At 73.0% G+C, this 42,366-nt stretch carries 42 protein-coding genes and 2 pseudogenes; 30 read left to right on the top strand and 14 right to left on the bottom strand.

Annotated elements, in window-relative coordinates; genetic code table 11:
- Window positions 1-446 precede the first annotated feature (446 nt).
- The 10 genes from ACZ3IJ_RS32265 to ACZ3IJ_RS32220 all read left to right on the top strand — a co-directional run bounded on the left by ACZ3IJ_RS32265 (window position 447) and on the right by ACZ3IJ_RS32220 (window position 9,550).
- Window positions 447-1,490 carry a ParA family protein gene (locus ACZ3IJ_RS32265; protein WP_229818740.1) on the top strand — a complete coding sequence of 348 codons (1,044 nt, stop codon included), beginning with the start codon at window positions 447-449 and terminating at the stop codon, window positions 1,488-1,490.
- Window positions 1,487-2,005: a hypothetical protein gene (locus ACZ3IJ_RS32260; protein ID WP_467474087.1), complete on the top strand. Its 519-nt coding sequence runs from the start codon at window positions 1,487-1,489 to the stop codon at window positions 2,003-2,005. The genes ACZ3IJ_RS32265 and ACZ3IJ_RS32260 overlap by 4 nt, the downstream gene beginning before the upstream one ends.
- Before the next feature lie 46 nt (window positions 2,006-2,051).
- On the top strand, window positions 2,052-3,389 hold the full coding sequence (locus ACZ3IJ_RS32255) for a segregation and condensation protein A (protein ID WP_467474027.1): 1,338 nt from the start codon (window positions 2,052-2,054) through the stop codon (window positions 3,387-3,389).
- Window positions 3,386-3,994 (top strand): SMC-Scp complex subunit ScpB, encoded by a 609-nt coding sequence (gene scpB, locus ACZ3IJ_RS32250; RefSeq protein ID WP_391799485.1) that lies wholly within the window; start codon window positions 3,386-3,388, stop codon window positions 3,992-3,994. The genes ACZ3IJ_RS32255 and scpB overlap by 4 nt, the downstream gene beginning before the upstream one ends.
- A complete protein-coding gene (locus ACZ3IJ_RS32245) occupies window positions 3,994-5,118 on the top strand; it encodes a pseudouridine synthase (protein WP_467474024.1) in 1,125 nt (374 codons plus the stop codon). Before scpB ends, ACZ3IJ_RS32245 begins: the two co-directional genes overlap by 1 nt.
- Before the next feature lie 148 nt (window positions 5,119-5,266).
- Window positions 5,267-5,920, top strand: coding sequence for a nicotinamide riboside transporter PnuC (gene pnuC, locus ACZ3IJ_RS32240; RefSeq protein WP_467474021.1), 654 nt, complete (start codon window positions 5,267-5,269; stop codon window positions 5,918-5,920).
- On the top strand, window positions 5,917-6,996 hold the full coding sequence (locus ACZ3IJ_RS32235; RefSeq protein ID WP_467474018.1) for an AAA family ATPase: 1,080 nt from the start codon (window positions 5,917-5,919) through the stop codon (window positions 6,994-6,996). The genes pnuC and ACZ3IJ_RS32235 overlap by 4 nt, the downstream gene beginning before the upstream one ends.
- Window positions 6,993-7,742: an NUDIX hydrolase gene (locus ACZ3IJ_RS32230; protein WP_467474016.1), complete on the top strand. Its 750-nt coding sequence runs from the start codon at window positions 6,993-6,995 to the stop codon at window positions 7,740-7,742. The genes ACZ3IJ_RS32235 and ACZ3IJ_RS32230 overlap by 4 nt, the downstream gene beginning before the upstream one ends.
- Window positions 7,739-8,764 (top strand): ADP-ribosylglycohydrolase family protein, encoded by a 1,026-nt coding sequence (locus ACZ3IJ_RS32225; RefSeq protein WP_467474013.1) that lies wholly within the window; start codon window positions 7,739-7,741, stop codon window positions 8,762-8,764. The genes ACZ3IJ_RS32230 and ACZ3IJ_RS32225 overlap by 4 nt, the downstream gene beginning before the upstream one ends.
- A gap of 21 nt (window positions 8,765-8,785) precedes the next feature.
- Window positions 8,786-9,550, top strand: a complete 765-nt coding sequence (locus ACZ3IJ_RS32220; RefSeq protein WP_467474010.1) for a nucleotidyltransferase domain-containing protein — start codon at window positions 8,786-8,788, stop codon at window positions 9,548-9,550.
- Here the strand turns inward: ACZ3IJ_RS32220 and ACZ3IJ_RS32215 are convergent.
- The 3 genes from ACZ3IJ_RS32215 to ACZ3IJ_RS32205 are packed head-to-tail and all read right to left on the bottom strand — an operon-like array spanning window position 9,536 to window position 11,108.
- Window positions 9,536-10,225 carry a nucleotidyltransferase domain-containing protein gene (locus ACZ3IJ_RS32215; protein ID WP_467474007.1) on the bottom strand — a complete coding sequence of 230 codons (690 nt, stop codon included), beginning with the start codon at window positions 10,223-10,225 and terminating at the stop codon, window positions 9,536-9,538. The genes ACZ3IJ_RS32220 and ACZ3IJ_RS32215 overlap by 15 nt on opposite strands.
- 10 nt (window positions 10,226-10,235) lie before the next feature.
- Complete coding sequence (locus tag ACZ3IJ_RS32210) at window positions 10,236-10,727, bottom strand: Rieske (2Fe-2S) protein (RefSeq protein WP_467474004.1); 492 nt, start codon at window positions 10,725-10,727, stop codon at window positions 10,236-10,238.
- 45 nt (window positions 10,728-10,772) lie between these two features.
- Window positions 10,773-11,108, bottom strand: coding sequence for a DUF952 domain-containing protein (locus ACZ3IJ_RS32205; protein WP_391799497.1), 336 nt, complete (start codon window positions 11,106-11,108; stop codon window positions 10,773-10,775).
- A gap of 106 nt (window positions 11,109-11,214) precedes the next feature.
- Here ACZ3IJ_RS32205 and ACZ3IJ_RS32200 point away from each other — a divergent pair, with 106 nt between their 5' ends.
- The 6 genes from ACZ3IJ_RS32200 to der all read left to right on the top strand — a co-directional run bounded on the left by ACZ3IJ_RS32200 (window position 11,215) and on the right by der (window position 16,181).
- The gene (locus ACZ3IJ_RS32200; protein WP_467474001.1) at window positions 11,215-11,637 is read left to right on the top strand and encodes a YidB family protein; all 423 of its coding nucleotides are present in this window, start codon (window positions 11,215-11,217) and stop codon (window positions 11,635-11,637) included.
- A gap of 123 nt (window positions 11,638-11,760) precedes the next feature.
- Complete coding sequence (gene aroH, locus ACZ3IJ_RS32195) at window positions 11,761-12,123, top strand: chorismate mutase (protein WP_467473998.1); 363 nt, start codon at window positions 11,761-11,763, stop codon at window positions 12,121-12,123.
- A complete protein-coding gene (locus ACZ3IJ_RS32190) occupies window positions 12,120-13,208 on the top strand; it encodes a prephenate dehydrogenase (RefSeq protein WP_467473995.1) in 1,089 nt (362 codons plus the stop codon). Before aroH ends, ACZ3IJ_RS32190 begins: the two co-directional genes overlap by 4 nt.
- A gap of 126 nt (window positions 13,209-13,334) precedes the next feature.
- Window positions 13,335-14,021, top strand: coding sequence for a (d)CMP kinase (cmk, locus tag ACZ3IJ_RS32185; protein WP_391799500.1), 687 nt, complete (start codon window positions 13,335-13,337; stop codon window positions 14,019-14,021).
- Window positions 14,022-14,074: 53 nt separating this feature from the next.
- Complete coding sequence (locus tag ACZ3IJ_RS32180; RefSeq protein WP_391799837.1) at window positions 14,075-14,662, top strand: lysophospholipid acyltransferase family protein; 588 nt, start codon at window positions 14,075-14,077, stop codon at window positions 14,660-14,662.
- A 70-nt stretch (window positions 14,663-14,732) separates the two neighbouring features.
- Window positions 14,733-16,181 (top strand): ribosome biogenesis GTPase Der, encoded by a 1,449-nt coding sequence (gene der, locus ACZ3IJ_RS32175; RefSeq protein ID WP_391799501.1) that lies wholly within the window; start codon window positions 14,733-14,735, stop codon window positions 16,179-16,181.
- Window positions 16,182-16,290: 109 nt separating this feature from the next.
- Here the strand turns inward: der and ACZ3IJ_RS32170 are convergent, their stop codons facing one another.
- Together ACZ3IJ_RS32170 and ACZ3IJ_RS32165 are read right to left on the bottom strand one after the other, a co-directional pair.
- The gene (locus ACZ3IJ_RS32170) at window positions 16,291-16,617 is read right to left on the bottom strand and encodes a hypothetical protein (protein WP_391799502.1); all 327 of its coding nucleotides are present in this window, start codon (window positions 16,615-16,617) and stop codon (window positions 16,291-16,293) included.
- A gap of 128 nt (window positions 16,618-16,745) precedes the next feature.
- Complete coding sequence (locus tag ACZ3IJ_RS32165) at window positions 16,746-17,528, bottom strand: hypothetical protein (protein WP_467473991.1); 783 nt, start codon at window positions 17,526-17,528, stop codon at window positions 16,746-16,748.
- Window positions 17,529-17,722: 194 nt separating this feature from the next.
- Here ACZ3IJ_RS32165 and ACZ3IJ_RS32160 point away from each other — a divergent pair, with 194 nt between their 5' ends.
- Window positions 17,723-18,292, top strand: coding sequence for a LysM peptidoglycan-binding domain-containing protein (locus ACZ3IJ_RS32160; RefSeq protein ID WP_467473987.1), 570 nt, complete (start codon window positions 17,723-17,725; stop codon window positions 18,290-18,292).
- Here the strand turns inward: ACZ3IJ_RS32160 and ACZ3IJ_RS32155 are convergent.
- The 3 genes from ACZ3IJ_RS32155 to ACZ3IJ_RS32145 are packed head-to-tail and all read right to left on the bottom strand — an operon-like array spanning window position 18,276 to window position 22,059.
- Window positions 18,276-18,935, bottom strand: a complete 660-nt coding sequence (locus ACZ3IJ_RS32155; RefSeq protein WP_467473984.1) for an ATP-binding cassette domain-containing protein — start codon at window positions 18,933-18,935, stop codon at window positions 18,276-18,278. The genes ACZ3IJ_RS32160 and ACZ3IJ_RS32155 overlap by 17 nt on opposite strands.
- On the bottom strand, window positions 18,932-21,673 hold the full coding sequence (locus ACZ3IJ_RS32150; RefSeq protein WP_467473982.1) for an ABC transporter permease subunit: 2,742 nt from the start codon (window positions 21,671-21,673) through the stop codon (window positions 18,932-18,934). The genes ACZ3IJ_RS32155 and ACZ3IJ_RS32150 overlap by 4 nt, the downstream gene beginning before the upstream one ends.
- Window positions 21,661-22,059, bottom strand: coding sequence for a hypothetical protein (locus ACZ3IJ_RS32145; protein WP_467473978.1), 399 nt, complete (start codon window positions 22,057-22,059; stop codon window positions 21,661-21,663). Before ACZ3IJ_RS32145 ends, ACZ3IJ_RS32150 begins: the two co-directional genes overlap by 13 nt.
- 129 nt (window positions 22,060-22,188) lie before the next feature.
- Here ACZ3IJ_RS32145 and ACZ3IJ_RS32140 point away from each other — a divergent pair, with 129 nt between their 5' ends.
- The 4 genes from ACZ3IJ_RS32140 (at window position 22,189) to ACZ3IJ_RS32125 (ending at window position 26,348) form a co-directional block, all read left to right on the top strand.
- Window positions 22,189-22,704, top strand: coding sequence for an MTB12 C-terminal domain-containing protein (locus tag ACZ3IJ_RS32140; protein WP_467473977.1), 516 nt, complete (start codon window positions 22,189-22,191; stop codon window positions 22,702-22,704).
- Window positions 22,682-23,971, top strand: coding sequence for an ABC transporter substrate-binding protein (locus ACZ3IJ_RS32135; RefSeq protein ID WP_467473975.1), 1,290 nt, complete (start codon window positions 22,682-22,684; stop codon window positions 23,969-23,971). Before ACZ3IJ_RS32140 ends, ACZ3IJ_RS32135 begins: the two co-directional genes overlap by 23 nt.
- 83 nt (window positions 23,972-24,054) lie before the next feature.
- Window positions 24,055-25,332, top strand: a complete 1,278-nt coding sequence (locus ACZ3IJ_RS32130) for a glycosyltransferase (protein ID WP_467473973.1) — start codon at window positions 24,055-24,057, stop codon at window positions 25,330-25,332.
- A 47-nt stretch (window positions 25,333-25,379) separates the two neighbouring features.
- Window positions 25,380-26,348 (top strand): helix-turn-helix transcriptional regulator, encoded by a 969-nt coding sequence (locus ACZ3IJ_RS32125; RefSeq protein ID WP_467473970.1) that lies wholly within the window; start codon window positions 25,380-25,382, stop codon window positions 26,346-26,348.
- Here the strand turns inward: ACZ3IJ_RS32125 and ctaD are convergent.
- Window positions 26,296-27,999 (bottom strand): aa3-type cytochrome oxidase subunit I, encoded by a 1,704-nt coding sequence (gene ctaD, locus ACZ3IJ_RS32120; protein ID WP_467473968.1) that lies wholly within the window; start codon window positions 27,997-27,999, stop codon window positions 26,296-26,298. The two genes, ACZ3IJ_RS32125 and ctaD, sit on opposite strands and share 53 nt — an antisense overlap.
- Window positions 28,000-28,328: 329 nt before the next feature.
- Between ctaD and ACZ3IJ_RS32115 the strand changes: the two genes are divergently transcribed.
- The gene (locus ACZ3IJ_RS32115) at window positions 28,329-28,532 is read left to right on the top strand and encodes an I78 family peptidase inhibitor (protein ID WP_383175344.1); all 204 of its coding nucleotides are present in this window, start codon (window positions 28,329-28,331) and stop codon (window positions 28,530-28,532) included.
- 71 nt (window positions 28,533-28,603) lie between these two features.
- Here ACZ3IJ_RS32115 and ACZ3IJ_RS32110 read toward each other — a convergent pair whose 3' ends face one another.
- Window positions 28,604-29,641, bottom strand: a complete 1,038-nt coding sequence (locus tag ACZ3IJ_RS32110; protein ID WP_467473964.1) for a phosphatase PAP2 family protein — start codon at window positions 29,639-29,641, stop codon at window positions 28,604-28,606.
- Window positions 29,642-30,047: 406 nt separating this feature from the next.
- Here ACZ3IJ_RS32110 and ACZ3IJ_RS32105 point away from each other — a divergent pair, with 406 nt between their 5' ends.
- Entirely contained in the window at window positions 30,048-31,742 is a 1,695-nt protein-coding gene (locus tag ACZ3IJ_RS32105; protein ID WP_467473962.1) for an MFS transporter, read from the top strand.
- A 78-nt stretch (window positions 31,743-31,820) separates the two neighbouring features.
- On the opposite strand, the gene ACZ3IJ_RS32100 is transcribed toward ACZ3IJ_RS32105, so the two are convergent.
- The gene (locus ACZ3IJ_RS32100; protein ID WP_352192563.1) at window positions 31,821-32,255 is read right to left on the bottom strand and encodes a cell division protein SepF; all 435 of its coding nucleotides are present in this window, start codon (window positions 32,253-32,255) and stop codon (window positions 31,821-31,823) included.
- 334 nt (window positions 32,256-32,589) lie between these two features.
- On the opposite strand from ACZ3IJ_RS32100, the gene ACZ3IJ_RS32095 reads away from it, so the two are divergent.
- From ACZ3IJ_RS32095 to ACZ3IJ_RS32070, 6 genes and pseudogenes are all read left to right on the top strand, one after another.
- Window positions 32,590-33,852: a DUF5685 family protein gene (locus tag ACZ3IJ_RS32095; RefSeq protein ID WP_467473959.1), complete on the top strand. Its 1,263-nt coding sequence runs from the start codon at window positions 32,590-32,592 to the stop codon at window positions 33,850-33,852.
- Window positions 33,836-34,035, top strand: a pseudogene (locus ACZ3IJ_RS32090) (FAD/NAD(P)-binding protein); the annotation flags it as partial. The gene ACZ3IJ_RS32095 and the pseudogene ACZ3IJ_RS32090, both read left to right, overlap by 17 nt.
- 107 nt (window positions 34,036-34,142) lie before the next feature.
- Window positions 34,143-34,931 (top strand): DUF1684 domain-containing protein, encoded by a 789-nt coding sequence (locus ACZ3IJ_RS32085; protein WP_467473957.1) that lies wholly within the window; start codon window positions 34,143-34,145, stop codon window positions 34,929-34,931.
- 211 nt (window positions 34,932-35,142) lie between these two features.
- On the top strand, window positions 35,143-35,997 hold the full coding sequence (locus ACZ3IJ_RS32080) for a S1 family peptidase (RefSeq protein WP_467473954.1): 855 nt from the start codon (window positions 35,143-35,145) through the stop codon (window positions 35,995-35,997).
- A 173-nt stretch (window positions 35,998-36,170) separates the two neighbouring features.
- Entirely contained in the window at window positions 36,171-37,061 is an 891-nt protein-coding gene (locus tag ACZ3IJ_RS32075; RefSeq protein ID WP_467473952.1) for a S1 family peptidase, read from the top strand.
- Between the two features lie 117 nt (window positions 37,062-37,178).
- Window positions 37,179-37,883, top strand: coding sequence for a hypothetical protein (locus ACZ3IJ_RS32070; RefSeq protein WP_467473950.1), 705 nt, complete (start codon window positions 37,179-37,181; stop codon window positions 37,881-37,883).
- Here ACZ3IJ_RS32070 and ACZ3IJ_RS32065 read toward each other — a convergent pair.
- The 3 genes from ACZ3IJ_RS32065 to ACZ3IJ_RS32055 all read right to left on the bottom strand — a co-directional run bounded on the left by ACZ3IJ_RS32065 (window position 37,862) and on the right by ACZ3IJ_RS32055 (window position 41,038).
- Window positions 37,862-38,743, bottom strand: coding sequence for an alpha/beta fold hydrolase (locus ACZ3IJ_RS32065; protein WP_467473948.1), 882 nt, complete (start codon window positions 38,741-38,743; stop codon window positions 37,862-37,864). The two genes, ACZ3IJ_RS32070 and ACZ3IJ_RS32065, sit on opposite strands and share 22 nt — an antisense overlap.
- Window positions 38,744-38,865: 122 nt before the next feature.
- A complete protein-coding gene (locus ACZ3IJ_RS32060) occupies window positions 38,866-39,822 on the bottom strand; it encodes a GNAT family N-acetyltransferase (protein ID WP_467473946.1) in 957 nt (318 codons plus the stop codon).
- Between the two features lie 169 nt (window positions 39,823-39,991).
- A complete protein-coding gene (locus ACZ3IJ_RS32055) occupies window positions 39,992-41,038 on the bottom strand; it encodes a DUF3533 domain-containing protein (RefSeq protein WP_391799522.1) in 1,047 nt (348 codons plus the stop codon).
- A 150-nt stretch (window positions 41,039-41,188) separates the two neighbouring features.
- On the opposite strand from ACZ3IJ_RS32055, the pseudogene ACZ3IJ_RS32050 reads away from it, so the two are divergent.
- Window positions 41,189-41,399, top strand: a pseudogene (locus ACZ3IJ_RS32050) (PHP domain-containing protein); the annotation flags it as partial.
- Between the last annotated feature and the right edge of the window lie 967 nt (window positions 41,400-42,366).

The following is a 42,366-nucleotide window of genomic DNA, read 5'->3' as shown; positions in this document are numbered from 1 at the left end:
AGGCGCACGGCCTCGAGCACGTCGAGCTGGCGAGCCTCCTGGGCTGAGCTCCTTAGACGTCGCGTCAACCGACGCCGTCAACCTCACGCATCCGGCCACGTTCGGGGCGCCGATCAACTCGCCTCGAACGTAACCCTTTAACCGTTTCGCACACCCCCGAAACGTGTGGATGCATGGCTGCGCACCCTTGACAGAGACGTGTTCGGTTGCCGACACATCGGGCCGGGTCCGGCGGATTGTGTTGCTGCGGAGCGGTGACACGCCATAGAGTCGCCAACCGTCGGCATGGTGCCACGCTGACCTATCGATAAATGTTCCTGGTCACATCCAAGGAGGTAAGACGACTTGTGAATGAGTCGACATTTACTCCCGGGGGCGGACAGCCAGGAATCCCTGTCGGCTCCGTCGCTGTCCGCACCTTCGCGACCAACGCGACGCATCAGCCCATGACGACAGCCCACACGATGAAGATGATGGACGGCCTACACGTGAACGCCACGGCCGGCAACGAGAGTGGCCGAGAGTCCACCCACTTCGCCGCCTACGACGAGGTGCCCGAGGGGCACTTCTACGACCCTGACGCCGAGTACGAGCCCGACCCGGAGTACGCGGCCACCCTCGCACCCGACGCTGCCCGTCAGCGCCGCGAGCGGATCGGCCCGACCGGACGGCCCCTGCCGTACTTCCCGATCCCGGGTCCGCTGACCGATCACGGACCCGCGAAGATCATCGCGATGTGCAACCAGAAGGGCGGCGTCGGCAAGACGACGTCGACCATCAACCTGGGCGCCGCGCTCGCGGAGTACGGACGGCGGGTGCTGCTCGTCGACTTCGACCCGCAGGGAGCCCTGTCGGTCGGTCTCGGTGTGAACCCGATGGAGCTCGACCTCACCGTCTACAACCTGCTCATGGAGCGGGGCATGTCGGCGGACGAGGTGCTGCTCAAGACCGCCGTGCCCAACATGGACCTGCTGCCGAGCAACATCGACCTGTCGGCGGCCGAGGTGCAGTTGGTCAGCGAGGTGGCGCGCGAGTCGACGCTGCAGCGCGCCCTCAAGCCGCTGATGAACGACTACGACTACATCGTGATCGACTGTCAGCCTTCGCTCGGCCTGCTGACCGTGAACGCCCTGACGGCGGCTCACAAGGTCATCGTGCCGCTGGAATGCGAGTTCTTCGCGCTGCGCGGTGTGGCCCTGCTGACCGAGACGATCGAGAAGGTCCAGGAGCGGCTCAACCCCGAGCTGGAGCTCGACGGCATCCTCGCCACGATGTACGACTCCCGTACGGTGCACAGCCGTGAGGTCCTGGCGCGTGTGGTCGAGGCCTTCGACGACCACGTCTACCACACCGTCATCGGCCGTACCGTGCGCTTCCCGGAGACCACGGTCGCCGGTGAGCCGATCACGACGTACGCGTCGAACTCGGTGGGTGCGGCCGCCTATCGTCAGCTCGCCAGGGAGGTGCTCGCCCGGTGTCACGCCGAGTGAGTCTGCCCGGCGCCGACGAACTGTTCCGTACGACCGGGGGGATGGCGCTGCAGTCCTCCTCGCCCCGGGGCCGGGTGCCGGCTCCGGCGGGCGAGAGCGACACGGAGGCGGCGGAGGGCTCGGGCACGGGCTCCGGCTCCGGCGCGGTCTCCGCCGAGCACTCGGCGGCGCAGCCCGCGGATCAGGCGGAGCCGCGGGCCCGCGCGACGGAGCCCGCGGCGGCGCCGTCCACGGCCGCCCAGGGGCCGGCGGCGGCCCCCGCTCAGGCCCGGCGGCGCGGCCGGTCGCCGAACCGGCGGCCCAGCGGACGTGAGCGGCACGACGAGAAGATCACGGTCTACGTCTCCGCCGAGGAGCTGATGGACCTGGAGCACGCCCGCCTGGTGCTCCGGGGTGAGCACGGGCTGGCCGTGGACCGCGGCCGGATCGTCCGTGAGGCGGTCGCGGTGGTCCTGGCGGACCTGGAGTCCCGGGGCGACGCGAGCATCCTCGTGCGCCGCCTGCGCGGCCGCTGAGGGTAGCCTGCGGGCTGCACGCCCCCTTGCTCCTCCCTGGACCCCGATGCCGCCACCCCCTGCCGAAACGTCCCGCCCCCCGCACCGCCGCGCCCTGGGCCGTGGCCCGGGCACGGCCGCGCCCGCGGCGCCACCCCCCGAGGACCAGGACCCCACGGCCCCCGCGGCCACACCGGAGGGCGGGACGCCCCCGGACGGCTCCCACGGCGCGACGCCGCCCACCGGCGCCGACACGCCGCCCACCGGCGCCTACACAGCCTCTACCGGCGCCGACACGCCGCCCACCGGCGCCTACACAGCCTCTACCGGCGCCGACACGCCGCCCACCGGCGCCTACACAGCTCCTACCGGCGCCGACACGCCGCCCACCGGTGCCTGCACAGCTCCTACCGGCGCCGACACGCCGCCCACCGCCCCCGAGGCACTCCCCGGCCCGGGCACGGCCCCCGGCCCCGCGGCGACCGAGCGGGACGCGACCGCCGAATCCGCCGTGCCCGCCGCCACCGCCGCGCCCCCCGCCGCCACCGCCGAGCCCCCCGCCGGCGCCGCGTCCGGCGCAGACGTCGCCACCGCCGAGCCGGGCGCCCCCGGCGGCGACGGGCGGTTCACGGTTCGGCTGGCGAACTTCGAGGGGCCCTTCGATCTCCTCCTCCAGCTCATCTCCAAGCACAAGCTCGACGTCACCGAAGTCGCCCTCTCCAAGGTCACCGACGAGTTCATGGCGCACATCCGTGCCATGGGACCCGACTGGGATCTCGATCAGACCACCGAGTTCCTCGTCGTCGCCGCCACGCTGCTCGATCTCAAGGCCGCCCGGCTGCTGCCCGCCGCCGAGGTGGAGGACGAGGCCGACCTCGCGCTCCTGGAGGCGCGGGACCTGCTCTTCGCGCGGCTCCTGCAGTACCGCGCGTACAAGCAGATCGCCGAGATCTTCAACGAGCGGTGGGAGACCGAGGGCCGCCGGCACCCCCGGACCGTCGGCCTGGAGGCCCATCACGCCGAGCTGCTCCCCGAGGTCGTCATCTCCCTCGGCGCCGAGGGCTTCGCCAAGCTCGCCGTGAAGGCCATGCAGCCCAGGGCCAAGCCGCAGGTGTACGTCGACCACATCCACGCCCCCCTCGTCAGCGTCCGCGAACAGGCCGGCATCGTCGTCGCCCTCCTGCGCGAGCGCGGGAGCGTCAGCTTCCGCGAGCTCGCCGACGGTGCCGGCGACACCCTCACCGTCGTCGCCCGCTTTCTCGCCCTCCTGGAGCTCTACCGGGAGAAGGCCGTCGCCCTCGACCAGGACGACGCCCTCGGGGAGCTGACCGTCACCTGGACGGGCGGCGACCAGGAGACCCAGGTCACCGACGAGTTCGATCAACCCGTGGAGGAGAAGGCATGAGCGACCTCAGGCCCGCCCTCGAAGCCGTTCTCATGGTCGTCGACGAGCCGGCCACGGAGGCCCATCTCGCGAAGGTCCTGGAACGCACCCCGCGCGAGGTCGCCGACGCCCTGCGCGAGCTCGCCGACGAGTACACCGTCCAGGGCCGCGGCTTCGAGCTGCGGCTCGTCGCCGGCGGCTGGCGCTTCTACTCCCGCCCCGAGCACGCCGCCGCCGTCGAGGCCTTCGTCCTCGACGGACAGCAGGCCCGCCTCACCCAGGCGGCCCTGGAGACCCTCGCCGTCGTCGCGTACCGCCAGCCCGTCAGCCGTTCCCGCGTCTCCGCGGTCCGCGGAGTGAACTGCGACGGGGTCATGCGCACCCTCCTCCAGCGCGGTCTTGTGGAGGAGGCGGGCGCGGAACCCGAAACAGGTGCGATCCTGTACAGGACGACGAACTACTTCCTGGAGCGGATGGGCCTGCGCGGCCTCGACGAGCTCCCGGAGCTCGCGCCCTTCCTCCCCGAGGCGGACGCGATCGAGGCGGAGACGCTGGAAGGAGTCCCGTCGTTCGATCCGGACCTTCCGGATCGCGAAGACGTAAGAGACAAGACGACGGACATTTGATGCGAAGCAGCAGCGGCAGGAACAGCGGAAACAACGGCGGGAGCCGTGGTGGCAACAGCGGTGGCCGCGGCAATTACCGGGGCGCCGGCAACAGCCGTGACGACCGGCAGGGCGGCGGCAGCGGCGGCGGCAGCGGCCGGCCTCGCAACCCCCGCCCCGAGGAGCGCAAGTACGACGTGGGCGGCTCCGGCGGCGGCCCCTCCGACGGCCCCAAGCGGGGCCGTGGCGCCGCCGCCCGCGGTGGTGCCAAGGGCGGGCCGAAGCAGTCGCCGCAGCGCGGTGGCGGCCGTACGGCCCCGGCGCGTTCGCGTGAGTACGACGCCCGTACCGAGGAGCGCAACCGGGAGCGGTACGCGAACAAGCCGCAGGTGAAGACCCCCAAGACCTTCCCCGGCGCCGAGCAGGAGGGTGAGCGGCTGCAGAAGGTGCTCGCCCGCGCCGGCATGGGCTCGCGCCGTGCGTGCGAGGAGCTGATCGAGCAGGCCAGGGTCGAGGTCAACGGCGAGATCGTGCTCGAGCAGGGTATGCGCGTGGACCCGGAGAAGGACGAGATCAAGGTCGACGGCCTGACCGTCGCGACCCAGTCGTACCTCTTCTTCGCGCTGAACAAGCCGGCCGGTGTCGTCTCCACGATGGAGGACCCCGACGGCCGTCAGTGCCTCGGCGACTACGTCACCAACCGCGAGACCCGGCTCTTCCACGTCGGCCGGCTCGACACGGAGACCGAGGGCATCATCCTCCTCACCAACCACGGTGAGCTGGCCCACCGCCTCACGCACCCGAAGTACGGCGTGAAGAAGACCTACCTGGCCGCCATCACCGGCCCGCTGCCCCGCGAGGTCGGCCGGCTGCTCAAGGAGGGCATCCAGCTGGAGGACGGCTACGCCCGCGCGGACCACTTCCGCGTCGTCGAGCAGACGGGCAAGAACTACCTGGTCGAGGTCACGCTGCACGAGGGCCGCAAGCACATCGTGCGCCGCATGCTCGCCGAGGCGGGCTTCCCGGTCGAGAAGCTCGTCCGTACCGCCTTCGGTCCGATCGGTCTCGGCGACCAGAAGTCGGGCTGGCTGCGCCGTCTGACGAACACCGAGGTCGGCATGCTGATGAAGGAAGTCGGCATGTAGCGCCGTCGCCTCACCCGCAGAAGACCGTTCACGCGAAGAAGCCCGTGACCGCCCGCCCGGCGGTCACGGGCTTCTTCGCGTGCGCTGTCGTACTTGTGGATCAGCCGCCCCGCCCTTTATAGTCAATATGACTCTTAAGGAGGCGGGCGTGAGCCTCGCACAACTTCTCGAACCCCTGCAGCGGCCTCTCTTCACCCTTCTGGACACCCCGGTCAGCTGGACCGAGGTCCTCGGCTTCGGCAGCGGTGCCCTCTGCGTCTGGCTGGTCGCCCGCCAGCACCTCGCCAACTGGCCCGTCGGCATCGCCAACAACCTCTTCTTCGTCCTGCTCTTCACGCAGGCGGGGCTCTACGCCGACGCCGGCCTCCAGATCGTCTTCATCACCCTCGCCGTGTACGGCTGGTGGACCTGGACCCACGGGGGTGGCCCGGGCTCCGACACCCTCCCGGTGCGCCGCACCACGCGCACCGAGTGGACATGGCTGATCACGGCGGGGGTGGTGGGGACCCTCGCGCTCACGCTGCTGCTCGACCGCGCCACCGACTCGACCGTCCCCTTCTGGGACGCGGCGACGACCGCGCTCTCCCTCATGGCGACCTACGGTCAGTGCCGGAAGCGGCTGGAGTCCTGGTGGCTCTGGATCGCCGCCGACCTCGTGTACATCCCCCTGTACGCGTACAAGGAGCTGTACCTCACCTCCCTGCTGTACGCCGGCTTCCTGACGCTCTGCGTCCTCGGCCTGCGCAACTGGAGCCGCGACCTCACCGCACGGCAGGCCCTCCCCGTGGAGGCGACGGCATGAAGACGTACGGACACGGCCTGGTCCTCGGCAAGTTCTATCCGCCGCACGCCGGCCACCACCACCTCGTCCGCACCGCCCGCGACCGCTGCGAGCGCCTCACCGTGCTCGTCTGCGCCTCCTCCGTCGAGAGCCTGACCCTGGAGGACCGCGTCGCCTGGATGAGAGAGATCCACCCCGACGTCCTCGTCGTCGGTGCCGTCGACGACATCCCCGTCGACCTCCTCGATCCCGATGTGTGGGCGGCCCACATGGCCGTCTTCCGGGCCGCGGTGCCCGAACCCGTCGACGCCGTCTTCACCTCGGAGTCGTACGGAGAGGAGCTGGCCCGCCGCTTCGGCGCCGAGTCCGTCTGCGTCGACCCGGACCGTACGCTCTTCCCGGTCTCCGGCACCGCCGTCCGCAAGGACCCCGTCGGCTGCTGGGACCTCCTCGCACCGCCCGTGCGTGCCGCGCTCACCCGGCGCGTGGTCGTGCTCGGCGCCGAGTCCACCGGCACCACCACCATGGCCCGCGCCCTGACCGACCACTACCGGTCCAGGGGCGGCGTCTGGGCCGGGACCCGCTGCGTACCGGAGTACGGCCGCGAGTTCAGCGAGGTCAAGCTCGCCGAACTCCAGGCCCTGCGCCCCGGAGCCACCTGGGAGGACGTCACCTTCCACTCCGAGGACTTCCCGCTCATCGCCCTGCGCCAGTCCGAACTGGAGGAGGAGGCCGCGCGCACCGGGTCGCCGGTGCTCTTCTGCGACACCGACGCCTTCGCCACCACCATCTGGCACGAGCGGTACATGGGCACCACCAGCCCCGCGGTCGGCGAGATCGCCGCGCGCGGCCGGCAGCACCTGTGGCTGCTGACCGACCACGAGGGCGTCGCCTTCGAGGACGACGGGCTGAGGGACGGAGAACACCTGCGGCCCTGGATGACGGCCCGCTTCCACGCCCAGCTCTCCCGCACCGGACGGCGCACGGCCGTGCTCACCGGGCCGCACGAGGAGCGGCTCGCGGCGGCGATCACCGCCGTGGACGCCCTGCTCGCCGAGGGCTGGAACCTCGCCGATCCCCTGCCGGAGCGCCGATGACCCCGCCCCGGGCCCCCGAGGGCTACGACCCGCACGCCTTCGAGCCGTTCGCCGTCACCGTCGACCTCGCCGTCTTCACCCTCCGCGAGGAACGGCTCCACGTGCTGCTCGTCGAACGCGGACAGCTGCCGTACGCCGGGGCGTGGGCGCTGCCCGGCGGCTTCGTCCTGCCCCGCGAGTCCGCCGAGACCGCGGCGCGCCGCGAACTGGCCGAGGAGACCGGCCTCTCCGAGGACACCGTCGCCGGGCTCCACCTCGAACAGCTGCGGACGTACAGCGAACCGGACCGCGACCCGCGGATGCGGGTCGTCTCCGTCGCCTTCGCGGCGCTCGTCCCGGACGCTCCCGAACCGCGGGGCGGCGGCGACGCGGCGCGGGCGCTCTGGAAGCCGTACGGGGCGCAACGCGCGTACGGGCCCCTCGCCTTCGACCACGACCGGATCCTCGGCGACGCCCACGACCGGGTCGGCGCCAAGCTCGAGTACACCTGCCTCGCCACCGCCTTCTGCCCGCCGGAGTTCACGATCGGCGAGCTGAGGCAGGTGTACGAGACGGTCTGGGGCGTCGAACTCGACCGCCCCAACTTCCGGCGCAAGGTCCTCGCCACGCCCGGCTTCGTCCAGGCCGTCGAGGGACCACCGCGCCTCACCGGCGGACGGGGGAAACCGGCCGCTCTCTACCGGGCGGGGGAGGCCACGGCCCTCCACCCGCCGCTGCTGCGACCGGAAGGACGATCCACCTCATGAGGACCACCACCAAGCAGGCCGCCACCGGTTCCCTGATCGGGCTGGCGCTCGGGGACGCGCTCGGCTTCCCCACGGAGTTCAACGACGTCCCGTCGATCTTGGCGAAGTCCGGCCCCTGGCGGGAGATGGAGCTCCCGGGCGGCCCGAACGGCCCTGCGTACGTCACCGACGACACCCAGATGACCCTCGCCCTCGCCCGCGGCATCCGGGCATGCCAGCAGCGGGGGGTGGTGGGCCCCGAGCGGTTCGCCGCGCTCGTCCGCCCGGAGTTCGTCGCCTGGTACCACTCCCCGGAGAACAACAGGGCGCCGGGGAACACGTGCCTGCAGGCCTGTGACCTCCTCGACAGCGACCGCGCCTGGCAGGACGCCAGCCAGATCCACTCCAAGGGCTGCGGCGCCAACATGCGCGTCGCGCCGCTCGGCCTCGTACCCGGGCTGAGCGAGGAGCAGCGGTCGGGCGCCGCCCAGCTCCAGTCGGCGCTCACCCACGGCCACCCGACCGCCCTCGCCGCCTCCGACCTGACGGCCCGCGCCGTGTACCTGCTGACCCAGGGCGTCGACCCGACGGGCCTCGTGGGGCACCTCCGCTCGTACGCGTACGAGAACCGGTCCGTCTACCGCGAGAGCTGGCTCGGCGACCTGTGGACCCGCTCCCAGGACCCCTCCGCCCGGCACTTCACCGAGCGCGGCTGGGACGAGTGCCTGGCCGTCCTGGAGAAGCTGGACGCCGTGCAGCGCACCGCGGACCCGGAGCTCGACCCCTGCACGTACACGGGCGACGGCTGGATCGCCGAGGAGGCCCTGGCCACCGGCCTCCTCTGCTTCCTGCTCTTCCCCGAGGACCCCGTCACGGCCCTCCGCCGCGCCGCCTGCACGCGCGGCGACTCGGACTCGATCGCCTGCCTTGCCGGCGCCTTCGCGGGCGCCCACCTCGGCGCGGGCGCGTGGCCGAAGGAGTGGGAGGAGCGGATCGAGTACCGCAGCGAACTACTGACCCTGGGCGCCCTCTGGGACGTATGACCCACCTGGCAGGCTGACGCCATGACCGTCACCCTGGTACCCGAAGTCGACCTCTCCGCCGTCGTCGCCGAACAGCCCGACCCGCTGGTCTTCGCGACCGTCTCGGGCGCCCATCTCTACGGGTTCCCGTCCCGCGACTCGGACGTGGACCTGCGCGGCGCGCACCGGCTGCCGGTGGAGGGCCTGATCGGGCTGCGCGAGCCCGAGGAGACCCGCAGCCGTATGTGGGAACAGGACGGCGTGGAGATGGACCTGGTCACGCACGACGTGCGGAAGTTCGTCCGGCTGATGCTGCGGCGCAACGGCTACGTCCTGGAGCAGCTGCTGTCGCCGCTCGTCGTCCACACCTCCGACGCCCACGCCGAGCTGGTCTCCCTGGCGCCGCGGGTGCTCACCGGCCACCACGCCCACCACTACCGGGGGTTCGCGGGGACGCAGTGGCGCCTGTTCGAGAAGACGGAGGAACTGAAGCCGCTGCTCTACACCGTCCGGGCGCTGCTCACCGGCATCCATCTGATGCGCTCCGGAGAGATCCAGGCCCATCTCCCCACGCTCCTCGGGGAGGTCGCCGAGGCGCCCGCGTACGTGGCGGAGCTGATCGACGCGAAGGCGGCGGCCGAACACGGGCCGGCCGAGGTCGACCTGACGCGCGTACGGGACGACGTGGAGGCGCTGCACTGCGTCCTGGACGCCGCGCAGGCCGCGACGGCGCTCGGCGGGGAGGCCACGGGGGCGCTCGACGCGCTGCACGACTTCGTCGTGCGGCTGCGGCTAGAGGGAGCGTAGGGCCGAGGCGCGGCGGGCGCGGATCAGGAAGTCCTGCACGCGCGCGTGGTCCGGGGCGGCCGGGAGGGGGGAGCGGGTGGCCGCCGTGTCGGCCTCCTCGGTGAGGCGGGTCATCCAGGACTCGACCTCCGTCCACGGGACCTCCCCGCGCTTCACCGCCAGCAGGCGGTCGCGGTCGGTGCCCACGTGGATGGTCAGCTCCCCGGTGCGCAGCAGGTCGCGGCAGCTCATCAGCAGCCGCAGCAGATGCATCGCGTGCTTCCAGCGCGGGTGACCGTGCTGGCGGACGTCCGCGTCGAGCTTCCTGCGCTGCCCGCCCGCGTACCGGACGAAGGTCTGGTGGGCTTGGCGGGAGAGGAACGCCTCGCGCAGCGCGACCAGTTCGCGGCCGGTCTCGTCGATGTGCTCGACCACGGGGGAGTGCAGGCATTCCAGGACGTTCGGATTCGCGCGCAGCGCCAGCTCGCAGAAGCGTTCCAGCTCCCAGCTGAACTGCTCCTCCGCGGGCCCCTCCACGTGCGCCGGCGGCTTGTCGAAGCGCCAGAAGAGCGGGGTCGGGGCGAGGAAGACGCCCCGGCGGTCGGTGTCGCTGTCCTCGGTCTCCAGACCGAAGGCGCGCGACCCCATGACGCAGGAGTAGATCGTGTGGTCGCGCACCAGGTCTGCCGGAGTCATGCGGGCCAGGCTACGCGAGGGTGATCGAGTCTCCCGACACGGTGATCTCTTCGGCCGGGAGCGGGCGCGTGGCCGGTCCGTCGACCACCGAGCCGTCCGTGATGCGGAACTTGGAACCGTGGCACGCGCAGTCGATCGTGCCGTTCTCGACCTTGGCGACGATGCAGCCCTGGTGGGTGCAGATCGCCGAGAACGCCTTGAAGTCGTCCGCGGTCGGCTGGGTGACGACGATCTTCTCCTCCTTGAAGATCGTGCCGCCGCCGACCGGGATGTCGGACGTCCGGGCGAGCGCGTCCTGGGCCGGCGAGGTGGCAGGCGACCCGGTCGGCTCCTCCGCGGGCGTCGTCGTCGCCGCGGGCGTGGTGTCCGTGCCCGGGGCCGTCGGACTGGCGCTCGTACCGCTGTCCGTGTCGCCGTCGGAGCCGCAGCCGGTGGCCAGGGCGGCGACGGAGCCCGCACCGGCCATCAGCACGGTACGGCGGGGCGTGGTGTCAGGAGTCATGCCGTACAGCTTGGCCGCGCGCCAGGGCCGGGGTCCGCAACACGCCTAGACCCAGGGGGTCAGCTCCCTCGCTCGGCCGTCCGAGTCACGGCGCACCTCGTGGACCGCCGTGACGGCGGCCCGCTCGACGGGCCCGTAGACGTGTGGGAAGAGGACGTCCTCCGAGCCCTCCCAGCGGACCTCGGCGCTCAGCAGGGTCTCGTCGATGACCAGGACGAGGAGCGGACCGTGCGCGTCCCGGTAGTGGGCGTCGGCGACCGTCAGCGCCGCCGTCTCGTCCGGCGAGCAGTGGACGAAGCCCTCGGAGGCCAGCGAGGGCGGGGCGTAGGGGCGGTCGGGATCGGCGGACCATTCGTCCAGCGGTACGACGTGCAGCAGCATCCGACAGTTGTATCGCGCCGACCCGCGGCCCTGACTACCCCGAGTGGCGGCACTGTCCGGCCTGGGTGACATTGGCCGTGTTTCGTACCGGACGAAAGGCAGGACGATGGCAGGAAACGATCTCGGCAGTCTCCTCGGCGGTCTTCTGGGCGGCGGTCAGAGCGCCGGTGGGCAGGGCGGCGGAGACATCCTCGGCTCGCTGCTGGGCGCGCTGATGGCGGGCAAGGGCGGCGCGAACGGCTCCGATCCGCTCGGCGGACTGATGGAGATGCTGACGAGGTCCGGCCTCGCCGACCAGGCGCGGTCCTGGGTGGGCACCGGCCAGAACCAGCCCGTCAGCGGCGACCAGATCGCCCAGGCCCTCCCCGACGGGACGCTCGAGAAGGTCGCGCAGGACGCGGGTGTCAGCCGGCAGCAGGCCGCCGACGAGATCGCCCAGGTCCTGCCGTCCGCCGTCGACAAGCTGACCCCCCAGGGTCAGGTGCCGACGGGTTCGCTGGAGGACATCATCAGGCGGCAGCAGCTCTGACCCGGCTCCGCGGCGGCCCCCTCCCGTCTCGGAGGGCGGTCGCCGCGACGGCGTGTCCGCCGGGCTGACTAGGCTGATCGAAGCACTCTCGCAGGGTTTCGCAGGTCAGGTAAGGAGCACGACGTGGCGGTACGAGCGGTCCGAGGCGCCGTCCAGCTGGAACGGGACGAGGCCGGGCACATGAGTGAGCAGGTCGAGGAGCTGCTCACCGCCGTCCTGGAACGCAACGGGCTCACCGCCGACGACCTGATCAGCATCTGGTTCACGGCCACGCCCGATCTGCACAGCGACTTCCCGGCCGCCGCGGCCCGCCGCATCGGCGTCGTCGACGTGCCGCTGATCTGCGCGCAGGAACTGGACATCGAGGGTGCCATGCCGAGGGTCGTACGCCTCCTCGCCCACGTCGAGTCGGAGCTGCCCAAGTCCGCGATCGCGCATGTGTACCTCGGTGCCGCGGCCGCCCTGCGCAAGGACATCGCCCAGTGAGAACCGCGCTCGTCATCGGAACCGGCCTGATCGGCACCTCGGCCGCGCTCGCGCTCGCCGGGCGGGGCATCGCCGTCCACCTCCGCGACCACGACCCGGCACGCGCGCGTACGGCGGCGGCGCTCGGCGCAGGTACGGACGAGGCGCCCGAGGCGCCCGTCGACCTCGCGATCGTCGCCGTGCCCCCCGCGCACGTGGCGGCCACGCTGGCCGGCGCCATGCGGGAGGGGGTCGCACGCGGCTACCTGGACGTGGCGAGCGTCAAGGGCGGCCCGAAGCGGGAGCTGGAGGCGCTCGGGCTCGACCTCACCGCCTACATCGGGACGCACCCGATGTCGGGCAAGGAGCGCTCCGGCCCCCTGGCGGGGAGCGCGGACCTCTTCGAGGGACGGCCCTGGGTCCTCACGCCGACCCGCGACACCGACACCGAGGTCCTGAACCTGGCCCTGGAGCTGGTCGCGCTCTGCCGCGCCGTCCCGGTCGTGATGGACGCGGACGCCCACGACCGCGCGGTCGCGCTCGTCTCGCACACCCCCCAGCTCGTCTCCTCGATGGTCGCCGCGCGGCTGGAGGAGGCGGACGAGACGGCGGTACGGCTCTGCGGGCAGGGCATCCGTGACGTCACGCGGATCGCCGCCTCCGACCCGCGCATGTGGGTCGACATCCTGTCGGCGAACCCCGGTCCGGTCGCCGACGTCCTCTCCGGGGTCGCGGCGGACCTCGACGAGACGGTCCGGGCGCTGCGCTCGCTCCAGTCCACGGACGAGGAGAAGCGCCGCGAGGGCACGAGCGGCGTCGAGGACGTCCTGCGCCGCGGCAACGCCGGGCGCGCACGCGTCCCGGGCAAGCACGGCGCGGCGCCGGCGCAGTACGAGACGGTCGCCGTCCTCATCAGCGACCAGCCCGGCGAGCTGGCCCGCATCTTCGCGGACGCCGGCCGGGCGGGCGTCAACATCGAGGACGTCCGCATCGAGCACGCGACGGGCCAGCAGGCGGGTCACGTCCAGCTCATGGTCGAGCCCGCTGCGGCTCCCATGCTCGGCGCGGCTCTGAGGGAACGGGGCTGGGCGCTCAGGCAGGGGTGACGAAGGGCCGGGGCGGCCCCGGGCACGGGGCCGTCCGCGACCGCTCGGCCGAACGGGTTCCCGGGACTCGGTAACCTTGTGTAGGCCGCGCATGTCCGCGAGGCCGCACCCGCTCACCCCAGGAAGGTGTTCCCCACCGTGGAAACCGTGATCGTCGCCATCGACGGGCCCTCCGGCACGGGCAAGTCGAGCACCTCGAAGGCGGTTGCCGCCAAGCTGGGGCTGAGCTACCTGGACACCGGTGCGCAGTACCGGGCGATCACCTGGTGGATGATCAGCAACGGCGTCGACACCGGCGACGCCGAGGCCGTCGCCAACGCCGCCGCCAAGCCCTTCATCGTCTCCGGCACCGACCCGGCCCGGCCGACGATCACCGTCGACGGCGTCGACGCCGCCGGGCCGATCCGTACCGAAGAGGTCACCTCCAAGGTCAGCGCCGTCAGCGCCGTCCCCGAGGTCCGGGCCCGGATCACCGAGCTGCAGCGGTCCATCGCCAAGGAGGCCAAGGGCGGCATCGTCGTCGAGGGCCGGGACATCGGCACCACGGTCCTCCCCGACGCCGACCTCAAGATCTTCCTCACCGCCTCCCCCGAGGCCCGCGCCGCCCGCCGCTCCGGCGAGCTCAAGGGCGTCGACGTGGCCGCCACCCAGCAGGCCCTCATCAAGCGGGACGCGGCCGACTCCAGCCGTAAGACCTCCCCGCTCGCCAAGGCCGGCGACGCGGTCGAGGTCGACACGACCGAGCTGACGCTCGACCAGGTCATCGAGTGCGTCGTGACGCTGGTGGAGGAGAAGAGGGCGGCCGCGCAGTGACACAGCCCTCCCTGAGGGGCGCCGCGGTCGGGCGGGGTATCGGCATCGGGCTGATGTACGGCCTGTGGAGACCGCGCGTCCTCGGTGCCTGGCGCGTGCCGGCCACCGGACCCGTCATCTTCGCCGTCAACCACGCGCACAACATCGACGGCCCCATGCTCATGGGCACGGCGCCCCGGCCGGTGCACTTCCTGATCAAGAAGGAAGCGTTCGTCGGGCCGCTCGGACCCTTCCTGGAGGGCATCGGGCAGCTCAAGGTCGACCGGTCCACGGCCGACCGCGCCGCGATAGGGAACGCGCTGAGCGTTCTCGAGCAGGGTGGCGTCCTCGGGATCTTCCCCGAGGGCACCCGGGGCGAGGGCGACTTCGCCTCCCTGCGCGCGGGGCTCGCCTACTTCGCCGTCCGCAGCGGGGCGCCCATCGTGCCGGTGGCCGTCCTGGGAAGTTCCGAGCGCCGCGGACGGTTGGTCAAGGCACTGCCCCCGCTGCGCAGCCGTGTCGACGTCGTCTTCGGTGACGCGTTCGAGGCCGGGGACGGCAGCGGACGGCGGACCCGCAAGGCGCTGGACGACGCCACCGTACGTATTCAGGAGCGGCTGACCGGCCACCTGAAGGACGCCAGGCGCCTCACCGGGCGCTGAGCGAGACTCTGAGTAGTGGGCCCCGGGGCTCGGGGACCCACCGACCACGAATGATCAAGGAACGGACTTCATGAACGACCAGCACGACCACGGGGCACTTGGCGACGCCGAGTACGCGGAGTTCATGGAGCTCGCCGCGGAAGAGGGCTTCGACATCGAGGAGGTCGAAGGCGCGATCGAGGAGGCCGGGCACGGCCCGCTCCCCGTCCTCGCCGTCGTCGGCCGCCCCAATGTCGGCAAGTCGACCCTGGTGAACCGGATCATCGGCCGCCGCGAGGCCGTCGTCGAGGACAAGCCCGGCGTCACCCGCGACCGCGTGACCTACGAGGCCGAGTGGGCGGGTCGCCGCTTCAAGGTCGTCGACACCGGCGGCTGGGAGCAGGACGTCCTCGGCATCGACGCCTCCGTCGCCGCCCAGGCCGAGTACGCCATCGAGGCCGCCGACGCCTGTGTCTTCGTCGTGGACGCCACCGTCGGCGCCACCGACACGGACGAGGCCGTCGTCAAGCTGCTGCGCCGCGCCGGCAAGCCCGTCGTCCTCTGCGCCAACAAGGTCGACGGCCCCTCGGGCGAGGCCGACGCCACCGCCCTGTGGTCCCTGGGCCTCGGCGAGCCGTACCCGGTCTCCTCACTGCACGGCCGCGGTACGGGCGACATGCTCGACGCCGTCCTGGAGGCCCTGCCCGAGGCCCCCGCGCAGACCTTCGGCAACGCGATCGGCGGGCCCCGCCGGATCGCCCTCATCGGCCGCCCGAACGTCGGCAAGTCCTCGCTCCTGAACAAGGTCGCCAACGAGGACCGTGTGGTCGTCAACGAACTGGCGGGCACCACCCGCGACCCGGTCGACGAGCTGATCGAGCTCGGCGGCAAGACCTGGAAGTTCGTGGACACCGCCGGTATCCGCAAGAAGGTCCACCTCCAGGAGGGCGCCGACTACTACGCCTCCCTGCGGACCGCCGCCGCGGTCGAGAAGGCCGAGGTCGCCGTCGTCCTGATCGACACCACGGACAACATCTCGGTCCAGGACCAGCGCATCATCACGATGGCGGTCGAGTCCGGACGCGCGCTCGTGATCGCCTACAACAAGTGGGACGAGCTCGACGAGGAGCGGCGCTACTACCTGGAGCGCGAGATCGAGACGGAGATGCAGCAGGTCGCCTGGGCGCCCCGGGTCAACGTCTCCGCCAAGACGGGCCGCCACATGGACAAGCTTGTCCCGGCCATCGAGACCGCGCTCGCCGGCTGGGAGACCCGCGTCCCCACCGGCCGGCTGAACGCCTTCCTCGGCGAGCTGGTCGCCGCCCACCCGCACCCGATCCGCGGCGGCAAGCAGCCCCGCATCCTGTTCGGTACGCAGGCGGGCACCAAGCCGCCCCGGTTCGTCCTCTTCGCCTCCGGCTTCCTGGAGGCGGGCTACCGCCGCTTCGTCGAGCGCCGCCTGCGGGAGGAGTTCGGCTTCGAGGGCACGCCGATCCACATCTCGGTCCGGGTCCGCGAGAAGCGCGGCCGCAAGAAGTAGCCATGGCGTGAGTGCCGTGGCGCGAGTACGGCGGAGGGCCGGGGCGATGTGCCCCGGCCCTCCGCCGTACGTGCGCTCCTCCGGGAGACTCCCGGGATCCGCCGGCCCCCTACAGGCCCCTGCGGGGACCCGGCGGGAGGGCCGCCGGAAGGGCGGCCGGAACGTGGTGCTGCGCCGACCACGCCACCGGATGCGCTGCGGGCCGGTGTCCGTGGCTCCCGTAGAACCCCGCGCTCACCGGCGTCCCGAAGGCCCGGAAGCCGAGATCCTCCTCGCCGCTGCGGTCACCCGGCAGCGTGCGGAAGGACCGGCGGTACTCCGAGTACAGAGCGTCGTAGATCGGCGTGGCCGACTGGCCTGCCGTGACGTCCTGCGCCGGGCGCATGGACGGGATCTGACTCGGATAGGGCTGGCGGGGTGGGTCGTATGTGTGCACGTATGTGCCAACGACCCCGCCCTCCGTCGGATGCGGGCGGCTCTCCGAAAGAGAAGGCCGCCGGGGACTGGGCACGGTCGGACCCACGGGGACCCACGCCGGTCCTATGCCCGTCCGCCCGTGCTCCGTCACGTGCCGGCCAGCGGCATCGCGGCGGCGACCAGGCGCCCGTTGGCCGCGGCCTTCTCCAGGGCGTCCCGCAGCAGGTCCTCGCGCGGCTGCTGGCCGATCGACCCGACCGGAGCGGCGAAGACCAGGACCGTGTGCGACTTGTTGGCCGCCGCGCGCCAGCCCTCGGTGACCTGGAGCGGCTGGTGCGCCTGCCACCAGGCGGCCTGGCCGGTGCCGCCCGTACCCGGCTGGAGCACGGAGTGCAGCTGGCCCATGGCGACCAGCACGGACCAGCCGGGGAGGGTGCCCGGCTTCTGGTTCACGTCGGAGATCGGCTGGAAGCCCTGCTCGATGAGGAGCGGCAGGAACTCGTCGCTCAGCCCGTCGGTGCCCGGGCGGGCGACCGGCGCGGTCGGTTCGACGACCAGGGCCGGGTGCAGCTCGCCCTCGATCAGGACGAGGCCGCTGGTGACCCCCAGGACCGCCTGCTCGGGGTGGGCGGCGCCGAGCTCGTCCGCCGCGTCGGTGGCCGCGATGGAGCGGACGGCGCCCTGGAGCTGCTCCTCGGCGACCTTCACCACCTGGGACGGGATGCAGCTGGCGTGGGCGAACGCCAGGACCGCGGTCTCCTCGCCGACGAACAGCACCGTGCTCGTGCGCTCCTGCTCGGAGTCGCCCGGCGTGCGGCAGGAGGTGCAGTCGTAGCTGCCCGGGGCGTTGTCGCCGGCCAGCAGCCGGTCGGCTTCTTCGTCGCCGATCTCGGCGCGTACGTCCTCGCTGACGTCGAGCATGCGCGGCACGGGGGACTCCCTGGACTCGGTGCGTGCGACGCCGGGCGGTTCCCGGCTCGTCTCATGCCGAGTTCAACGGGGAAGGCTCGGCCGGGGTCACGCGTCCGGGTGCGGCAACTTGTGTGACTCCGACCGGGTGGGTGATGCGCGTCCTCCCGCGCGGCACGGGACCTGAGGGCCTCTCCACTGCCTAGCCTGCCGCGATGTCGAAGATCAGATTGTGGGCGGCCGGTGCGTCCGCCGCGGCGCTGATGGCCCTCGTCCCCGCGCCGGCCCAGGCACAAGCCCCGCACCTGTCCGCCGCCCGCGTCCCCGCCCCCGCCGGGATCCCCGCCTACGCCTGCGCCAAGGACCAGTGGCCGTGGGGCTGCGTCGCCGAGTGCGAGAGCGGCGGACGCTGGCACATCAACACCGGCAACGGCTACTACGGCGGGCTCCAGTTCTGGCAGCCGACCTGGGAGGGGCACGGCGGACTGCGGTACGCGAAGCGGGCCGACCTGGCGACCCGCGCGCAGCAGATCACGATCGCGGAGGAGGTGCTGCGTACCCAGGGGTGGGGAGCCTGGCCGGTCTGCTCCAAGCGGTACGGGCTGAGCGGGCGGGCGCACGTGGTCCAGCCGGGCGACACCCTCAGCTCGATCGCCCGCCGGTTCAGGATCGCGGGCGGCTGGCAGCCGCTGTACAAGGCGAACCGGAGCGTCGTCGGGGCGGACCCGAACCGGCTCCTCGTCGGGACGATGCTGCGGATCGCACCGCTCACCGCCCTGCGGTGAACTCGGCCGCCTCCCCGCTGAACGCGAGGGAGCCGCGGCGCAGCTCGTGCAGCAGCGTGCCGGACGGCAGTCCGGGCGGGGGCCGCTGCTCGGCGAGCACGACGGCGGCGCCGCCCGGCCGGGCGAGGGCGGCGAGCAGCCGGTACGTACGCGCGGCCACGGCGGGGGACATGCCCAGGGACGGTTCGTCGACCAGGACCACGCGGGCGGGGGTCACCAGGGCCCGGGAGAGCGCGAGCATCCGGCGCTCCCCGCCGGAGAGCGTGCCGGCGGGGCGCGCGAGCAGGGGGCGCAGCTCGGGGTAGGCCGCCAGCGCCCGCTCCCGGTCCCCGGGGGCCAGGTCCAGGTTCTCGGCGACGGTGAGTGTCGCGTACACCGCCCGCAGATCCGGTACGAGGCAGAGTCCGCGCCGCGCACGGGCGTGGGCGTGGAGGCGCGTCACGTCGGCGCCCCGCCACAGGACCCGGCCCGACGCGAGGCGAACGGTGCCGGCGAGGGCGCGCAGGGCGGTGGTGCGGCCGGAGCCGTTGCGGCCGACGAGGACGGTGACGGTCGCGCCCGGGACGGGCAGGTCGAGGCCGTGCAGGGCTTCCAGGGGGCCGTAGCGGACGCGGGCGGCGCGCAGGGCGATCTCGACGCTCATGACACGATCCGGCCTCCCTCCATGGTGTGCACGGTGTGGGCGACGCCGGCGACGAGATCCGGGTCGTGCTCGACGAGGAGGACGGTGAGGCCGTCGGCGGCGAGGGCGGCGAGGACCCGGGCGAGGGCGTCGGTCTCCTCGGCGTCCAGGCCGGCCGAGGGCTCGTCCAGGAGCAGGGTGTGGGGGTCGCCGGCGAGGGCGCGGGCCAGCTCGACACGGCGGAGCGTGCCGGTGGGGAGGTCGGCCGCGGGGTGGTGGCGGACGGAGCCGGAGAGGCCGAGGAGGCGGAGGGCCTGTTCGGTCTGCGCGGAGGAGCGGCGCCGGCCCTGTTCGGCGCCGAGGCGGACGTTGTCCTCGACCGTGAGGGACGGGAAGACGGCGAGCTGCTGGAAGGAACGGGCGACGCCGAGCCGGGTGCGGGCGTGGGCGGGGCGCGGGGTGATGTCGGCGCCGTCGAGGGTGACGCGGCCGCCGGTGGGGCGCAGGGTGCCGGCGAGGCAGTCGAAGAGGGTGCTCTTGCCCGCGCCGTTGGGGCCGACCAGGGCGGTGACCTGGCCCGGCGGGAGCTCGAGGGTGACATCGCTGAGGGCGGTGAGGCCGCCGGGATAGGTGAGGGTGAGGTGGTGGGCCCGGAGCCGGGGCGCCACAGCCGGGGGGCGTGGGCCGGCGGCGGGGTCGGGAGCGAGGCTGGGGGCTGGTGCGGGGCCGGGCGCCGGCGGGGGGCCGGGCAGGCGAGCGGACCGTCGGCGGTGCGGCCGATGGCCACCTCCCGTGCCGTCGCCACCTCCCGTTCCGTCGCCGCCTGCCGTTCCGTCGCCGCCTGCCGTTCCGTCGCCTTTCGCCGCGCCGGTCCCGGCCGCGGCGGGCGTGGCCGCCCTGCCCGGCCCGGTCTTGCCCTCCGTACCGGCCGTGCCCCCGGACGGGGAGGCCGGGGGAGCGTCACGGGGTGCGGCCGTGGCCTCGGCCGAGGGCCGTGCCCGGCGGGCGGGCAGCCAGGACGTCAGGGGCGGGATCCGGCCCGTCAGAGCAGCCAGGACGCCGATCGCGGCCGCCGCCACGCCACCCCTCGTGCCCGCGTCCAGGCCGACGAGGAGGGCCGCCGCGGCCAGCGGGGAGAGGAGGCTGTCCGCGCCAAGGACGATGACCGCGGCGAACCAGAGGAGCCCGCGGACAGGGTCGTACGCCTCCGGGTCGAAGGCGCGCAGGCCCATGCCGAGGAGGCCGCCGCCCAGGGCCGCCAGGGCCGCGCCCAGGACGAAGGCCAGGATCTTCAGCGGGCCCACCCGCACCCCGGCCGCCTCCGCGCCGCCCTCGTGGTCGCGCAGGGCGGCGAGCGCACGGCCCGTGCGGCCCCGGCGCAGGGCCGCGACCAGGACGAGGCAGCAGGCCAGGACGACGAGCTCCAGGGCGTAGTAGCGGCGGTCGTCGGCGAAGCCCGCCGGGCGCCCGAGCTCCAGGCCGGCCGTCGCGTAGGGCTGCGCGAAGACGAACCGGCTCACCGCCACCCCGACGGCCAGCGTCGCGAGCGCCAGGGCCAGGCCGTGGCGCCGGATCGCCGGCCACCCCGTCACCAGGCCCAGCGGGGCCACGATCAGCACCGCGAGCGCGAGCGCGACCAGCTCCGGCAGACCGCCCGCCGCGAGCAGCGCCGTGAACAGCGCTCCCAGGCCCGCGTACGCCGCCTGGCCGAGCGCGATCTGCCCGCCCCGGCCCGTCACCACCACCAGGGAGAGGAGCACGATCGCGAGCGCCGGGACCTGGATCGCCGTGTGCAGATCCGTGCCCGCGAAGCCCACGGGGAGCAGGAAGAGCACCCCGACCGTGAACCAGACGCCCGGCGCGGTCCGGGGCGCGACGGCCGGCGGCGGCAGCGCGTCCTGGCCGCGCCCGGCGACCCCCGGCAGGACCAGCGCGGCCACAAGGAGTGCGAGCACGAAGAGGTTCGCCCCCACCGCCTGCACCAGCGGCCCCGCCCACCCCTCCGGGTGGAGCCGGGTCAGCTGCGCCTGCGCCACGCCCAGCGCGAGAGCCGTCACGATCGCGACCGGCAGGCTCCGCATCCGGGCCACCACCGCGACCGCGATCACCTCGAGGACGAGAAGCGGCAGCCCGTACGGGTCGAGCCGTACGTACGGGGCCAGCAGCACCCCCGTCAGACCGGCCGTGAAAGCGCCGAACGCCCATCCCGCCGCCGAGACCCGGTCCGCGTCGATCCCGCCCAGCATCGCCAGGGGCCGGTTGTCCACCACCGCCCGCAGCTCGCGCCCGAACCGGGTCCACCGGGTCACCGCCCCCACGGCGACGGCCAGCAGCACCACCGCCGCGAGCTGTGTCCACGGGTCGTCGCCGAGCAGCACCGGCGCGTCCGCCCGCGCGCCGGTGCCCCACACCAGCGCCGCACCGCCCACCAGGAGCACGAAGACACCGATGGAGGCCACCAGGGTCTGCGCCGGGCTGGAACCGAGCAGCGCCAACGGCCGGAACACCGCCCGGTCGAGGACCAGACCGATTCCGGGAGCGACCACGAAGAGCGTCACCAGCGCGCCCAGGGACAGCGGCCAGCCCCACTCGACCACCAGCTGCCGCAGCACGTACGCGCAGACCATGGCGATCGCCCCGTGCGCCAGGTTCAGCACGCCCGTCGCGCGGTACGTGACGATCAGTCCGATGCCGGTGAGCGCGGCGGCGCTGCCGACCGCGAGTCCGGCGAGCGTGAGGTCGTACGTCAGCGAGGCCACGGCTCACACACCGGACAGGGGCCGAGCTCCGCGTCCCCGGCCGGCTCGGCGTCCGCCCGGCCCGCCACGAGCGGGCAGTCGGGCCGGTGGGCGAGTGTCCCGCCCGGCACCCGGACCGGCGGCTCCTCGGACGACGGCGGGGCCGTGTCCTCGAGGGCCTTCGCGGGCGGGGCGGTTCTGCGCACCGGCACCCGGCCCGCCGCCCCGACCAGCACCGCCCCGGCGACGATCAGCGCCGCCCCCGGCACCGTGCACGAGGCGAGGAAGGGCAGTTGCCGTTCGGCGAACCGCTCGCCGGAGATCCCGTACCACCCCAGGACGCAGAGCACCGCGCCGCCGGCCGCCGCCGCGAGGCCGGCCCACAGCAGTACCCGGGATGTCGGCACGGGACCTCCTCGTCTCCGCCCCCGAGCGACTCGCCCTTGATGTCCATGTTCCTTGCACTATGCCCTTAATCGGCTCACCCTGGAATCATCAGGGCGCCCGGCCCCGACGGACACCCGGTGGTGAGCCAGATGGTTCTCAAGCGACGCGTGGGACGCACCCGCTCACGCTCTCGTATCGCGGCCCTGGCGGCCGCCTCGGTCCTCGTGCTCGGGCCGACCCTCATGGCCTGCGGGAACGACGACAGCGGCGACGCGGACTCCACCCCGACCGCGTCGGCCGCGGCCGAACCGGCCGACCCGGCCGCCGCCCGGGCGGAGATCACCCAGAACTGGACCGACTTCTTCGACCCCGACACCCCGGCGTCCGAGCGCGCGGAGCTGCTGGAGAACGGCGAGCAGATGCGGCCGGCACTGGAGGCGCTGCTCACCAACCAGGCCGCCGCCGCGGCCACGGCGAAGGTCAAGACGATCGAGTTCACCTCGGCGAACGACGCCCAGGTCACCTACGACCTGCTCGTCTCCGGCGCCCCGGCCGTGCCCGACGCCCAGGGCACCTCCGTCTTCCAGGACGAGACCTGGAAGGTCTCCGTGAAGACCCTCTGCGGCCTGGCGCAGCTCAGCGGTGCGACGGTTCAGGGTTGCTGAGACGGCAGGCACGCTGCTCCTCGCCGCGCTGCTCGGCCTGACCGCGGCGTGCGGCAGCCGGCTCCCGGAGCGTGCCTTCGAGACGCGGCCCACCGCTACTGTCCCCTCCGGCGGTGAGCCGCTCCGGATCGGCATCATCACCAGCGCCACCAGCCCCGTCGGCGGTGACGCGTTCTCAGGACCGCGCGACGGCGCCCGGGCCTGGTTCGACGCCCTCAACGCCCGCGGCGGAATCAACGGCCGCCGGGTCGAGGTCGTCACCTGCGACGACGGCGGCAGCGGCGTCGGCAACAACGAGTGCGTGCACCGGCTGATCGACGAGCGGAAGGTCTTCGCGCTCGTCGCCACCACCGCGCTCGACTACGCGGGCGCGCCGCTGGTCGCCAAGGCCGGCGTCCCCGACATCGGAGGCCAGCCGCTCACCCCGGCGTACGACACCTATCCGCACCTGTACGGCATCTACGGCAGCCTCGCCCCGCGCACCGGGAAGGCGCCGGGCTGGGACGGGGTCCTGTACGGCGGGACCGAGGTCTACCACTGGTTCAAGCGCGAACACGGGGCCCGCACCGCCGCCGTCGTCTCCTACAACCAGGCCGCATCGACCGCGTACGCCCGGCTGATCGCCGACGGGCTGCGGGCCGAGGGGTACCGAGTCGTCGAGGAGCAGGTCGACTTCGCCCTGCCCAACTTCCGCGCCGTCGCGGCCGATCTGCGGGCCCAGGGCGCCGACCTCGTCTTCGACGCCATGGACACCCACGGCAACGTCCGGCTCTGCGAGGCGATGGAGGCGCTGGACGTCAAGGTCACCGCCAAGGTGACCAACGTGCAGAACTGGTCCTCTACCGTGCCGCGCGACTACGCCGGGACCCCCGGCTGCCGCGCCTCGCTCTTCGTCACCGGATCCAGCCGCAACTACGAGGACACCGGGCACGCGGCGGTACGGGAGTTCCGCGAGGCGATGGGCGACCGGCCGCTCTCCCAGTGGCAGTTGGAGGGCTGGGCCGCCGCCATGTGGTTCACGGACGCGGCGCTGTCCTGCGGGGACCGGCTCACCCGCGCCTGCGTCGAGGAGTTCATGAACCGGCCGGAGCCGTACACCGCCCGCGGCCTGCTGCTGCCCGTCCGGTTCGAGAAGCTCGCCGAGCCGCCGAAGACCCGTGACACCTGTCTCTCCGTGGCCCGTTGGCAGGACGGACGGGGATGGGTCGGCCAGGGCGACATGAACAGGAACTGCGCCGTCGTCCCCCAACTCGGCTACCGGCCCTGAGCCCACCGGACGTGAACCGGGCGTGGCCGACGCGTAGAGTCGCCAGCGACCGCACCACTTGATCCGGGGGAACCACCAGTCCGATGCGCATCTCGTTCCTGCTCCACAACGCCTACCACATCGGCGGAACCATCCGGACGACGTTCACCCTCGCCCACGCCCTCGCCGAGCGGCACGAGGTCGAGATCGTCTCCGTCTTCCGGCACCGGAACGAGCCGATCCTGAGCGTCCCCGCCGGCGTGACCCTGCGTCATCTCGTGGACCTGCGCAAGGACAGCGCCGACTACGACGGCGCGCACCCGGAGATCTCCCGGCCCGCCCGGGTCTTTCCGCGCGGCGACGGCCGGTGGAAGCAGTACAGCGCGCTGACCGACGCCCGGATCGGCGCCCATCTGGCATCGGTCGAGGCCGACGTCGTGGTCTCGACCCGCCCCGGCCTCAACGTCCACCTCGCGCGGCAGACCCGGCGCGGCCCGGTCCTCGTCGGCCAGGAGCACCTGATCCTGGACGGCCACACCTTCCGGCTGCGCCGTGAGATCGCGCACCGGTACGCGGTCCTCGACGCCGTCACCACGGTCACCGAGGCCGACGCCCGCTCGTACCGCACCCGGCTGCGGCTGCCCGGCGTACGGATCGACGCGGTGCCCAACAGCGTGCCCGCGCCGAGCGTGCCGCCCGCCGACCCCGCCTCGAAGGTCGTCGTCGCGGCGGGGCGGCTCACCCCGGTCAAGCGGTACGACGTGCTGGTCGCCGCCTTCGCCGAGGTGGCCGCCGCCCACCCGGACTGGAAGCTGCGGATCTACGGAACCGGCGACCACTTCGGCAACGTGAAGCAGGCGCTGGCCCGGCAGGTCGAGAAGCTCGGTCTCGGCGAGAACGTCTTCCTCATGGGCACGGCCAACCCGATGGAGCCGGAGTGGGCCAAGGGCTCGATCGCCGCCGTCACCTCACGGCGCGAGTCCTTCGGCATGACGATCGTCGAGGCGATGCGGTGCGGTCTGCCCGTCGTCTCCACCGACTGCCCGTACGGCCCCCGCGAGATCATCGACGACGGGGTCGACGGCCGCCTCGTGCCCGTCGACGACGTCTCCGCGGTGGCCCGCGCCCTGCTCGAACTCGTCGAGGACGACGATCTGCGCGCCAAGACCGCGCGGGCCGCCCTCGCCGCCTCGGAACGCTTCGACCCGGTCCGGATCGCGGCCCGCCACGAGGAGATCTGGACCGAGCTGGTCGCCCGGGGCGCGAGCGGCCGCACCCACGGCCGGTTCCGCGAGACCCGCCATCGCGCGGTCGGCACCGTGGTCGACGCCGGGTACGAGCTCAAGCGCCGGATCGGAGTCCTCGTCCGCCGGTTCCGCTGAGCCGTCGAGGACAGTGGCTGTCCGCGACGGCTGGCAGACTCGGAGCCATGTTGGAGACCTCCGCACGCCTGCTCCGCCTGCTCTCGCTGCTGCAGGCCCATCGTGAGTGGTCCGGCACCGACCTCGCGGAACGCCTCGGCGTCACCACCCGGACCGTACGGCGGGACGTCGACCGGCTGCGCGAGCTCGGCTACCCGGTCAACGCCAGCCCCGGCACGGGCGGCGGGTACCAGCTCGGCGCCGGCGCCGAGCTGCCGCCGCTGCTCCTCGACGACGACGAGGCCGTCGCCGTCGCCGTCGGACTGCGCACCGCCGCCGGGCAGGGCGTCGAGGGCATCGGCGAGACCTCCGTACGCGCCCTGGCCAAACTGGAGCAGGTGCTGCCCGGACGGCTGCGGCGCCGGGTCAGCACCCTCAACGCCTTCACCGTGCCGATGCTGCGCACCCCGGCCACCCAGGTCGACCCGGAGGTCCTGACCGAGCTCGCGAACGCCTGCCGGGACAGCGAGCGGCTCCGCTTCGAGTACCGCGACCACGGCGGCGCCACGACGCGGCGCACCGTCGAACCGCACCGGCTGGTGTGCACCGAACGCCGCTGGTACCTGGTCGCCTGGGACGTGGACCGTGCCGACTGGCGTACGTTCCGGGTCGACCGGATCGAACCGAAGCCGCCCCACGGACCCCGCTTCCCGCCCCGCGAGCCGCCCGCCGAGGACCTGGCGGCCTATGTGTCCAAGGGCGTCTCCGGGGCCGCTTACGCGGCCGAGGCGACGATCCGGCTGCACGTCCCGCTCGCCGAGGCCGCCACCGTCGTCGGCCCGATGGACGGCGTCCTGGAGCCGGACGGCGAGGGCACCTGTCTGCTGCGCGCCGGCGCCGGCAGTCTGCAGGGCATGGTCGTCCACGTCCTGATGCTGGGGCTCGAGTTCGAGGTCGTCGCCCCCAGGGAGCTCGACGACCGGGTCAGGGTTCTGAGGGACCGGCTCTCTCGGGCCGTGGAGCGCTCGGGGCGGTGAGTCGCGCCCGTTCGTAGGTCACGAAATCCGGGTGGTGCAGGTCGAAGGCCGGGGCCTCGGAGCGGATCCTCGGAACGGCGTCGAAGTTGTGGCGGGGCGGCGGGCAGGACGTCGCCCACTCCAGGGAGCGGCCGAACCCCCACGGGTCGTCCACCTCGACCTTCGGCGCGTATCTGGCGGTGCGCCAGACGTTGTACAGGAAGGGCAGCGTGGAGGCGCCGAGCAGGAACGCGCCGATGGACGAGACCGTGTTGAGCGCGGTGAACCCGTCGGCCTCCAGATAGTCCGCGTACCGCCGCGGCATGCCCTCCGCGCCGAGCCAGTGCTGCACGAGGAACGTCAGGTGGAAGCCGACGAAGAGGGTCCAGAAATGGATCTTGCCCAGGCGCTCGTCGAGCATTCTCCCGGTGAACTTGGGCCACCAGAAGGTGAAACCGGCGAACGTCGCGAAGACGACCGTGCCGAAGACCGTGTAGTGGAAATGGGCGACGACGAAGTACGAGTCGGTGACCGCGAAGTCCATCGGCGGCGAGGCGAGGATGACGCCGGTCAGTCCGCCGAAGAGGAAGGACACCAGAAAGCCGATCGACCAGAGCATCGGCGTCTCGAACGAGAGCGAGCCCTTGAGCATCGTGCCGGTCCAGTTGAAGAACTTCACCCCGGTCGGCACGGCGATCAGGAACGACAGCAGGGAGAAGAAGGGCAGCAGGACGGCCCCGGTGGCGAACATGTGGTGCGCCCACACCACCACCGAGAGCCCGGTGATGGCCATGGTGGCGGCGATCAGGGTCGTGTAGCCGAAGATCGGCTTGCGGGCGAAGACCGGGATGATCTCGCTGATGATGCCGAAGAACGGCAGCGCGATGATGTAGACCTCGGGATGGCCGAAGAACCAGAAGAGGTGCTGCCACAGCAGCGCCCCGCCGTTCTCCGGCTGGAAGACCAGCGAGCCGAACCGCCGGTCCGACTCCAGGACGAGCAGCGCCGCGGCCAGGACCGGGAAGGCCATCAGGACCAGGATCGTGGTGAAGAGGATGTTCCAGGTGAAGATCGGCATCCGAAACATCGTCATGCCGGGCGCCCGCATCCCGACGATCGTCGCCAGGAAGTTCACCGACGTGAGGATCGTGCCGAAGCCGGAGAGCGCGAGTCCCATGATCCACAGGTCGGGGCCGATGCCGGGGGAGCGTTCCAGGCTGTTGAGCGGGGCGTAGGCGGTCCAGCCGAAGGCGGCCGGCCCGCTCGGCACGAGCAGCGAGCCGACCACCATCAGGCCGCCGAAGAGGAACAGCCAGTACGAGAACATGTTCAGCCGCGGGAAGGCGACGTCGGGGGCGCCGATCTGGAGCGGCACCAGCTCGTTGGCGAAGCCGGCGAAGGTCGGCGTCGCGAAGAGCAGCAGCATGATCGTGCCGTGCAGCGTGAACGCCTGGTTGAACTGCTGGTTGTCGAGAAGCTGGGTTCCGGGGCGGGCCAGCTCGGCCCGCATCAGCATCGCCATCACCCCGGCGGCCAGGAAGAAGAGGAACGACGTGGCCAGGTAGAGGTGGCCGATCTTCTTGTGGTCGGTGGTGGTGAGCCAGTCGATCAGGACCCGCCCATGCCGTTCCCGAGGTGATTCGACGGCCGCGTCCGCGGTGTCGATGCCCATCGATGCCTCCGGTTCCGAATCGTCCGGACATGATGCGCGCACCGGGGGCGGGGACACGGGAGGCGGCCGTACGCGCTGCTCCGGTCGGCCGAGCGTGTGCGCGTCATGCGGGGAAATCGTGAATACCGTGGGGCCGTCCTCCGCCCCCGAATTTCCCTGACCAGGGCGTGGAACGGAATTCCGGACCCCCTCGGAAGGGCTGTCCGAACGGGCCTTGAATTACCGGGGAATCGGCTGGAAACTGCCCTTTCGGGTGACGGCGCTCGTGTCAAACATATGTCGAGAAGCTGTGACACAAGCGTGACCGGTAAGGGACTAACGTGAGGCACATGACACCGAAGCCGAGGTTCCCCGTACCGCCCGAAGACTATGTGGGGCTCGACCAGGAGCACGCCGAACTGCTCGCCCGCGACCACGGCTGGGACGTGGTCCGCTCGCTGCCTCCGGGCTCGATCATCACGATGGAGTACCTGGAGGGCCGGATCAACTTCGAGGTGACGGACGGCTCCGTCACCCGCTGCTGGCTCGGCTAGCCGCGGACCGGCGCACCGCATGAGGAAGGGCCCCGGCCACGGCCGGGGCCCTTCCTCATGCGGTCGTGCGCTCAGCCGCCGGTGAGCGGCCGTGAGTGCGGCGGGCGGCGGCTGCCGGCCGGGGTGACCGGCGACCGCTCCGAGCGTGCGGCGTGCGCGGTGTGTCCACCGTGCCCGGCGTGCGCCGTGTGCGGACGAGGGGCGGTGAGCGGCGGGGTGAGCCGGCCGTCGCCGCGCGTGGCGGCGGCCCGCCCGCTGCGGGCGCCGATGACCTCCCGGACCGGCTCCTCGGTCGCCGCGGGACGCGGCGGGTACATCGCCGGACGCGGCCCACCGGTCGCGACGGGCAGCGACGGGACCAGCCTGCGGCGGGCCCGGAGCTGCTCGCGCAGCCGGTCGCGGGCGCTGAGGACCATGGCCTCCACGCGGCTGATCAGCGGCTCGCACCAGGGCAGTGCCAGCAGGATGAGCAGCCCCGCCGCCCAGCCGAGCAGCACATCGCTCAGCCAGTGCGTACCGATGTAGACGGTGGTCAGGCCGACGCCCAGCGCGACCACGGCCGAGAGGGCCGACAGATAGCGCCGGGCCCGCGGGGTGGTCGCCAGATACGCCAGGATTCCCCAGGTCACGACCGCGTTCGCGGTGTGGCCGGACGGAAATATATCGCCGCCGGCGAAGAGCTCGGCAGAGCCGATCTGCGTCGCGTAGTGGGGACCGAGCCGGCCGAGGCCGAGCTTGACCGCGCCGACCGTGACGTTGAGCAGGAGGAGCGCGGCGCCGAGGGTGAGCAGCGGTCGCAGGGTGTGCTGGCGCCAGGAGCGCCAGCCCAGCCAGGCCGCCACCATCACGGCGGTGGGACCGCGCTGGCCGAGGACGACGTAGTAGTCGAGGAAGGCGTGCAGGTCCGGCCACTGCTGATAGGGCCGGAAGAGCATGATCTTCCAGTCGAGGGTCACCAGCCACGTCGAGAGCAGCACGGCCACGACGATGGCGAGATAGAACGCCAGCGTCCCGCCGAAGAGGGCGAGACGCGTGCGGGTCATCCGCGGGACCTCTATCTTCGGCGGTTCCGGCTCCCGGTCCAGCCGGGCAAAGATGTCGGTACGCACCCAATCGACGTTACAGGGAGTGAGTGTCGACCTTGGTCGATCCGGTGTCTTCGTGATGACGATGTGATGTGGAGTAGGTCTCAGACCGGGGTTTATTCCTGGCGTCTGTCGGAGAATCCGATGACCTTCCGCCCAATTGCCGGAGGGCGACTTTCCGGAAGCCTGTTTGCACGTCGGGGAAATCCGTCAAACGGTTGTGCGGCCGGAATTCGAGGAGGCGCGCCGGGTAGGCGGAGTGGCGTACGCCACACCCGGCGGTCTGCCGGGGTGAGAGCTGCACCACGCGCTCGGGCCTTGAACTCGCGTACGCTGACGGCTCACTCGCCCGTCGATGCCGGGCCGCCCCGGGAACCCGAACCCCGGCCGGTGCCCGCCGAGCGCGAGAGCTTCACTGGGAGGTACGTACATGCAGCGGACGATCACGGCCGGAGCACGACTCCGCGCCGCCGGCGGCGGCGCCAACCGCTGGGTCGTCCTCCTCGTCCTCTGCGTCAGCCTGCTGCTGGTCGCGCTGGACGCCACCGTTCTCCACGTCGCCGTCCCCTCCCTCACGGAGGACCTGCGCCCCGGCTCCACCGAGCTGCTCTGGATCGTCGACGCCTACCCGCTGATCTGCGCCTCGCTGCTGATCCTCTTCGGCACGCTGGGCGACCGGATCGGCCGGCGCAGAGTGCTCCTCCTCGGTTACGCGCTGTTCGGCGTCGCCTCCGCGGTCGCCGCCCTCGCCACCGCGCCAGGTGTCCTGATCGGCGCCCGCGCCCTCCTCGGCGTCGGCGGCGCGATGATCATGCCCGCCACGCTCTCGATCCTCCGGGCGGTCTTCCCCGACCGGCGTGAGCGGGCCACCGCGATCGGCATCTGGACGGCGGTGGCCGCGATCGGCGCCGCCACCGGACCGGTGCTCGGCGGCTTCCTGGTCGAGCACTACTGGTGGGGCTCGGTCTTCCTGATCAACATCCCGCTCATGGCGCTCATCCTGCCGCTCGGCCGCTGGCTGCTGCCCGAGTCCAAGGGGCGCGGCGACGGCCCCTGGGACGTCCTCGGCGCGCTGATGGCCGCGGCCGGAGTGCTCGGCATGGTCCTCGGGGTGAAGCGGATCGGTGCGGGTGAGAACATCCTCGATCCCGCGACCGCCGCACCGCTGCTCCTCGGCGCGGCGCTGCTGATCCTCTTCGTACGCCGCCAGCGGCGCCGGGCGCATCCGCTGATCGACATGCGGCTCTTCTCCCGCGCCGCCTTCACCACCTCCGTCGGCTGCATCGTGCTCGCCATGCTGGCCCTGGTCGGCCTGGAGCTGATCGCCGTCCAGTACCTCCAGCTCGTCCTCGGGCTCAGTCCGCTGGAGACCGGGCTACGACTGCTGCCGCTCACCTTCGCCGCCATGGCGGCCGGTGCCACCGGCTCGTACACCCTGCGCCGGATCGGCCCGCGGCGGATGGTCGGCTGGGGCTTCGTGCTCACCGCCGCCGCCGTGCTCCTGCTCGTCCTGATGGGCCAGAACGACCGGCCGCTGCTGCTCACCTGCGGCTTCGTCCTGCTCGGTTTCGGGCTCCAGACCACCCTCTTCTCGGCGTACGAGTCGATGCTCAGCGAGGCCCCGCCGGAGAGCGCGGGCGGCGCGGCGGCCATCGGCGAGACCTCGTACCAGCTCGGTGCCGGCATGGGCATCGCGCTCCTCGGCAGCGTGATGAACGCGGCGTACGCGCCCGGCCTGGCCGCCGTCCCCGGTGTCCCGGCCGCCGCGAGCGAGGCCGCCGCGAACTCGCTCGGCGAGGCCTACAAGGTCGCCGACCAGCTCGGCGGCACGGCGGGACCGGCGCTGTACCACGCGGCGCGGCACGCCTTCGTGGACGGTCTCCACGTCACGCTCTTCGTCAGCGCGGCGCTGCTGCTGCTCGGCGCGCTGATGGCCCTGCGGCTGCCGCGCGTGATGGAGTGCATGGTCGATCCGGAGGACCTGGTGGCCGAGGCCCCCGCGGAGGTACGGGTGCCGGCCACCCGTGAGCCCGTCGAACCGGCCGCCCGTGAGTCCGCCGGGTCGGCCACCCGCGAGTCCGCCGAACCGGTCTGCTCGACCCCGGGGCATGCCCGGCGGTCGTGAGTCCGTTCGGTGGGACGGGCCGGTCGGAACAACGGGCCGGTGAGCTCCCCGGCGCTGCCGCCGGGAGGCGCTCCCGGCTCAGCTCTGGTTGAAGAAACCGTCCTGCGTACGCCCCGCGGGGTCTCCGCTGATGATCTGCGTGTCGGCGGGGGTCAGCAGGAAGACCCGCGTCGCCACCCGCTCGATGGAGCCGCGAAGGCCGAAGGCGAGACCGGCGGCGAAGTCGACCACGCGCTTGGCGTCGGAGGGCTCCATGGCCGTGAGGTTCACGATGACCGGGACGCCGTCCCGGAAGAGTTCGCCGATGCCCCGGGCGTCCCGGAACCCGTCCGGGGAGACGGTCGCGATCCGGCGGCCCTGCTCCTGCGCCGAGTCGGACGCCACCCGGACCCGGGGGTCCGTCACCCAGGCGTCGCCGCTCTCGGCAGTCTCGGCGTACTCGTCGTCGTAGTAGCGCTCGTCGTTGTCCTCGACGAGGCCCAGCCATGCACTCGCCTTGCGCACCGATCCCATGGTCGCCTCCTTTCAGCGCGGTCACTTGTGGTTCCGCATATCCCTATCGTCGTCCATGATGCGGATCGCGCGCCAAGTGGATAGTCGGCGCGCGCGGGTTTCGTGACGGTACTGGTGCAGAACGTGAGGGCCGTTTTCTGGCGAATCGTCAGGAATCTTGCGGTATACGGGGCCTGACGGAGGTTCCGCAGGGGTCGTGGAACTTAAAATATGAATGTCGGTCCAGAAGGGTGACGCCCGGAGCGTCCGGGTGAACGGACCAGGTCGATACGATGCCGCCACACCGCCGCAGACCGCTGCGGCAGCACCTGCGCGCGACTCACGGGGGAGTCTTTTGTTCGGCATAGTCAGGCCCTGCACCCACCGGCTCACCGAGGGCCTCAGGACCGAATGGATGGCCCATCTCTGCGGCCTCTGTCTGGCACTTCGGGCCGACCACGGGCAGTTCGCCCGGGTGGTCACCAACTACGACGGCCTCATCGTCTCGGTTCTGACGGAGGCTCAGACGGGCCTGGTCGACGGCGGACGCCGGACCGCCGGTCCCTGCCCGCTGCGCCAGATGAGGACCGCGCCGGTCGCGAGGGGCGAGGGCGCACGTCTCGCGGCAGCCGTGTCGCTGGTCCTCGCCTCGGCGAAGGTCCGCGACCACGTCGCCGACCGGGACGGGCTGTTGGCGCGCCGCCCGGTCGCCGCGGCGGCCCGCCGGGTCGCCAGGTCCTGGGACCGGGCGGGCGCGCGGACCGGGCGGGCGGTCGGCTTCGACACGGCCGTCCTGGTGGACGCCGTGGACCGGCAGGCCGGGGTCGAGAGCCTCGCCGGGCCCGGTACACCGCTGCTCGTGGTCACCGAGCCGACCGAGACGGCGACGGCCGCGGCCTTCGCGCACACCGCCGTGCTCGCCGGCCGGCCGGGGAACGTCGAGCCGCTCGCCGAGGCGGGCCGGCTCTTCGGGCGGCTCGCCCACCTGCTCGACGCCGTGGAGGACCGGGCGGCGGACGCCGCGTCAGGCGCGTGGAACCCGCTCACCGCGACCGGCACCCCGCTCACCGAGGCCCGGCGGCTCGCCGACGACGCGCTCCACGGCATCCGCCTCGCACTGCGGGACGCCGAGTTCGTGAACGGCCGGCTGGTGCACGTGCTGCTCGCCCACGAGCTGCGCGTCTCGGTCGACCGCGCCTTCGGCACGACGACCTGCGCGCACGGGTCGGGTGCTCACGTGGGAGCGCAGCACCAGGGAGCGCACCAGCCGGGGCCGTACCAGCCGGGGCCGTACGGCCCCGGTCCCGTGCCGGGCAACCCGTACGCCCCGGGGCCGGGCGGTCCCGGCGGTCCCGGCGGCCCGCTGCCGCCCGAGCCGCCGAACCGGCGCCGCGGCCTGATGGCCGGTTGCGCGGTCTGGATGGGCCTGGCGTGTACGTGCCAGCTGTGCTGCGGCACGTACGAGGACCCGTGGAGCCGGGAGCGTCGCGAAGGGTCGTGCAGCAACTGCGACTGCAGCGGCTGCGGCGACTGCTGCTCCTGCTGCAACTGCGGGGACGGGGAAGGGGACGGCGGCTGCTGCGACGGCTGCGACTGCGGGTGTGACTGCGGCTGCTGAGCGACGCTCCCTCGTCGTCGTCGGCGCCGGGCCGCGCGGCACCGGGGTGCTGGAGCGCATCGCAGCCAACGCGCCGGAGCTGTACGGCGGTCCGGCCTCGACATCCATCTCGTCGACCCGTACCCGCCAGGCGGCGGGCGGCTCTGGCGCCACGGACAGTCGCCGCTGCTCTGGATGAACTCGCCTGTGAACGCCCGGCGCCCTGCCCCCGCGTGGCCCCGTGCGGCCCGCGTGGCCCCTGCGAGCGTCGCGTCCGGGCTTCCCGACCCCGTATGGAAGGGTTGAACACCATGAGCACGGATCCCCAGCAGGACTGGCAGCACTGGCACGAGCAGCGCACCGCGGCGGTCTCCTCGTCGTACGGACCGCTCTCCCTCGCCGGCACGTACTGGCTCTCCGACTACCCGGAGGGTCGAATTCCGGCCGTTCCCGGGCGGTGGCTGGACGACGGCGACGAGGTGGTCCTCACGGCCGGCGCCGAGGACGCGGTCACCGTCGACGGCAAGCCGTTGATCGGCAGCGTCCGGCTGACCGCCGACCACGCCCCGATCCACGAGTCCCGGGCGGAGTCCGCCGGCCGGCGGCTCGTCGTCCTGCGTCGCGAAGGGCTCTGGGCGGTACGGGACTTCGACCCCGAGTCGGCGGCGCGCCGCGCCTTCCGGGGTATCGAGGCCACGCCGTACGACGAGCGCTGGGCGGTGCCCGGGACCTTCCGCGCGTACGAGGAGCCCCGCAACGTCAGGGTCGAGAACGCCGACGGGAAGGAGCGGGGACTCGGCCTCACCGGCGAGCTCTCCTTCGAGCTCCGCGGCGTCGAGCACACCCTCCAGGTCGCCGTGGAGGACGACGGCACGCTGTGGGCGGTCTTCGCCGACGCCACCAGCGGCCGCGACAGCTACCGGTTCCGCTTCCTGCGTCCCGCCGCTCCCGCCGCGGACGGCTCGGTGACGGTCGACTTCAACCGCGCGCTGCTGCCGCCGTGCGCCTTCGCGGACCACTTCATCTGCCCCTTCCCGCCCCCGGGGAACACTCTCGACACCGGCGTACCGGCCGGGGAACGGCGGCTCGTCGAGGCCTGACCCGGTCCTTTCCTCCGCTCGGCGGCCGCGGGACGCGCCCCGCGGCCGCACCGGCGGCGGGCGTGCTTCGGTCCGTGGTCTTGTGCGCGCGGGCGCCGTGGGACACCATCTCAGCCGTGCGTGTCAGGGACACATCATCCCGCTCGTCACGCATGGGCCGTACCACCAGGCCCCTCCGCTTTTCCCACAAGGAGAGTTCGTGAGGAGACCAGTGAGAATCAAGCCCACCCGAGTGCTCGCCGTCGCGGCCGGACTGGCAGCGGCCACCGCCCTCGCCCTGCCCGGTGCCCACGCGGCGCCCGCTCCCGGCGCCGCGGGATCCGCCCAGCTCGCCCGCGCGGACGCGGCCGTCCTCAAGGCCGACGTCGGCGGTACGGCCTGGTACGTCGACCGGGCCGCCGGCCGGGTCGTCGTCACCGCCGACTCCACCGTCTCCGAGGCCGAGATCGCCACCATCCGCAGGACCGCAGGCGCCGATGCCGGAGCCCTCACGGTGCAGCGCACGCCCGGCGTCTTCAAGCCGCTGCTCGGACCGGGCGACGCCATCTACGGCAACGGTTACCGCTGCTCGCTCGGCTTCAACGTGCGCAGTGGCAGCACGTACTACTTCCTCACCGCCGGGCACTGCGGCAACGTCGTCAAGACCTGGTACGCCAACTCGGCCCAGTCCACCCTGATCGGCCCCACCACCGGGTCCAGCTTCCCCGGCAACGACTACGCCCTGGTCCGCTACGACAACACCTCGCTCGCCCACCCCGGCGGTTACACCGCCGCCGACGCCTACGTCGGCGAGTCCGTCAAGCGCTCCGGCTCCACGACCGGCACGCGGAGCGGCACCGTCACCGGCCTCGACGCCACCGTCCACTACTCCGGCGGCGGCACGGTGCGCGGCATGATCCAGACCAACGTCTGTGCCGAGCCCGGGGACTCCGGCGGCGCGCTCTACGACGGCACCAAGGCGCTCGGAATCACCTCCGGCGGCAGCGGCAACTGCTCGAGCGGTGGCACGACCTTCTACCAGCCGGTTCCGGAGGCCCTCGCCAAGTACCGCGTCAGCCTCTACTGAGCCGTCGTCATATCTGCTTCAGAGCAGCGTAGTTGAGCGTCGTACGGCCGAAAGGCGCCCTTGCGGTGCCCGGTCGGGCGGCCGAGACTCGCCCACAGCGCCGGCCCCTGGCCGCGCCTCACGGGTCCGACCCCCCACGGCGGGCCCCCGATTCCCCTCTGGAGGAACGAGAAGTGAGGACCAAGCGCACCACCCCCACGAGATCCGTCCGTCTGCTCGCCGTCGCCACCGGACTCGCCGCCGCGGCCGCCGTCGCGATCCCCACCGCGAGCGCCGACACCGCCCGGACCTTCAGCGCGTCGCAGCTCTCCGCCGCGGGCGACGCCGTACTGGCCGCCGACGTGGCGGGCACCGCCTGGCACGTCGACCAGGCCACCAACACCCTCGTCGTCACCGCCGACTCCACCGTGTCGAAGGCGGAGATAGCCGAGATCAAGCGCCAGGCCGGTGCCAACGCCGGGGCGCTCCGCATCGAGCGGACCCCCGGGAAGTTCAACAAGCTGATCTCCGGCGGCGACGCGATCTACGCGTCCAGCTGGCGCTGCTCCCTGGGCTTCAACGTCCGTGACAGCGCGGGCAACTACTACTTCCTGACCGCCGGGCACTGCACCGACGGCGCGGGCACCTGGTACTCCAACTCCGGCCGCACGACCGTCCTCGGCTCCACCTCGGGATCCAGCTTCCCGACCAACGACTACGGCATCGTCCGGTACACCAACAGCAGCGTCACCAAGTCCGGCACGGTCGGCAGCGTCGACATCACCAGTGCCGCGAACGCCACGGTCGGCATGTCCGTGACCCGTCGGGGTTCCACCACCGGCACCCACAGCGGCTCCGTCACCGGCCTCAACGCCACCGTCAACTACGGTGGCGGCGACATCGTCTACGGCATGATCCGCACCAACGTCTGCGCCGAACCCGGCGACTCCGGCGGCCCGCTCTACTCCGGCAGCCGCGCCATCGGCCTCACCTCGGGCGGCAGCGGCAACTGCTCCTCGGGCGGCACGACGTTCTTCCAGCCGGTCACCGAGGCGCTGAACGCGTACGGGGTCAACGTGTTCTAGGCCGAAACGGCCTAGGCGGAGACCCGCCTTCCGTAGCACCATGATCCCATCGGGCGCCCGGCCCCGGCCGTGACACGGCCGGGGCCGGGCGCGGGGACTCGTGGTGGGGGAGAGCGCGTGACCGTCCAGCCCGGTGGGCCGATACCCGGCGACGCCCAGCGCAGGGTACGGCGCAGCCGCCTGCTCTACACGGCCCCGATCGTGCTGCTCTGCCTGCTCACCGCCGTCCTGGGCTGGGAGATCGTCCGCGCGAACATGACGGAGGAGGCCAGGACCGACTGGCCGTGGCGGCTGCAGCTCCTCGACATGGAGCCGCTCGGCAGCCTCCTCGCGGTCGCGGCGGCCGCCGTCCTCGCGCGGGCCCAGTACGCCCGTACCGTACGGCCCTACCTGGGCTGGCGGAGCGACTGGACGACGGGCACGCTGCGCGGGAACGCCGCCGAGTGGCGGACCGGCGTCTACAACGGCGGCCAGTACACGGCGGTGGTCGAGAGGTACGAGTGCAGAGTCGTGCTCGCGGGGGAGACCGACCCTTCCTCGACCCCGTGGACGGACGTTCCCGGGGCGGTGGCGACCCTGACGGCGGCCGGTCTCGTCCCGGGCGAGGACTTCCAGATCCCCACCTTCGGGACGTTCCCGCTGGTGGGCACCGGGACCTACGAGACCGTTCTGATGGGCGCGTTCTCCCGCCGATTCGTCGACGAGGTCGACGCCCTCCACATGCGCATGCGGGTCGTGGACACGGTCGGCGACAGCCATGAGCGGGTCATGAACTGCCTCAAGGGCGCCCGTTCCGCCGGCTATCTGCCGCCGCCCTCCTGAGCCCTGACCCACTCGAGCACGGCCGGCAGCGCGTACTGGGCGGCGAAGTGACCGGCGTCCGGCTCCAGGGCGAGCGTGGCTCCGGGGATCCGTCCGGCAAGCCAGCGGGTGTGGGCGGGCGGGGAGAAGGCGTCGTCGAGTCCGTGCCAGAGCAGCGCGGGGACGGCGACGGCGGAGACGTCGAAACCCCAGGGGCGGGTGAAGGCGAGGCAGTCGTCGGTCCAGCCGTGGTGCGAGGCGCCGAGGGCCTCGCGGTAGGTCCGCAGCAGCACGGCGCGTACGGCCGGATCGGAGACGATCGGCAGGTCGTGGTCGGAGAGCTCGGCCCGCAGGTCCTCGACGAGACGCCCAGGGTCACGCCGGATGTCCGCCGCCCGGGCGGCGAGGTCCGCGTCGAGCAGCTCGGGCGACTCGGTCGCAAGGCCGTACTCGCGGACGTTGAACGGGGTCATGCCGGCGAACCAGTCGAGCCCCGCCGCGTCCGGCGGCGCGATGCCCACCAGCGCAGCGACGGCCCGGACCCGGTCGGGCAGCAGGGCCGCGCAGGCGAGCGCGTGCGGCCCGCCGCCGGACCGTCCGACCACGGCGAACCGCTCCACCTCCAGCGCGTCGGCGACGGCCGCCGCGTCCCTGGCCGCGTCGGCGACCCGCCGCCCGGGGAGCCGGTCCGAACCCCCGTACCCGGGACGGTCGTAGGCGAGGAACCGGAAGCCGGGACAGCGGTCGGCGAGATCGGGCAGCGCGGTGCCGAGCCGGCTGCCGGGTGTGCCGTGCAGGAGCAGTACGGGAGTCCCCGAGGGGTCTCCCCATTCCTCGGCCAGCAGCAGGCGGCCGTCGTCGGTGCGCACACGCCTTCCCATGGCCGGACAGCCTAGGGCGTGGCGGGGGCGCAGTCGTAGGGCGTGCCGTACGCAGGTTCCGGGTCGTCGGCCGCTTCCGCTCGGCCGCGATCGCGGGCGTGACCGCGGCGCCGACGTGGGGATCAGAGCGCGCGGGCGAACTCCAGCCGGTCGGCGAAGTTCACGTATCCGGCCCGCTCGAAGGCCTTGGCCATGGCCACGTTCGCGGCGTCGCAGTCCCCGCGGATCTCCGTGGCACCGGCGGCGACCAGGACCCGCGTGCCCCGGATCACGACGGAGGTGGCGTACCCCTTGCCGCGGTGTGCGGGGGTGACGCCGACGAAGCCGATCACCGGAACGCCGGGGTTCTCGGCCGGCAGGCTGATCACGGCGACGGTGCCGTCGGCGTCGTGACCGAGCTCCCACCACTCGGGCTCGTGCTTCAGCTCGGCCGTCTCCTCGAAGAGCAGCTCGGCCGCGCGCCGCGCGCCGTGCTGCCGTACGTCGGCGGCGAGCCGGGCGTCCGCGGTGTCCGCGAGCAGCTCGGCGAGGACGGCGACGAAGGGCTCGGGGCCGAGGTCGGCGAGCGAGCGGAAGGTCAGGCGGGGGTCGTCGGCGGGCAGCCCGCCGGTCTCGCCGGAGGCGGAGGCGGCGGGGGTCCGGAAGCCGAACCGCCGGCCGTCGCGGATCACCGTGAAGCCGGAGTCGCGCAGCAGCTCCCCCCGGCGTTCCGGGTTCCGCTGGAACTGCGGTGCCTGGGCGGGGGAGTCGACGACGTGCTCCAGCTTCTTCGCGCCCAGCTCCCCGGCCTTCGCGGCCGCCGCGCCGAGCAGCGCGGACGCGGTCTCCGGAGAGTGCTCCGGCGCCTCGAACAGGACGAAGGCGAGCGGGACTTCGTGGCCCGGTATGGTCCACAGCACCACGCTGCCGGTGAGCCGTCCGTCCTCCTCCACGGCGACCAGGCACCACTCGGGCCGGGTGCACGCGCTGTCGAGGAGCTGCGTGAGGTAGGCGCGGGTGGCGGCGTTGCGCTCGGGGTCGCCGGGGTGTTCGACCAGGGCGGGAAGTTCATCGGGACGGGCCGGGCGCACGAAGGTCACGGAGAGCCTTGTCGGTTCGGGGACGGTCGAAGGTGCCCCGCGAACGTAGCGGTCCGCCGGTCGGGTGTGCCAGGGATTTCCGGTGCGGGCCGGTGCGGGCCGGTGCGGATCGGTCGGCCCGGGCGCGCCGGTCGGATCGGGTGGGCCGGGCGCGCCGGGTGGGCCGGGCTCAGGCGGCGGCGCCGCCCGCGGCGCCGAGCTCCTCGGGGGTCGGCTCGGTTCCGGGCCTGCGCTTCAGCGAGGACATCACCAGGGTGATCGCGCTGCCGACGACGGCCCAGGCGGAGAGCACCAGGAGCGAGACGGTGACGTCGTTGCCCTTGAAGTACGCGATCGAGCGCGCCACCCAGGTGCCGGCGCCCGGCGGCAGGGCGGGGCCGATGGCCTTCCAGAACGGTGGCAGCATCGGCAGCGGGAAGGCGCCTCCGGCGCTCGGGTTGCCCGCGACCACGATCAGCAGGATCGCGAGCCCGACGCCGACGATGCCGAAGAGCGACTGCAGGGCGAGCGTGGCGGCGCCGACCGCGAAGACGACGAGGGCGCCCAGGCCCCACAGGGCCGCGACGCTGCCCGGCAGGGCGCCCAGGATCGGGCCGACGATGACCGCGCCGCCCAGGCCGCCGAGGATCGCGTAGAGCGCGAGGGTCCCGAGCCGGATGAAGGCGCGCTGGAGGTTCGCGGGCCGTGCGCCCGCGCTGATGGCGAGGACCGCGGCGCAGATGTAGCCGCCGACGCACCAGCCGACGACGAGGTAGAAGGCGGAGAGGCCGTCGAAGTCCTCCGGGGAGGCGGGGGCGACGTCGACGGTTCGTACGGTGCGCTGGTTGAGCCCCTCGATCCGGGTGAAGAGCGACTCCAGGGCGGAGGCGAGCACGGTGCCGCCGCCGGAGGCGACGAGCAGGGTGTCGGTGTTCCTGGCCGGGTTCACCAGGAGGGCGCCGTCGATCTCCCGGTTCAGGATCTGGTCCCGGGCCTCGGCCTCGTCCGTGACGGTCCGGGGGTCGAGCGGTTCGCCGGGGAGCTTCTCCAGCTGCCCCACGAGCTGGGCGGAGACCTGTGGGGGCGCGACCACGCCGAAGGGGACGTCCTTCGGCTTCGGGTCGTGGAGCGCCCCGACGTACGAGGCGATGAACAGCAGCTGGAGGGCGAAGACGCCGACGACGAGCAGGGCGGTTCGGGGGGTGACGGCACTCTTCAGTTCATCGACGAAGCTCATGCCCCCACGCTCGGGGGAGAGGGGTGTCTGTGCAGGTGGGACGGGGCTGAACGGATGAGGTGCGCGGCGTATCGTACGGACGTTCGAAATGGTCTATGGTGAGGAAGTGGGGGGTGGGAACGTACGTGCGAATTGATGCGGGAGGTGTGCATGCCGGGGTTCACGCATCTGCACACCGCATCGGGCTTCTCCCTGCGGTACGGCGCGTCGCACCCTGAGCGGCTGGCGGAGCGGGCGGCGGAGCGGGGTATGGACGCGCTCGCCCTCACGGACCGCGACACGGTCGCGGGCGTGATCCGTTTCGCGAAGGCCTGCGAGGCGGCGGGCGTGCGTCCGCTCTTCGGCGTGGACCTGTCGATCGCCCCGCCCGCCTCGTTCGAGACGGGCGACAGCGGCGCGGGCCGGCGCGTATACGCCGTGAACGGCTTCGGGCGGGGGGTGTCGGGGCGCGGCGGTGCGGGTGCGGGGGCGTCCGGTACGGGGCCGGGCGGGTCCGGCACCGTCCCTCCGACCGGGCCGCCCCTGCCGGGGGCCGGCCCGGGCTCCGCCCAGGCTGCCGCCACCGATGCGGGCATCCTCGGCGCCGTGCCGTCCGGCGTGGGTGCCGAGGCCCCTGACACTTCCGCCCCGGCAGGGGCGTCCCGCCCCACCGACGGTTCCCACCCGGCCGGCGCCACGTCCGGACCGGTGTCCGGCGCCGGTGCGTCGGCCTACCGGCCGGACTCCGGCCCTGTGGCCGGCTCCGGTGCCGCGCCGGGACCGGCGGTCGGTTCCGGGACTGGAGCCGGACCTGCGGCCGGCCCGCTGTCCGGCCCTGCGGCCGGATCCGCGCGTGGCCTCGGTGCCGTGCCTGGGCCGACAGCCGTTTCCGGTGCTGAGGCCGGGCAGGTGTCCGGGCAGGTCTCCGAGTCTGCGTCCGGTTCCGGTGCTGCGCCCGGGCCGGCGACCGCTTCCGCGCCTGCGTCCGGCTCCTGGGGCGTGTCCGGGCCCGTGGCCGGTTCCGGTGCCGCGCCTGGATCGGCGGCCGGTTCCGGTGCGGCCGGACCTGCGGTCGGACCGGGGTCCGGACATGCCCCGTCCGGCTCCCGAGGCGTGTCCGGGCCAGCGGTCGGTTCCGGTGCCGCGGCCGAACCTGCGGTCGGACCGGGGTCGGGTGCCGCGACCGGCTCCCGAGGCGTGTCCGGGCCTGCGGTCGGACCCGCGCTCGCGGTCGGTCCCGGTGTCGCGGTTGGACCCGTGGCCGGTTCCGGTGCCGCGCCTGGATCGGCGGCCGGTTCCGGTGCGGCCGGACCTGCGGTCGGACCGGGGTCCGGACATGCCCCGTCCGG

The sequence above is a fragment of the Streptomyces sp. NPDC013317 genome, from assembly GCF_055563155.1.
This window is presented reverse-complemented; position numbering and strand designations above follow the sequence as displayed.

Coding starts and splice junctions, on each gene's coding strand:
- ACZ3IJ_RS32265 (WP_229818740.1), top strand. CDS start 447: ATGACGACAGCCCACACGATGAAGATGATGGACGGCCTACACGTGAAC.
- ACZ3IJ_RS32255 (WP_467474027.1), top strand. CDS start 2,052: ATGCCGCCACCCCCTGCCGAAACGTCCCGCCCCCCGCACCGCCGCGCC.
- scpB (WP_391799485.1), top strand. CDS start 3,386: ATGAGCGACCTCAGGCCCGCCCTCGAAGCCGTTCTCATGGTCGTCGAC.
- ACZ3IJ_RS32245 (WP_467474024.1), top strand. CDS start 3,994: ATGCGAAGCAGCAGCGGCAGGAACAGCGGAAACAACGGCGGGAGCCGT.
- ACZ3IJ_RS32235 (WP_467474018.1), top strand. CDS start 5,917: ATGAAGACGTACGGACACGGCCTGGTCCTCGGCAAGTTCTATCCGCCG.
- ACZ3IJ_RS32230 (WP_467474016.1), top strand. CDS start 6,993: ATGACCCCGCCCCGGGCCCCCGAGGGCTACGACCCGCACGCCTTCGAG.
- ACZ3IJ_RS32225 (WP_467474013.1), top strand. CDS start 7,739: ATGAGGACCACCACCAAGCAGGCCGCCACCGGTTCCCTGATCGGGCTG.
- ACZ3IJ_RS32220 (WP_467474010.1), top strand. CDS start 8,786: ATGACCGTCACCCTGGTACCCGAAGTCGACCTCTCCGCCGTCGTCGCC.
- ACZ3IJ_RS32215 (WP_467474007.1), bottom strand. CDS start 10,225: ATGACTCCGGCAGACCTGGTGCGCGACCACACGATCTACTCCTGCGTC.
- ACZ3IJ_RS32210 (WP_467474004.1), bottom strand. CDS start 10,727: ATGACTCCTGACACCACGCCCCGCCGTACCGTGCTGATGGCCGGTGCG.
- ACZ3IJ_RS32205 (WP_391799497.1), bottom strand. CDS start 11,108: ATGCTGCTGCACGTCGTACCGCTGGACGAATGGTCCGCCGATCCCGAC.
- ACZ3IJ_RS32200 (WP_467474001.1), top strand. CDS start 11,215: ATGGCAGGAAACGATCTCGGCAGTCTCCTCGGCGGTCTTCTGGGCGGC.
- ACZ3IJ_RS32180 (WP_391799837.1), top strand. CDS start 14,075: ATGTACGGCCTGTGGAGACCGCGCGTCCTCGGTGCCTGGCGCGTGCCG.
- der (WP_391799501.1), top strand. CDS start 14,733: ATGAACGACCAGCACGACCACGGGGCACTTGGCGACGCCGAGTACGCG.
- ACZ3IJ_RS32160 (WP_467473987.1), top strand. CDS start 17,723: ATGTCGAAGATCAGATTGTGGGCGGCCGGTGCGTCCGCCGCGGCGCTG.
- ACZ3IJ_RS32155 (WP_467473984.1), bottom strand. CDS start 18,935: ATGAGCGTCGAGATCGCCCTGCGCGCCGCCCGCGTCCGCTACGGCCCC.
- ACZ3IJ_RS32140 (WP_467473977.1), top strand. CDS start 22,189: ATGGTTCTCAAGCGACGCGTGGGACGCACCCGCTCACGCTCTCGTATC.
- ACZ3IJ_RS32130 (WP_467473973.1), top strand. CDS start 24,055: ATGCGCATCTCGTTCCTGCTCCACAACGCCTACCACATCGGCGGAACC.
- ACZ3IJ_RS32125 (WP_467473970.1), top strand. CDS start 25,380: ATGTTGGAGACCTCCGCACGCCTGCTCCGCCTGCTCTCGCTGCTGCAG.
- ctaD (WP_467473968.1), bottom strand. CDS start 27,999: ATGGGCATCGACACCGCGGACGCGGCCGTCGAATCACCTCGGGAACGG.
- ACZ3IJ_RS32115 (WP_383175344.1), top strand. CDS start 28,329: ATGACACCGAAGCCGAGGTTCCCCGTACCGCCCGAAGACTATGTGGGG.
- ACZ3IJ_RS32105 (WP_467473962.1), top strand. CDS start 30,048: ATGCAGCGGACGATCACGGCCGGAGCACGACTCCGCGCCGCCGGCGGC.
- ACZ3IJ_RS32100 (WP_352192563.1), bottom strand. CDS start 32,255: ATGGGATCGGTGCGCAAGGCGAGTGCATGGCTGGGCCTCGTCGAGGAC.
- ACZ3IJ_RS32085 (WP_467473957.1), top strand. CDS start 34,143: ATGAGCACGGATCCCCAGCAGGACTGGCAGCACTGGCACGAGCAGCGC.
- ACZ3IJ_RS32065 (WP_467473948.1), bottom strand. CDS start 38,743: ATGGGAAGGCGTGTGCGCACCGACGACGGCCGCCTGCTGCTGGCCGAG.
- ACZ3IJ_RS32055 (WP_391799522.1), bottom strand. CDS start 41,038: ATGAGCTTCGTCGATGAACTGAAGAGTGCCGTCACCCCCCGAACCGCC.